Annotated in this window: 49 protein-coding genes and 1 pseudogene (2 of these 50 only partly in view); 22 read left to right on the top strand and 28 right to left on the bottom strand. The window is 54.9% G+C overall.

Going from position 1 to position 57,671, the window contains the following annotated elements; genetic code table 11:
- Positions 1-9, top strand: partial view of an SDR family oxidoreductase gene (locus AXG89_RS28900; protein WP_236873552.1) — the 3' portion only. Its footprint begins 258 nt before the window's first position; the window shows 9 of its 267 coding nt (coding positions 259-267); its start codon lies off the left edge, out of view; it ends in the stop codon at positions 7-9.
- A 568-nt stretch (positions 10-577) separates the two neighbouring features.
- On the opposite strand, the gene AXG89_RS28890 is transcribed toward AXG89_RS28900, so the two are convergent.
- From AXG89_RS28890 to AXG89_RS44970, 7 genes are all read right to left on the bottom strand, one after another.
- A complete protein-coding gene (locus tag AXG89_RS28890) occupies positions 578-1,381 on the bottom strand; it encodes an alpha/beta fold hydrolase (RefSeq protein WP_062173451.1) in 804 nt (267 codons plus the stop codon).
- A gap of 416 nt (positions 1,382-1,797) precedes the next feature.
- A complete protein-coding gene (locus AXG89_RS28885; protein ID WP_119024717.1) occupies positions 1,798-2,631 on the bottom strand; it encodes a class I SAM-dependent methyltransferase in 834 nt (277 codons plus the stop codon).
- A gap of 127 nt (positions 2,632-2,758) precedes the next feature.
- Positions 2,759-3,649: an alpha/beta hydrolase gene (locus AXG89_RS28880; protein ID WP_062173455.1), complete on the bottom strand. Its 891-nt coding sequence runs from the start codon at positions 3,647-3,649 to the stop codon at positions 2,759-2,761.
- A gap of 96 nt (positions 3,650-3,745) precedes the next feature.
- Entirely contained in the window at positions 3,746-4,660 is a 915-nt protein-coding gene (locus tag AXG89_RS28875) for a LysR family transcriptional regulator (protein ID WP_062173456.1), read from the bottom strand.
- 314 nt (positions 4,661-4,974) lie between these two features.
- The gene (locus AXG89_RS43605) at positions 4,975-5,496 is read right to left on the bottom strand and encodes an NmrA family NAD(P)-binding protein (RefSeq protein ID WP_236873553.1); all 522 of its coding nucleotides are present in this window, start codon (positions 5,494-5,496) and stop codon (positions 4,975-4,977) included.
- A 58-nt stretch (positions 5,497-5,554) separates the two neighbouring features.
- Positions 5,555-5,845, bottom strand: coding sequence for an NAD(P)H-binding protein (locus AXG89_RS43600; RefSeq protein ID WP_236873554.1), 291 nt, complete (start codon positions 5,843-5,845; stop codon positions 5,555-5,557).
- A 464-nt stretch (positions 5,846-6,309) separates the two neighbouring features.
- Positions 6,310-6,672: a hypothetical protein gene (locus AXG89_RS44970; RefSeq protein WP_442861757.1), complete on the bottom strand. Its 363-nt coding sequence runs from the start codon at positions 6,670-6,672 to the stop codon at positions 6,310-6,312.
- Between the two features lie 355 nt (positions 6,673-7,027).
- Between AXG89_RS44970 and AXG89_RS28865 the strand changes: the two genes are divergently transcribed.
- The 8 genes from AXG89_RS28865 to AXG89_RS28830 all read left to right on the top strand — a co-directional run bounded on the left by AXG89_RS28865 (position 7,028) and on the right by AXG89_RS28830 (position 17,647).
- A complete protein-coding gene (locus AXG89_RS28865; RefSeq protein WP_062173458.1) occupies positions 7,028-7,468 on the top strand; it encodes a MarR family winged helix-turn-helix transcriptional regulator in 441 nt (146 codons plus the stop codon).
- 440 nt (positions 7,469-7,908) lie between these two features.
- Positions 7,909-8,886 carry a nitrilase-related carbon-nitrogen hydrolase gene (locus AXG89_RS28860; RefSeq protein WP_062173460.1) on the top strand — a complete coding sequence of 326 codons (978 nt, stop codon included), beginning with the start codon at positions 7,909-7,911 and terminating at the stop codon, positions 8,884-8,886.
- A gap of 480 nt (positions 8,887-9,366) precedes the next feature.
- Positions 9,367-9,882 carry a carboxymuconolactone decarboxylase family protein gene (locus AXG89_RS28855; protein ID WP_062173462.1) on the top strand — a complete coding sequence of 172 codons (516 nt, stop codon included), beginning with the start codon at positions 9,367-9,369 and terminating at the stop codon, positions 9,880-9,882.
- 75 nt (positions 9,883-9,957) lie between these two features.
- Positions 9,958-10,695: a hypothetical protein gene (locus AXG89_RS28850; RefSeq protein ID WP_062173464.1), complete on the top strand. Its 738-nt coding sequence runs from the start codon at positions 9,958-9,960 to the stop codon at positions 10,693-10,695.
- Positions 10,696-10,957: 262 nt separating this feature from the next.
- On the top strand, positions 10,958-11,503 hold the full coding sequence (locus AXG89_RS28845; RefSeq protein WP_062173466.1) for a carbonic anhydrase: 546 nt from the start codon (positions 10,958-10,960) through the stop codon (positions 11,501-11,503).
- 326 nt (positions 11,504-11,829) lie between these two features.
- Positions 11,830-13,002 (top strand): efflux RND transporter periplasmic adaptor subunit, encoded by a 1,173-nt coding sequence (locus tag AXG89_RS28840; RefSeq protein ID WP_236873555.1) that lies wholly within the window; start codon positions 11,830-11,832, stop codon positions 13,000-13,002.
- Positions 12,999-16,175 carry an efflux RND transporter permease subunit gene (locus AXG89_RS28835; RefSeq protein ID WP_062173471.1) on the top strand — a complete coding sequence of 1,059 codons (3,177 nt, stop codon included), beginning with the start codon at positions 12,999-13,001 and terminating at the stop codon, positions 16,173-16,175. The genes AXG89_RS28840 and AXG89_RS28835 overlap by 4 nt, the downstream gene beginning before the upstream one ends.
- Positions 16,172-17,647, top strand: coding sequence for an efflux transporter outer membrane subunit (locus AXG89_RS28830; protein ID WP_062173472.1), 1,476 nt, complete (start codon positions 16,172-16,174; stop codon positions 17,645-17,647). Before AXG89_RS28835 ends, AXG89_RS28830 begins: the two co-directional genes overlap by 4 nt.
- Before the next feature lie 403 nt (positions 17,648-18,050).
- On the opposite strand, the gene AXG89_RS28825 is transcribed toward AXG89_RS28830, so the two are convergent.
- The 3 genes from AXG89_RS28825 to AXG89_RS28815 form a co-directional block, all read right to left on the bottom strand.
- Entirely contained in the window at positions 18,051-18,410 is a 360-nt protein-coding gene (locus AXG89_RS28825; RefSeq protein WP_236873556.1) for a hypothetical protein, read from the bottom strand.
- Positions 18,411-18,948: 538 nt separating this feature from the next.
- Positions 18,949-19,836: an NmrA family NAD(P)-binding protein gene (locus AXG89_RS28820; protein WP_062173476.1), complete on the bottom strand. Its 888-nt coding sequence runs from the start codon at positions 19,834-19,836 to the stop codon at positions 18,949-18,951.
- A gap of 298 nt (positions 19,837-20,134) precedes the next feature.
- On the bottom strand, positions 20,135-21,094 hold the full coding sequence (locus tag AXG89_RS28815; protein ID WP_062173478.1) for an IS5 family transposase: 960 nt from the start codon (positions 21,092-21,094) through the stop codon (positions 20,135-20,137).
- 603 nt (positions 21,095-21,697) lie between these two features.
- Between AXG89_RS28815 and AXG89_RS28810 the strand changes: the two genes are divergently transcribed.
- Together AXG89_RS28810 and AXG89_RS44965 are read left to right on the top strand one after the other, a co-directional pair.
- On the top strand, positions 21,698-23,464 hold the full coding sequence (locus AXG89_RS28810) for an MFS transporter (protein WP_218778175.1): 1,767 nt from the start codon (positions 21,698-21,700) through the stop codon (positions 23,462-23,464).
- 481 nt (positions 23,465-23,945) lie between these two features.
- Complete coding sequence (locus tag AXG89_RS44965; protein WP_082771657.1) at positions 23,946-24,353, top strand: DUF3331 domain-containing protein; 408 nt, start codon at positions 23,946-23,948, stop codon at positions 24,351-24,353.
- 212 nt (positions 24,354-24,565) lie between these two features.
- Here AXG89_RS44965 and AXG89_RS28800 read toward each other — a convergent pair whose 3' ends face one another.
- The 8 genes from AXG89_RS28800 to nthA all read right to left on the bottom strand — a co-directional run bounded on the left by AXG89_RS28800 (position 24,566) and on the right by nthA (position 30,322).
- Positions 24,566-24,925, bottom strand: a complete 360-nt coding sequence (locus AXG89_RS28800; RefSeq protein ID WP_306299796.1) for a MarR family winged helix-turn-helix transcriptional regulator — start codon at positions 24,923-24,925, stop codon at positions 24,566-24,568.
- 1,267 nt (positions 24,926-26,192) lie between these two features.
- Positions 26,193-26,936, bottom strand: a complete 744-nt coding sequence (locus AXG89_RS28790) for a CbtA family protein (RefSeq protein ID WP_062173480.1) — start codon at positions 26,934-26,936, stop codon at positions 26,193-26,195.
- 13 nt (positions 26,937-26,949) lie between these two features.
- Positions 26,950-27,159, bottom strand: coding sequence for a CbtB domain-containing protein (locus AXG89_RS28785; RefSeq protein WP_062173482.1), 210 nt, complete (start codon positions 27,157-27,159; stop codon positions 26,950-26,952).
- Between the two features lie 149 nt (positions 27,160-27,308).
- The gene (locus AXG89_RS28780) at positions 27,309-27,746 is read right to left on the bottom strand and encodes a nitrile hydratase accessory protein (protein ID WP_062173484.1); all 438 of its coding nucleotides are present in this window, start codon (positions 27,744-27,746) and stop codon (positions 27,309-27,311) included.
- Positions 27,743-28,108: an SH3-like domain-containing protein gene (locus AXG89_RS44085; RefSeq protein WP_218778176.1), complete on the bottom strand. Its 366-nt coding sequence runs from the start codon at positions 28,106-28,108 to the stop codon at positions 27,743-27,745. The genes AXG89_RS28780 and AXG89_RS44085 overlap by 4 nt, the downstream gene beginning before the upstream one ends.
- A 2-nt stretch (positions 28,109-28,110) precedes the next feature.
- On the bottom strand, positions 28,111-28,416 hold the full coding sequence (locus AXG89_RS44080) for an SH3-like domain-containing protein (protein ID WP_218778177.1): 306 nt from the start codon (positions 28,414-28,416) through the stop codon (positions 28,111-28,113).
- Between the two features lie 83 nt (positions 28,417-28,499).
- Positions 28,500-29,674 (bottom strand): IS3 family transposase gene (locus tag AXG89_RS28770; RefSeq protein WP_119024672.1). Its coding sequence is split into 2 segments (ribosomal slippage): positions 28,500-29,401 and positions 29,401-29,674, totalling 1,176 coding nucleotides; the frame shifts between segments, so codons are not numbered across the junction.
- Positions 29,675-29,731: 57 nt separating this feature from the next.
- Positions 29,732-30,322: a nitrile hydratase subunit alpha gene (gene nthA / locus AXG89_RS28765; protein WP_062173486.1), complete on the bottom strand. Its 591-nt coding sequence runs from the start codon at positions 30,320-30,322 to the stop codon at positions 29,732-29,734.
- An 859-nt stretch (positions 30,323-31,181) separates the two neighbouring features.
- Between nthA and AXG89_RS28760 the strand changes: the two genes are divergently transcribed.
- The gene (locus AXG89_RS28760) at positions 31,182-31,463 is read left to right on the top strand and encodes a hypothetical protein (RefSeq protein WP_062173488.1); all 282 of its coding nucleotides are present in this window, start codon (positions 31,182-31,184) and stop codon (positions 31,461-31,463) included.
- A gap of 566 nt (positions 31,464-32,029) precedes the next feature.
- Here the strand turns inward: AXG89_RS28760 and AXG89_RS42450 are convergent.
- From AXG89_RS42450 to AXG89_RS28730, 5 genes and pseudogenes are all read right to left on the bottom strand, one after another.
- A complete protein-coding gene (locus AXG89_RS42450; RefSeq protein ID WP_162916122.1) occupies positions 32,030-32,197 on the bottom strand; it encodes a hypothetical protein in 168 nt (55 codons plus the stop codon).
- 529 nt (positions 32,198-32,726) lie between these two features.
- Positions 32,727-33,350 (bottom strand): glutathione S-transferase family protein, encoded by a 624-nt coding sequence (locus tag AXG89_RS28750; protein WP_062173490.1) that lies wholly within the window; start codon positions 33,348-33,350, stop codon positions 32,727-32,729.
- Between the two features lie 55 nt (positions 33,351-33,405).
- Positions 33,406-34,239 carry an SDR family NAD(P)-dependent oxidoreductase gene (locus AXG89_RS28745; protein WP_062173491.1) on the bottom strand — a complete coding sequence of 278 codons (834 nt, stop codon included), beginning with the start codon at positions 34,237-34,239 and terminating at the stop codon, positions 33,406-33,408.
- A 2-nt stretch (positions 34,240-34,241) separates the two neighbouring features.
- Positions 34,242-35,336 carry a GlxA family transcriptional regulator gene (locus AXG89_RS28740; RefSeq protein ID WP_144029392.1) on the bottom strand — a complete coding sequence of 365 codons (1,095 nt, stop codon included), beginning with the start codon at positions 35,334-35,336 and terminating at the stop codon, positions 34,242-34,244.
- A 1,081-nt stretch (positions 35,337-36,417) separates the two neighbouring features.
- A pseudogene (locus tag AXG89_RS28730) lies at positions 36,418-37,508 on the bottom strand (IS630 family transposase).
- 736 nt (positions 37,509-38,244) lie between these two features.
- Between AXG89_RS28730 and AXG89_RS28720 the strand changes: the two are divergent.
- Both AXG89_RS28720 and AXG89_RS28715 read left to right on the top strand, forming a co-directional pair.
- Positions 38,245-39,132 carry a response regulator transcription factor gene (locus AXG89_RS28720; RefSeq protein WP_062173496.1) on the top strand — a complete coding sequence of 296 codons (888 nt, stop codon included), beginning with the start codon at positions 38,245-38,247 and terminating at the stop codon, positions 39,130-39,132.
- A 220-nt stretch (positions 39,133-39,352) separates the two neighbouring features.
- Entirely contained in the window at positions 39,353-40,111 is a 759-nt protein-coding gene (locus AXG89_RS28715; RefSeq protein ID WP_062173498.1) for a response regulator transcription factor, read from the top strand.
- 275 nt (positions 40,112-40,386) lie between these two features.
- On the opposite strand, the gene AXG89_RS28710 is transcribed toward AXG89_RS28715, so the two are convergent.
- The 3 genes from AXG89_RS28710 to AXG89_RS28695 all read right to left on the bottom strand — a co-directional run bounded on the left by AXG89_RS28710 (position 40,387) and on the right by AXG89_RS28695 (position 46,808).
- Entirely contained in the window at positions 40,387-43,275 is a 2,889-nt protein-coding gene (locus AXG89_RS28710) for an ATP-binding protein (RefSeq protein ID WP_062173499.1), read from the bottom strand.
- 1,774 nt (positions 43,276-45,049) lie between these two features.
- Positions 45,050-46,030 carry an MBL fold metallo-hydrolase gene (locus AXG89_RS28700; RefSeq protein ID WP_062173503.1) on the bottom strand — a complete coding sequence of 327 codons (981 nt, stop codon included), beginning with the start codon at positions 46,028-46,030 and terminating at the stop codon, positions 45,050-45,052.
- Between the two features lie 64 nt (positions 46,031-46,094).
- On the bottom strand, positions 46,095-46,808 hold the full coding sequence (locus AXG89_RS28695) for a hypothetical protein (protein ID WP_069638438.1): 714 nt from the start codon (positions 46,806-46,808) through the stop codon (positions 46,095-46,097).
- Positions 46,809-47,566: 758 nt separating this feature from the next.
- Between AXG89_RS28695 and AXG89_RS28690 the strand changes: the two genes are divergently transcribed.
- The 3 genes from AXG89_RS28690 (at position 47,567) to AXG89_RS28680 (ending at position 50,289) form a co-directional block, all read left to right on the top strand.
- Entirely contained in the window at positions 47,567-48,052 is a 486-nt protein-coding gene (locus AXG89_RS28690) for a MarR family winged helix-turn-helix transcriptional regulator (protein ID WP_082771606.1), read from the top strand.
- A 9-nt stretch (positions 48,053-48,061) separates the two neighbouring features.
- On the top strand, positions 48,062-49,651 hold the full coding sequence (locus AXG89_RS28685; protein ID WP_062173510.1) for an MFS transporter: 1,590 nt from the start codon (positions 48,062-48,064) through the stop codon (positions 49,649-49,651).
- Positions 49,652-49,749: 98 nt separating this feature from the next.
- Complete coding sequence (locus AXG89_RS28680) at positions 49,750-50,289, top strand: TetR/AcrR family transcriptional regulator (protein WP_062173512.1); 540 nt, start codon at positions 49,750-49,752, stop codon at positions 50,287-50,289.
- 443 nt (positions 50,290-50,732) lie between these two features.
- On the opposite strand, the gene AXG89_RS28675 is transcribed toward AXG89_RS28680, so the two are convergent.
- Together AXG89_RS28675 and AXG89_RS28670 are read right to left on the bottom strand one after the other, a co-directional pair.
- Positions 50,733-51,179 (bottom strand): MarR family winged helix-turn-helix transcriptional regulator, encoded by a 447-nt coding sequence (locus tag AXG89_RS28675; RefSeq protein WP_062173514.1) that lies wholly within the window; start codon positions 51,177-51,179, stop codon positions 50,733-50,735.
- A gap of 457 nt (positions 51,180-51,636) precedes the next feature.
- Positions 51,637-52,215, bottom strand: coding sequence for a TetR/AcrR family transcriptional regulator (locus AXG89_RS28670; protein ID WP_062173516.1), 579 nt, complete (start codon positions 52,213-52,215; stop codon positions 51,637-51,639).
- A gap of 362 nt (positions 52,216-52,577) precedes the next feature.
- Between AXG89_RS28670 and AXG89_RS28665 the strand changes: the two genes are divergently transcribed.
- From AXG89_RS28665 to AXG89_RS28645, 5 genes are all read left to right on the top strand, one after another.
- A complete protein-coding gene (locus tag AXG89_RS28665) occupies positions 52,578-53,120 on the top strand; it encodes an EF-hand domain-containing protein (RefSeq protein ID WP_062173518.1) in 543 nt (180 codons plus the stop codon).
- 289 nt (positions 53,121-53,409) lie between these two features.
- Positions 53,410-54,906, top strand: coding sequence for an efflux transporter outer membrane subunit (locus AXG89_RS28660; RefSeq protein ID WP_062173520.1), 1,497 nt, complete (start codon positions 53,410-53,412; stop codon positions 54,904-54,906).
- Between the two features lie 499 nt (positions 54,907-55,405).
- Positions 55,406-57,436, top strand: coding sequence for an FUSC family protein (locus AXG89_RS28655; RefSeq protein WP_062173522.1), 2,031 nt, complete (start codon positions 55,406-55,408; stop codon positions 57,434-57,436).
- Positions 57,433-57,651, top strand: coding sequence for a DUF1656 domain-containing protein (locus AXG89_RS28650; RefSeq protein ID WP_062173524.1), 219 nt, complete (start codon positions 57,433-57,435; stop codon positions 57,649-57,651). Before AXG89_RS28655 ends, AXG89_RS28650 begins: the two co-directional genes overlap by 4 nt.
- On the top strand, positions 57,648-57,671 hold the 5' portion of the coding sequence (locus AXG89_RS28645) for an HlyD family efflux transporter periplasmic adaptor subunit (protein ID WP_062173526.1). The gene runs 900 nt beyond the window's last position; only the first 24 of its 924 coding nucleotides appear in the window; the start codon lies at positions 57,648-57,650; its stop codon lies beyond the right edge, outside the window. The genes AXG89_RS28650 and AXG89_RS28645 overlap by 4 nt, the downstream gene beginning before the upstream one ends.

Below are 57,671 nucleotides of genomic sequence, written 5' to 3'. Positions count from 1 at the left end.
TCGAAGTAGAGATGTAAGTGCAGCCGAGGCTAGCGCCTCGGCAGTCCCTAGACTTGAAGCCCGTCGTATCGGCATTCGGGAAATGGTGCGTGCCGGAACGAGGGCCGGCGGTGTGCCCCGGAGCCGCGAGTGAATCCGACCCAGCATTGCGCTCTCAACCAGCACACGATGGGCGCTGGTCGTGCACAAGAGCGGCGAGTCGAGCTAACCAGTAGTGTTGCCATCGCTTCTATCCAATCCGGTTTGCGGCGTCCGATTCCCCGCTGGTCGTCGGAAGAACGCTGTCAAACTGAAAATATGAGGTTTGCTGCGAAGTTACCGCCTTGACGCCTTTGACAATTTCAGGCGCTGCGACGTAAAGAATGAACGCGCCAATGGCTACGATAACGATAAAAGTAAGAATAACCCTCAACCTCCTGATTTGACGACGTGGAGGCCCCGCAAAAAATTCGCGCAGGGCACGCAACCGCAGGGAAAGTGGTACTCGCCCCCGCGGGTTTGGTCGGCATACGTAGTAACTCCAACGCTGCCAATCTTGCTTTTTTCCCTTTCCCCCTAAGCGTGCTAACGCCCGAGCCTAGAGATTTCCGGTTTTCGTTGCTGCATCGAGAATGACGGCCGCAACGGCATCCGGATGCGCGATCAAGGTTACGTGACCTGCCCCTGGAATGACGGTAGTCGTAGCATTGATAGCCTTCGAAACAGCTTGCTGGAGCGCCGCAGGAATGATCTGATCCTGATCGCCGTAAATCCACCACGACGGCTTTGTCTTCCACGCTGCGGTGGCTATCTTGTCGGCAAAACATGAGCCCGCAAGAGGCGCCTGCACAACGGCCAGGAGGGCTTGCTCGCTAGATGATACATCCGGTGCAAACGCGCCGGATATCGCCGCTGGCGACAAACTGATGTAGCCGGCTGAGTCTTGAATTTCTTCAGACTGCCAGGATGGCGCAGGGAACGGCGCAGTGATGTCGTTTACGGACTGTCCGTCGTTAGGTGCAAATGCGGACACGTACACGAGTGCTGCAACCTTCGGGTCATTTCCTGCCTGAGTAATAACCACGCCACCGAACGAATGGCCGACCAATATCACTTTCCCACTTTGCGCGTCAATCGCCCTCGTGACTGTAGCGACGTCATCTGCAACGGAAGACCGGGGTTGCTGCACAGCAACGACTTTTAGCCCCTTCGCCTGCAAAAGAGGAATTACGCCGGACCAGCTTGAACCGTCGGCCCACGCCCCGTGAACAAGTACCACCGTCGCAGGTACAGGCGTGGGTGTTGACGCTACTGAACTACCGCAACCGGAGAGGATCGATATGCAACTCAGGCATAGAAACGCAGTGAGAAAGCTGATCATTGGACGCGACAGGATCTTCATATTTATCTCGCTAGATTGGAAATATAGATGTCGACGGATACCGCCGAGGTCATAAATTAATTGGGCTTTTCGCTGTCGCGTTTAGCAGGGACATCGAGCTTGCAGTCAGTCTGCATCTACAAGGTACTCATGCTGCAACAATGAATTCGAATAGAACAGTGTCCAAAGGTATCGAACCAATCTCGAGTTTGCGGACAACTATGAGATTTCGGTCGCGTAGATTTAAACTTTCGGAAATGGGTGCTCGCTGACGGAGATGGAACCATCTAACGCACTAAGAAAGATGACAGCGCTGAGGATGTGAAGTCTGAGCGCTTCAATTGGGTAGTTAAATTCGCACAGACTGGTCTTTCTGGATATCGGGAGAGCTCGGTCCGCGGGCAAGACGGCTTGCCCGGCACTGCAAGCGCAACAGTTCAGGTAGGACGTTCTACTACGACTTGAGACAGACCTGCTCTGCTCTCAACGAGGTTTTTGACGAAGTTTTGTGACATTGCCCCGAAGTCGGTACCCATTACGAGATTTAGATCAAGTGGATCCCGGCTCCGCACCGCATCGGATGCTCTCGCTCTTTCTATCGCCCAAGCGATGCCCGCCGTTGTTTGATCTACCCAAGATACAACCCTAAACCCCTGCCTTTCCAAAGCTTCAAGCAAGGCAATGTTGGTGAGCAGAAAACTCGTTTCCGAACTTCGGGACCACGGGACGGGAAAGTGCAAAGCACCCGCGCCGCCATCTACCACGTCATAAATAGCCAATCGGCCGCCCGGTCGCAAAACGCGAAAAATCTCGGCGTACAGTGAGTCACGATCTGCAATGTTCATCGCAACATGCTGCGTCCACGCAGCATCGAAGGTTTGCAACTTGAAAGGAAGAGACAAAGCGTTAGCACAGGTGTAAGCAACCTTTTCTGTAAGACCTGCCCTCTCGGAAAGAAATATCGCAGCGTCGACAAACTCCGCATTGAGGTCAATGCCCTGCACGTGGCAGTTGTAGGTAGAGGCGAGGTATCTTGACGGCCCGCCAAGGCCAGAACCGATGTCCAGCACCTTATCGCCCGACTTGATCGCGGCGGCCGCAGCGAGATCGACGGTAGCGGCTAATCCTCGCATATGAAACTGGTCGAGTGGTGCAAGGACTGTCTGAGACAAATGCCCGCTTCCGAGGCCAGCCGCTTCCAGCGCCGCTTCAACGCGGGCGCGAAGATTATCACCCTGATAGTGTTCGCGAATCTTTTCGGTATCGTTCAAGATGCCCTCGAAAGAAAGTATTGATGGAAAAGCGGGTGGATCTTGGTAATAAAATGCGTCATTCTGCACTCCGCTGAAGCGAGAGTAGATTTTGCACTTTACGTGCATATACTTGTATTAAATCGCGCTAAACACATTTGGCTCGCACATGACGCAACATACGACGGGACTCATTTGTTTTCTTTTGGGCACTAACCAGTAGCACTTTTTGGTCTGCGACCAATCGCCGTCGGAAGAAAGAGGCTATATCGTCGAAAACTTGTTCACCAGTACCGGTGGACGGATGGAACTCCTGCTCATACCGGATGACTGCCGTGGGGACGCCTGCAGCGATCAACTTAGTAGCATATCTTTCAGCCTCAATACGGAGCACATCGTTCTTCACGGTCGCGATGAAAGCCGGAGCGAGGCCGCCCAGCCTTACCGAAACGAGCGGTGCCGCATATGGGTGCATCCGGTGACGGACATCGGGCAGGTAAGCGCGGTATTGTCGCGCCCAGTTCGACGACTCAGGGTCCGCGGAAGAAGACACACGGCTTTCAGAGATCAACGTCATGCTCGGGTCGAGAAGAGGTGCAAGCAGCACCTGAGCCGACAACTTAAATTCCCCTCGATCTCGCACGAGCGCGCTCAGGCAAGTCGCTAGATTTCCTCCCGCCTCATAGCCCGCTACGCCGAGGCCTGCAGGTGTTATGCCTAAGGTCTTTGAATTCTGCACAGCCCACGCCAGCGCCAAGTACCCATCCTCTAGAGCGGCGGGAAATGGAAATTCGGGTGCCAGCGAATAACCTACAGACATCACTAGCGCCGGAATACGCTGGGCTATCGCGGTAGCTGTTAGCTCGCTGTCATCAACTGACCCGCTGATGAAGCCACCGCCATGGAAAAAGATAACAAGCGGAAGTTTTGTGCCTCCACTCTGGGGATCATAAACTCTAACCTTGATCTCCTTACTATATCCAACGATCCAGACGTCATCCGTCCGAAGTGGAATGCCGTGCTCGTTACCGATGTTCATTTTCAGCGTCTCCACGCATCCCGTAAAAATAGACCAAGCGCTCTTTTGCGAATATGCCCGTTCGGGTTATTCTTGAATTTGAAGCGTGAACTCCGCTCACTGCCGGTGTACCTGTGGTACGTTTTCGTAAAAGGCAGCTGCATGCTCGATAAACGCCGTAACCTTTGCCGGTAGTAGCACCCGGGTGGTGTACGCCAGGCGTATCTCGATAGTGCCGTCTACCAAGTCAAAATCCGAAAGCACTCTTACTAGAGTTCCCGCAGAAAGTTCAGACTGAACGACTGCTTCTGGAACGACCCCTAGCCCAAACCCGGCAATTACCATCTCGCGATTGAATATCACATTGTTAGACGAGATTTCGGACTTAAGCGGGACAGCGATTTCTTTGCCCCCCATCTTGAAGGTGACGATTGGGCGTCTGATATACGTCGACATCGTCACAAAATGATGCTGGTTGAGATCCGGCGGAGTGACGGGGTTCGAGTTCCTTCTTAGATATGCTGGCGTTCCCACAATGACCAGGGGGATACGCTCAAGCAGCCGTGTGACGGTGGTCTCACTGGTCAACATGTAGGGAAGGACTATTCCGAGGTCGTATCCTTCCGCCGCGAGATCAACGGGGCGCTCAATAAGCGTTACGTCCAGTGTAATCTTCGGGATTTTTGTCTTGAAACTCGCGATCAGCGGGACCAGCCGGTTGACAGTAGCGGTCGTATGCGCCACCAGACGAAGGACGCCAGTGACCTCCTTCGTCTCGCTCAGCGTGTCGGCTTCAAGCGAATCAAGGTCGTCCAGCAGCTTTGCGCATCTGTCGTAAAATCGTGCGCCCGCTTCCGTCATTGAGATCTGACGCGTGGTTCGATTGAAGAGACGAGTTCCAAGGCGTTGTTCAAGAGATGCAATTCCTCGTGAAACAACGGGTGTCGTAACTCCAAGCTTGTCAGCGGCTCGCGTGAAACTTGTCGACTCAAAGACTGAACGAAAGATGCGCAAACTATCAACGTAATCCATATTGGTCTCGTATGTTCGAGATTGCGGTGCGAGGGCCGGCCGTTCTCACGCAGAAAAAAATAGCGGTTAACGTGCGATGCGTTGCCATGTACGCCGTCTGAACGTAGCTTTCAAACCGAGCATCGGACGGTCCCATGGCGCGCGCATATGCTGGACACTTTGATGCCAGTCGAGACAACTTCTTGTATATGCGACCGCAGAATGTCTCGCTTGACGTAAATTGTGGCTTAGCCAAAGGTGGCCCATTTATCTATTCGGTCGCCGGTCCTACGAACTGTTCGCGCCAAACTCCACCGTGAGCTCCAAGCCGATCGTTACGCGACTTCAGACGCAAGAACAAAATTCGAGCGATGCTCGTCAATGAACTGTTCAACTGTAACCAGCGGTTGACCGATAATTGAGACGCCGGTGCTGTCCGTTCCTTCGAGAAGACGTTCCTGCTGGTCAATCGTCACAGCTTCAAATTGCCTGTGCATCACCTTGTTATCTTGAAATCCGAACAATTCAAGGGCCGTTGAGACCGTCACATGCTCGTACGTCAGGTTTTTACCCAACACCTTTCCCGTGAGCGCTGCGAGCTCCGCGTGGCTATATTTGACTGGCCCATGTAGCGCGTGAGCCTTGCCGGCATGCATATCAGGATTTGCGACAATTCCCGCAACAATCCGGCCAATATCGCTTGCTGCAATCGGTGCAAATCGACTTTCCTTATTGAAAGGCATCACGTATCGCCCATATTTAATCAACGGCGCAATATAAAGTAGCCATTCTGCGAAGAAAGTTATGCGTAGATGTGTTGAGGGTACGCCAGACCAGTTGAAGATTTGCTCGGACAACCAATGGTCCTGCGTTGTCTTGCTGCGCGCATGGGGACGGGATTGCTTGTGCAACATGTTAACAATCAGCTCGAGATCTTCCTCCTTGGCCGCCTGTGCGAAAAAAAACTATTCCGTCGGCGAGTGGATGGCAGAAATAGGCACGCTGCACACCTGACATCGCAAGGCGAACATCGCGCAGGTTTGAAATGTCTCCGATCGCCACTTCGATCCCTTGGCCTCGCGGGCTTCTTGCACGATCATCATCTTTTCGTACAAACGCGCGAACTTTGAAGCCTTTCTCAAGCAGGCATGGAAGCGTAGCTCTTCCTGTGTCGCCATTCGCTGCTGTAACCAAAACTGTATTCATTTCGGCAGCCTCTACGAATACTCTGCTGGAGTCATTGATCGTCTTGAATGATCACATTCATAGTGATTCACAATGCTTTCAGTGACCAGTGTTGCTTGACCCCGCAACACAGGCATCCGTCGTATTTACGCGATGCAGACGCCCCGAAAATCAAACACTTCTTTAGCTCAGGGAATTCTACTAGCGGCTGGCGAGCCCGCTGACATGCGTCGCATTCGTTGCAGACAAACAACTGAATTTGCGAACCTGAATCAGATCCTAGATCGAGATGCATTGTTGCATACACCATATAGGCGTCAAGCTGATTGTCTGGCGTCAACGACCAACTTCGGCGCCCATTCGTCGATAGCCCGTTTCCCCCGGCCAGAAACCAATTTCAAAGCTTGCCTCGACCACGAGCTTTCTCCACCTCCAGAAAAAATTGGCGAATCGACATTACCGCTCTCTGGGCAGCCCCCGCTCGATTACCATTGCTCTTCGTCAACGCTTCGACTAGCACTTTCGCTTCGTACGCGCCAATGACTGCATACGGACGCGCGGGCCCTGCCGCAGCAACTCTGACAGCATCGTTCCCACATCCCCGTGGCCGCCTTTCGGTGAGTTGCACGATCGCTCGTCAATGCGAAAGACGGTAAGACATTTCGGTCGGCCACGTTGGGGCAGTATGCCTCAACGTCATCAGCATCCAGCAGGGGCTTCCTTGACAGAAGAGCGATCTGCTCCATAAGGTTTTCAAGTTCGTGGATGTTGCCAGCCCACGAGTACGGCTCAAGGCGAGCAAGCGTTTCACTCGTCAGGGATACGTCATCATTGCTTGCCTGACTCACATTCCTTCACAGTCTCGCGGAAGAGCGCGGCGCTATACACAGTATCTATTGCCGCACCTGCGCAAGCTATTGTCTTTAAGTATGGCTGCCTTGCAGGCCGGGCGCGACGAAAGATGCACTCGGCGCGGGTGAAGTGCCCGTAGGACTGTGTAGTCAAACCTGAACGCACCGCCTCCCCTCGCCAAGTCCTCCCTGTTGACCAACGCATGGAACTCAACCCAAGCGCAGCCGAACGCTAGATCGCACCGCAAAAAATGGAAAATGAAGTGACACTGCAAAGGATTACCCAGCGCTTTTCCGACGTAGCTCGCAAAAGCTGTTGACATTTACTTGTTGCATATGCAACACTTAACTCATGAAACCACTGACCCCAACCCGAGAGATCATCCGCGATTGCCTTGCTGTGCGCGCACGGTTAATCGCACGTGCGGTGTCGTCACTCTACGACGAGGCCGTTGCAGTTCACAGCATCACGATTGCCCAGTTGAACCTGCTCGCTGCGCTAGGAGAGGTGGGTCCATGTTCTCCGCGTAAGCTCGGTGAAGTTTTGCTCTTGGAACGCTCAACAGTGTCCCGAAATCTTGATTTGCTCATGGCGAAAGGTCTTGTCGATGCAGTGTCGTCTGATGCAAAAGGTATTCGCGAGGTGAAGCTATCGTCGGAAGGTGAAAAGAAGATTGACGCGGTGCTGCCCGCCTGGCGCGCGGCACAGAAACAGGCCTGCGAGCTACTAGGGACGGACGCCGCCCGAGCACTGCGCGATGCGTCCGGAAACATATGGTCTGCACCTATTTAAATCAGCAGCCGACACAGTTGACGTTGCTTCAGGGCAACGTTTTTTTTACGATGTTTGTTGTATATACACCATTTAACAAAGATATTAACCTGCCAGAGAGAAGAACCGGACGATCAATAGAGGTGGTTTTTGTCGGCCATACCATTGGCCACTTACTTCGCGTCTACATAATGCCGACAATCTTTGCGTCCGTCCCTACGAGACAATGCAACGCAAAAGCACAGACCAGCCTCAGATTGCGGCGTGTGGCCGACGAACAGGCAGGTTGACTGAAGATCTGAATGCCAAGCAGACACAGAGCAAATGCGTGACTACCGGCACACAAGTGCTTCACGGTGATGGGAAATGCCGAGCGCGGCCTGCCTGTATTTTTCATCGGTATTGTTTTTTCTACATAGTTTTACTAACACTTTTTCCTATTTCTTCCGCTAAGGAATCCCATGACCATCGTCAAAGCTGCTGCTGTTCAAATCGCCCCGGTCCTGTATAGCCGTGAAGCAACGGTCGACAAGGTGGTTAAGAAAATTCTCGAACTCGGCAAAAAAGGGGTGCAGTTCGCCACCTTCCCCGAAACCGTTGTCCCTTACTACCCTTATTACTCGTTTGTCGAGGCACCATACAAGATGGGTGCCCAGCACTATAAGCTCATGGAGCAGGCTGTAACTGTTCCCTCGGCGTCGACTCAAGCAATTGGCGAGGCAGCTCGCCAAGCAAAGATGGTGGTCTCAATTGGTGTGAACGAGCGTGACGGCGGGACCATCTACAACACTCAGCTTCTCTTCGATGCAGACGGTACTCTGATTCAACGTCGTCGCAAGATTTCGCCGACTTATCATGAGCGTATGGTTTGGGGGTCAGGCGATGGCTCGGGACTACGGGCGGTCGATAGCGCCGTCGGCCGCATCGGACAACTTGCCTGTTGGGAGCATTACAATCCGCTGGCGCGATATGCGTTGATGGCCGATGGCGAGCAAATCCATTCGGCTATGTATCCCGGTTCATTTGCCGGTGATCTCTTCTCCGAGCAGATTTCAGTCAACATCCGCCAGCACGCGCTGGAAGCCGGCTGCTTCGTTGTAAATGCGACTGCATGGCTGGATGAAGAGCAGCAAGCCCAAATCATGAAGGATACTGGTTGCTCCATTGAACCGATCTCGAGCGGCTGCTTCACCGCGATTATTTCCCCAGATGGCGAATACATGGGTGAACCACTTCGCTCGGGAGAAGGCGAAGTGATTGCGGACCTCGATTTCTGGCAAATCGATAAGCGTAAGCGAATGATGGACTCTCGCGGCCACTATAGCCGTCCGGAATTGCTCAGCCTGCAAATCGACCGAACTTCGCATTCGCATATTCACGAACGTACTACCCAACCGATCAAGACAAACGTCGAAACGCTTGAAGAAGCAGGCAGCTGATCGCGGTCTCCAGTAGTTTTCCTTATCAGGCTCAGCGAGAAGATTTCATCAGTCGAACGTCCGACTTTCCGTTCACCAGAACAAGCGTCTGGTGAGACGAAGAAGTCAACCAACGGAAACCGCGAGCGGGCACCGCCTACCACCTTCAATCTGACAGTCTATCGTCCGACCAAGACCTGCCCAGACCGGTTCAAGCATACCAATGGACAAGTCGCTGAACCGGCACAAGGGTAGTAGCCTGTACTGTACTGATGCAGCAACGGCCAAAGGGCAACGCGGATACAAGGCCCGTTTCGCTCGTCCGTGTATCAGGCAGTTTGGCGTCGTATGCAGACGAAGCCGTGGTTCGATGCGCAATCTGATTCGAGCGACGACTAGTATTTGTTGCGCACACTTCGCCCCAAGGGATGCCGCCACTTTCGAAATCAGGCTGTCATCAAACAGTCGAAATTTTTTGTTCCTCAACTACGTGAGATCACCATGACGCGCATTCCTGCCCTTACGATCGAAACAGCTCCGGACGCATCCCGCCCTGTGCTGGAAGCAGTCAAAAGCAACTTCGGCGTTTTGCTTAACGTATTCAAGACGATGGCCCATTCGCCTGCGTTGCTCTCTGGATACGTCGAGTTTTATCTGGCAATGGAAAAGTCCTCCCTGAGCCCCAAAGAGCGCGAGACAGTGTCACTTGCCGTATCAGAAGTGAACGGCTGTGCCTACTGCATGAGCGTTCACAACATGATGGCCACGAAGGGCGGAATGACACCAGAAGACATCCGCGCCGCCCGCGACGGGAAGCTCGATCCAATCGCAGTGCTGGCGCGCCAGATCGCCTTGACACGCGGCCAAGTGACTGACGAGGATTTGGCGACTGCACGAGCCGCTGGCCTCACCGATGCAAAGATTGTTGAAGTGATTGGCGACGTCGCACTGATGACCGTAACGAATCTGCTGAACAACGTCGCAAAGACAACGCTTGAGCTTCCGCCGGCGTTGTAATCAGGAAACCGAACCTAGGAGGTGTTCGCGCGCGCGCATCTCCCATTGACTCGAATTTAAAAAACGGGGCGCCATGTGATCAACTTCATATATGCAGAGCTGACGCTCGTGACCGTGGTCTGTGTAGTCTGTGTGATTTTCTGGCTGAACCATGGGTTGGCACGGTCGTCTGGAGACGGCAAAAGAAAGAGCATAGTCACAGCTGTTCTGATTGCGCTGTGCGTATGGTTGATTGTCACCGGTGCTCTGGCTCACGCTGGCGTTCTAGCCGTCTGGAATGCCCGCCCGCCCCGTCTACCAGCCATCCCGCTGCTGGCGTTGATTACAATCATTCTGGTAAATCGGGTTGACGGATTTCGGAAATTGCTTGACGCAACTCCTCGTCATTGGCCTGTCGCAATGCAGACCTTTCGCGTAGGAGTGGAGTTCGCCTTCTGGGGCCTTTATGCATCTGGAGGAGCACCCGAACAGGTTACGTTCGAGGGCCGCAATTTCGACGTGATTGTTGGACTGACCGCGCCGTTCGTCGCGTTCGCCATCGCCAGGTTAAATCTGAAGCCGGGCGTCGTCATCGCTTGGAATGTGCTTGGCATCCTGATCCTATCCAACACGATAGTAACCACGTTGAGTTCGATGCCTGGTCCGCTGCATATTAATTGGCCCGGCATGCCCTTCACAGCCTTTGCCGCATGGCCGTTCGTCTGGGTTCCGGCATTCCTCGCCCCCCTTGCTATCTTTATCCACGTGTTCTCCATTCGTCAGAATGCGCTCCTGATCTGGAGCAAAAGGCCGAGTGCTACGTTCCTCAGCTAGCGGAATCCAGGATTTGCTACTAGTACCGATTTCATAACGCGGTTGATTGCGCCAACTGAGCGATCAACCAATCGACTTTGAGCCCTGCCGCATCTTCGCTTCGGGCGATTGTTTCGTCTAAAAAGTGCCGGTCTTTCCTGACGATGCACGGGACCGGTGCGGAGCAGTTTTCGAGCGTTGTCTACGTCGTCTTTCAACACCGCCAGCACCGTCAAAAGACACTGTCGGACCGTCCAATCAAAAGCCAATTTCAGAGGTCACTATGAGCTTTCTTGAAACTCTTAAAGAACGCAACGAAGCATTCGCCAAGGACCAGTTTTCGCCTGATTTGAAGATCATGCCTACGATGAAAACGGTGATCATTGGCTGCGTCGACCCACGCGTGGACCCCGTCGACATTTTTCAACTGAAGCCAGGCGAGACTGTGGTGGTTCGCAATGTAGGCGGTCGCATCGATATGGCCACGCTGCAGACCATGGCTATCGTTCGCTCGGTTGCGACGGCGAACGGCAAAGAAGTCGGCCCGGGTTGGAACTTAATCGTACTGCATCACACGGACTGCGGAATCGTCCCCTGCCATCACCACGCACCCGCCTTGCTCGAAAAGTACTTTAATGTGACGAAGGAAGGGCTTGACGCGATGGAGATCGATGACCCGTACAAGGCGGTTGCCGTTGACGTCGCCAAATTGAAGGCCAACCCCAATCTGCCTGGCGAATTCATTGTCTCGGGACTTGTCTATGACGTCGCGACTGGACGTATCGATACAGTGGTGCCCCCGAGCCTTTTGCGCGAAGCGTCCGTGTAAAGATCAGTCACGGCCTGTCGTTTTTAAATGATACGTGGCGCTAGGAAGAATCCGCTTCAGAAAAATGCCCGCTCGTCCCTAGCAGTTGTAACGCTGTTAGATATGTTTCCGGTTACCTCTTAAGATCGAATACAAGGGATGCAACCTCGACATCCGGAGATCAGCCGAAATGACTCGCGACACGATCGAGCAAGATTTCAGATGCTTCATCTACCGATGCGCTGCCTGCACATTTGATGAGGTTCACTATGAATGACCGGTCAGACTCGACTCACGCGGACGCTAGTGTTGCGGTGGGCCCAGGAAATCCTAGACGCACGCGTTGGGTGGGCAAGGCTGTTGTGCTGACCGCGGTTGTTGCAGTATCGGCAACGACGTACTACTTACAATCGTCCAATGCCGCGACAGTCGTCGCGCCCCCACCTCCGTCGGTCGCAATCAGTGCGCCGCTTCAGCGCGACATCGAGAGTCGACTAGGCTTTCTCGGTCAATTTTCGGCGGTTGATCGTGTTGAGATCCGAGCTCAGGTCGGTGGCACGTTAATGCAAATTCGTTTCAAAGACGGCGAGATCGTCCATAAAGGCGATCTGCTGTTCGAGATTGACCCCGAGCCTTATCAAATCAAGATGAGTGAAGCGGTTGCGTCGTTAGAGTCTGCTAAAGCGCGTATGACCTTGGCCACACGTCAACTAATCCGTGCTCAAGAACTTCAGCGCTCGGAGGCCGGCACGGTCGAAAATGTCGATCAAACCGCCGCGGAGCGAAGCGCCGCACAAGCATCGCTGGACGACGCGAACGCCAAGGTTCGCGACGCAAAGTTCGATTTGGATAGATGTCGCATCTACGCGCCATTCAGCGGCCGAATGGGCACGCACCTTATTTCAATCGGTAATCTCATTTCAGGCAGCCGCGCTGCCAGTAGCCCTACGACCCTGCTCGCGACGATCGTTTCGCTCGACCCGATGTACCTCGATTTCGACATGAGCGAAAACGACTTTGCTGTATTTCAGAACGTACGGGCAAAACAAAAAGGTTCACAGGCGCACATGGTGAATATCTCGCCAACAGGCGACGAAGGTTTTTCGCGAGAAGGTGTCCTCAACTTCGTCGACAATTCTCTAGACCGTTCAAGTGGAACGATACATGCGCGGGCGGTCATTCCAAACAGTGACTTTTCGCTGACCCCTGGAGGATTCGCACGCATTCGACTAGCGGTGACAACACCGCAACCGGCTTTACTCATTCCTGACATAGCGGTCCTCGCTGATCAAACGGATCGCATGGTGTACGTTGTTGGCGGAGATGATGTCGCCACCCCGAGAAAGGTAGAAGTTGGCGATCTTCGTGGCGGCCTAAGAGTCATCCGATCCGGCCTCGCGCCGACTGATAAGGTGATCATCGATGGTATTCCCACAGTCCACCCGGGCGCGAAGGTCTCGCCGCACGACGGATCGATTCAGTTTCAATCCGAAGCGGCACCCCAGGGGACGAAGTCGTGAAAATGACTCATTTCTTTATTGAGCATCCGCGCTTCGCAGCGGTGCTAAATATTTTTGCAGTTTTCATCGGCCTAGTGTCAATGGCGTCTTTGCCAGTGGCCCAGTATCCGAACATCGTCCCCACGACAATCCAAATCTCGACCTCGTATCCTGGTGCGTCAGCCGATACTATCGCGCGCACAGTCGCAACGCCTATCGAGCAGTCCGTCAACGGCGTTGAGAGCATGGACTACATCACAAGCCAGTCGACGGGCAACGGACAGCTGACCATCACAATCATTTTTAAGGTCGGAACGAACCCGGACACGGCACTCCTGCTCACTCGTAGTCGCGTGGAAGACGTGCTGTCTCGTTTGCCTCAGGACGTCCAGTTACAAGGCGTTCAGGTAAAAAAGACGATTCAGGCGCTTCTTCTCGGGGTACACGTCTATTCGCCGGACGGTTCCCGCAGCACGGAATATCTGTCTAACTACATGCTCAAGATTCGCGATCAGATCGCGCGTTTGCCCGGGGTGTCGGATTTTCAAATGTACGGCGAACGGCAGTACGCCATGCGTATTTGGATTGATCCCGACAAAGCATCGTCCTACAACATCACTGCCTCTGACATATTGAGCGCACTTCGCGCGCAAAACGCCCCGATTTCAGCGGGCGTGCTCAATCAGCCTCCAATCTCGAGCAATGGGGCGTACGAGATCAACGTTGAAGCCCTTGGTCGCCTTACTACGCCCGAGGAATTCAGCGATGTAATTATCAAATCTGATCCGCAGGGACGAGTCACACGAGTTCGAGATATCGGTCGTGTCGAACTGGGCTCCGTAGACTACGGCTCTATAGCTTACGCCGATCGGTATCCTGCCGCTCCGTGGTTCGTCATTGCTACGCCTAATGCGAATGTAGTGCAGGTGGAGAGCGCGGTCTGGGACAAGATGGCTGAATTGAAGAAGCAGTTCCCGTCGGGAGTGGACTACATCAAGATTTACGACCCGACAACCTTCGTCGGACAGTCAATTAAGGAAGTCATCAAGACTATCGTTATCGCGATTCTCCTCGTAGTGGGTGTGGTCTATCTGTTTCTTCAGAGCTGGCGCAGCACGATCATCCCGGTGGTGGCTATTCCGGTGTCTTTGATTGGGACGTTCACGATCTTGGCACTCTTTGGTGCATCAATCAACAATTTATCTTTATTTGGACTGGTTCTGGCGGTGGGCATCGTGGTTGATGATGCCATCGTGGTGGTTGAAAACGTTGAACGGAACATGGCGCTCGGGATGACTCCCCGAGAGGCCGCACATCAGACGATGAATGAGGTGTCGACTGCACTTATCGCCATCGCATTAACGCTTTGCGCTGTATTTGGCCCAGCGGCATTGATGCCCGGGATCTCCGGCCTTTTTTTCAAACAGTTCGCTATCACCATCGCGGCATCAACTGTAATTTCATGCTTTGTCTCCCTCACCTTGAGCCCTGCGCTGTGCGCGATTCTGCTGAAAGAGCATCAGAAGGAAGAGAAGCCAGCGGGGGCGACGGCAATTCGCCGCTTCCACGACGCCATCTTCGGTAGGTTCAACGTGTCGTTCGAGTGGCTTTCCCATCGGTACGGTCAGCTTACTGGCCGTTTTGTCCGAGCTACGACCGTAATGTTGATCGTCTACGCCGGGTTGATTGCCGCAACAGCCTTTCAAATGTCCCGGATGCCGACCGGGTTCATACCAGACCAGGACATCGGCTATCAAGCCATCATTACGCTGCTGCCACCAGGTTCGAGCCTGGAGCGCACGGACGCAGTCGTTCGCGCAGTGACCGATATCGCTCTGAAAACGAAAGGCCTCAAACATACGTCCCCTGTGACCGGTTTTGACGTTACGACCGGCACCGTCGCGCCCAACGTTGGCACCATTTTTACAGCCCTGCCATCGCTATATGGAGAACACGTCAAGGGAGTGAACGCCGCAACCATGTTGGTCGCACTCCGTAAGCGTCTGTCTGTTATCAAAGACGCCGTCGTCATCGTAATAAATCCCCCTCCTGTTCAGGGTCTGGGGGCTGCTGGCGGCTTCAAACTGATGCTAGAGGACCGAGCCGGTCTCGGTCCGCAAGCGCTTGCGCAGGCAGCAAATACGTTGGTTGCGGCCGCCAACAAGGACAAGGCATTTGGGGGCGTATTCACGCTCTTCAACGCAGGTGCACCGTCCGTTTATGCAGATATCGATCGTCTGAAGGCTGAGAAAGTTGGACTCACGCCGTCGGACGTTTTTGCCGCAATGGAAGTCTATTTGGGCTCGCAGTATGTGAACGACTTCAACTATCTGGGCCGCACCTACCAAGTACGAGTTCAAGGTGACCAGGCATTCCGCAGAACGCCTGAAGATCTTGGACGGCTCAAGGCGCGTAACGTGGCTGGAGTGATGGTGCCCATCAGTACAGTCACGACCTTCAAGCAAAACACCATGCCCTACCGCATACCGCGGTACAACCTTTATCCAGCGGCCGAAGTCATGGGTTCAGCCGCATTGGGTGTATCTTCGGGTGAAGCGATCAAACGCATGGGAGAACTGGCCAATCAGGTGCTTCCGAACGGTATTGCGTTCGAATGGACTGATCTTGCGCACCAGCAGGAAGAACAAGCTCTTTCTCCGCTTGTGATCTTCGCTGCCTCGGCGATTTTCGTGTTCCTTGTGCTGGCCGCGCAGTACGAAAGCTGGAAAACCCCACTCGCGATTGTCATGATCGTACCAATGTGTCTTCTTGCGGCAGCAATCGGTCTTAACATCCGAGGTATGCCGATTGATATCCTGGCACAGATTGGGTTTGTAGTGCTCGTTGGACTCGCAGCGAAGAACGCAATTCTTATTGTTGAATTTGCAAGACAGCGCCAGGAAGAAGACGGGGTGGGCGCCGAGGAAGCGGCGACGCACGCCGCTCATGTACGGCTGCGCCCGATCCTGATGACCTCGTTCGCCTTTATTTTCGGTGTCGCACCGCTTGCCATAGCCAGCGGCGCCGGCGCAGAAATGCGGCAGTCGCTTGGGACGACGGTGTTTTTCGGCATGCTCGGTGTGACAATCTTCGGCTTGGCGTTCACTCCAGCGTTCTACGCCTTCGTTCGCAAACTCGGCCTACGGACTCCAATTTCCGCGCCTCAACGGTTGGGTACCGGAGACGTCAAATGAATCGCTTTGTCTCCAGAACGCCTAAAGCGATCATCAGCGGTTGGATTGTAAGCGCGGCCCTTGCTGGCTGCGCAGTCGGTCCGGACTACGTCGCTCCCAAGACGGAAATGACCCCTTTCCACAATAACGAAGCGGTGGCAAACCGGCAGACGACATTGCCCGCACCTAAACTTGACGCCTGGTGGACAGGATTCAATGATCCGATGCTGGAAAAGATTGTGAAGCGCGCCCTGAACCAGAATCTCGATCTTCAGGCGTCTATCGCGCGCGTCGCGCAATCTCGGGCAGCCGCACAAGCTGCCGGCGCGGCCCTGCTTCCGACGATTGAAGCTAACACCTCATACACGGCTGAGCACCAAAGTACGCAGAGTCCGCTTGGCACACTGGCGAGCGCTTTCCCCAATTATAGCCGAGACCAAAAGGAGTACGTTGCTGGTGCGACCGCTAGCTGGGAGATCGATCTGGCTGGCGGCCTGAGACGCGCGCATTCAGCGGCCCGCGATGAAGAGCAGGCAGCCGAAGCAAATCAACTTGGAACGCGTATCACGGTTGCTGCTGACGCTGCCGATGCATATCTCCAGATACGGGGCTTACAGATGCGCCTAGCAGTCGCGCAGAATCAGATCGAAACTGACGGGCATCTTCTCGAGCTCGTGCAAGCGCGCGTGCGGGCGGGCGCAGCCACTCCACGCGAAGTCGCGCAAGCCGAGGCGTTGCTTCGCCAGGCACGTGCAAGTATCCCACTCTTACGCATCGATCTGGAGGCGCAATTAAACCGTCTCGACGTCTTGATGGGTGCACAATCGGGAACGTATGCCGCCGAGCTCAGCACCAATGCCGGCGCGATTCCTGACATCCCAGCCATCGGCGCAAGCGACCAACCCATCGACGTTCTGCGCCGACGTCCAGACATCATTGCGGCGGAGCGTCATCTCGCGGCTACAAGCGAAGAAATTGGCGTAGCTATATCCGATTATTATCCGAAGATTTCGCTTTCGGGCGCGCTTGGATTTGACAGTATTACGAGTAATCACTTTCTCAGTGCGAAATCTTTCCAACCGATTGGCACCGGCGCACTCCAGTGGCGTTTGTTCGATTTCGGTAAGGTCGATGCTGATGTGAAGCAAGCACGTGGAGCAAACGCCGAAGCACTAGCGCAATTTAGGCAAGCGGCACTTAAAGCTACCGAGGACGTTGAGGATGCATTCATCACGCTCTCGCAAACGGAACTACGCGTACGAGAATTGGAACAGGAGGTATCGGCTCTAACCCGGGCGCGAGACCTGTCAGAAAAAGCTTACCGCGCGGGCTCGATCACGCTGACCGATGTGCTTGATGCCGACCGACAACTTCTTGGATCGCGCGACGATCTCGATGCGACACGAGCCGATGCAGCTAGAGCAGCTGTTCGGACTTTCCGCGCGTTGGGCGGTGGATGGGATGCGCCGGAGCAACTCGCCACAACAAATTAGGCCGTCAGTACCGCAAGATGAGCGGTCGTATACCGACAATCAAGCCTCATCTTGCCGGCTGAGCGCCTTAGCCCTTTAACCAAAATGTCCAACTGATTGGCGACGCAGACTCGCTAGGACTCGGCTCGGCGTAGATCGACTTATCGCCACCGTATCGATAGAGCGAGACAACTCGATTGACTGCAAACGCTTTGGTGTTGCGCTTCAGTTTTGAGCCCGCCAGGCGTCATCGGTATCTGGCTCGTAATGTTTTTGCAATTGGCTCGACCGCAAGCGGCTGAACGACGCTTTTAACCAGTAAAAGCCGCCCGCTGGCGAAAAATTCGGCGCAACGTAACGCCCAAGTTCATGAAATCGTGTTTCCAGCGAGAAGCACCAGGTAGTGCCCAGTGATCGCGTTAAATCAACTGAAACGTTGACTGCGAACTGCAGGAGGTAGCGGATGTTTTTCCGTGGAAAAAGACGGAGTGCTGGGCGTGTTATTGCCGCTAGACATTTTAGCCCAGGTTTGAATTTGCCCAACTGGATCTGGACTTTCAATCACGTCGTATCCGGCGCTGGTCAACCGATACTCTGCTGGCGTGGTGCATTCGGTCACCATCCCCATATCCTTAAGCAATGCCAAATGGAGTCTCACCTCGGACCAATTGTGCCCCTCTTTTTCGCCCGCGCCTTTCTCGATGTCCTTACAGCATTGCGTCGGCTTGTCATCGTCTTGCATGAAGGAAAGGATACTGATGAGAAGTTCGGTGTTTCTACGCATTTTGACCTCCACGAATAGTTCAAGCTTGATACAAGATATCAGTCCTGCGACAAAACAGCATCGAAACAAAGCGATCCGAAGCGGTGTACGGAATTCGCTCGACATCTACAGGAACGTGGCGAACAAATGTCACTTGATAGGGTTACACGGCAAGGAGGTTGCCGCGGGAAAGGCGTTTTTTGCGCGCAGCTTGTCCGCCCTCAATGCAATCTTAGCTACCTTCGCCTTTGGGTCTGCAACGGGCGCCTCAAACACGACCGCGTTTGATCGGAGTTCGTCAGTTGTATGTTGATCTTTCACTCACACCGGCATTGATGCTCGTTCGGTCCTAGCCACCTGCCCTTACGTAAACGCCGCCCTAAGCAATTCCTTAGATTAGCAGACCATTGACATCCCGGGTTAAATGAGCATCCGGGACGCAGGTGCAAACGGTGATCTGATGTAAGCGGCGGAGGTAAAATGAGGTCGGCCGAACATCGCGCCGGCAGCCGACCGACTCAAACTTACACGACATTCCTGCGCGCAGTCTCATCAATACCTAGCCTGGTTGGAAGCGGCTGAGGTTCGCCTTGACATATTCTCCCACAGTCACCGGGGCGCGTCCGGTTAGCCGCTGAACAACGTCGTTTGTTCCGGCAAACACACCCGCGTTGTAGTCGCGGTACACATTTACGATATGTTGAATGAAGTACGGTGTCATTCCGACCTGCGCGAGGCGTGCTTCGAATGCGTCGAAGCTTTCGTTCTCGTAGGTCATCTTCCGCCCAAGCGCTTCGCCAACCGCCGCTGCAAGCTCTGCATGGTTCACCTCGGCGGCGCCGAACAGATTGTAGGTCTTCCCCGCATGGTCGGCCGGATTCAGCAAAGTGTTCGCGATAACCCGCCCTTGATCTTCAGCGGCAATAGGGGCGTGCCTACCTTCGCCTGCCGGCACTTTCAGCAAATCGTGGTTTGCGATAAGCGGAAGTTGGAATCCGTACATAAGCCATTCCATAAAGAATGTCGGGCGCAAATGCGTTACCGGAATTCCAGCCCAGTCAAATATGCGTTCGCCATACCAATGGGACAGTGCTGCATAGCTAACTGCGTCTGGTCGCGCTGATATTTGAGACATATTAACGATTGAGCGCAACTTGACCTGCTTCGCCGCCTCCGCGAAATAGGCCGAGGCATCGGCCAGTTTTCCATGATGAATGGGGTAGACAAAGTACGCGCCAGTTGCACCGTCAACCGCTCTACGAACTGCCTGCGGATCGAGAAGGTCACCCAGTACCACGTCCACACCCGACGCCTTAAGTTTTTCCGCCCGCTCGTCCTGACTGTGTACCATGGCCCGTACCGCGGCACCTTTTGCCAGCAACTCTGCGATTGCATGCCCGCCGGTTGCGCCGGTAGCACCGGTAATCAAAAACAGTTCGCCACTCATATTTCAGATCCTGATTTGGATTAGTCACTATTTGCGCAGACCGCCGTTAAGAGTAAGCGCGACAGTCTGGAAAATAGGGATTTGCTCGAGGTAAACGTAGCTGGCATGTATGCAGGTATGAGTCGTCCATACTCGCGATGTCTCGCGTCTTAGCTGGAGAACACGTCGCGCGACATCGTCCAAAATTCTCCTGGAAAGAGTTGGCCGCAAAACCCGAGCTGTAATAACTCCAAGGCCCCGCGAGGGCGTTGTTGCGTAAATCGAGCATGAAGACACAACGTCTCCTGTGATCTTAAATTCAAGCAATGCGAACGGACTGAGGGCGTGCAAGTACCGCCATTCGGTTCACGACGCCGACGCGGATCGCCATCTCGGTCGCTTGCGAACCGATGCGGCGCGACCACAGACGATTACCCGTAAGTATCTTAAAGCGGTACATCGTGTTCTCGACGAGCGAACGCCGGTGATAGCCGCTGCGCTTCTTCCATTCGCCTCGACCGTCTCGCACGATGTCTCCGATCGCCTCGTTGCGCCAGCTTGCGCCGGGCGTGCACTCAGGCCAGGGCTTTGCCCCTTCGCGCGGTGGAATCGAGGGCGCGGCGCCGCGCGCTGCAATCGCTGCATGGCAGCGCTTCGTATCGTACGCACCGTCACCGCCGATCGTCTCGATAGGTTCGTCTGCGGGGATCTGGTCCAGCAGCCCGGGCAATACGCTCGCGTCATCGACATCCTGATGCGTCATCAGTGCCGCGCGCACCTGACCGGTCTTCGCGTCCAGTCCCAGATGGACCTTACGCCAGGTGCGCCGCTTCGAATAGCCGTGCTTGCGAACCTTCCATTCACCTTCGCCGTAGAGCTTGACGCCCGTGCTGTCCACGACCAGATGCAGCGGTTCACCACTGGGTGTGACGGGTAGCGCCACCTTCAGATCCTGCGCGCGCCGGCTCAGTGTCGTGTAGTTCGGCACAGGGAGCTCGGCGAACGCAAGCTCCCGCAGACTTTGCGCGAAGCCCTGGGCGGCTCGCAACGTCAAGTGGTACACCTGCTTGAGCGTGAGCAGTGCCTGAATAAGTGCATCCGAGTAGACGTGCGGCCTGCCGCGCACCACGGGTTCCGCTTCGCTTACCATCGTCAATGCGCTCTCATTGATCCACATAGTCACGCTGCCTCGTGCGATCAGCCCCGCGTTGTACTCCGACCAATTCCTGACGCGATAGACCCCTTTGGGCTCGCAGCTGTTGCGTTCGTCCTTGCGCATCTTCCCGCCAAATATCGAGAATCTACGCAGTTCCACAAAGAGTTAACAGAGGTGCCGCCCCGACCGTTGCGCGTAAACGTCACGCCTCCGCGCGACAACCGGATTAATGCAACAACGCCCCCCCGCGAGTACATTGCCACGAACTGACTATGTTGTCCGTCGCACGGCTGCGCAATCGTCCTTAGGTATGGCCTATGCCCCGCCGTGAGTATTTGTCCTATCCCAGACACCCCTATCCAATATTGACCGTCTACGTTGCATATGCAAATACGCCTATCTGTCCTCGCATAGTCAGTTTGCTAATCTACTGGTTCGATCGTATTGCGTGCGCAGAGTTATGCGGCGCTGCCGAAAACCGGTCAAAGGCATATTTAGTTCGTGAAAAATCCGGTCAAATACGTGCTTATACTCTCACTTCTACTCGAAACAAGCTGGTAACACGAGCGGTGTGGCGCTGGCGGCCTGTCATAGTTTGAACGCACTGTCGACTTGGCCACGGCTACACGTCGCTTGCTTAGTTCAGTTCATTCAAAGGTTGGCCGAAATCGTGGAGCACTTTACCCCTGCTCAGCAATCGCGTGACATAAGGTTTAAGCAGGTAGCATGCGTGCGACGTCTTCAGATGCCGTTCACGCAACCGACCGGGGCGGCTTCTGCTCGGTAGATATAAAACCCATTGTTCGCCAGCAAAAACGCGGCTCCGGTGCGTTGCAAATCCTGCCATTCCGCAATTCGGATGCAGTCGGACGCGGATCGCATGCTGTACATAGGTTGATGCAGGCGGAGTCGTTTAACAAGATAGGAAATTCGATTATGGACGCAACAACCTCACCCGCCAACAAGCGAGCGATTCTCTTTGTCGTCTCAACGGTCTCATCACTTGTAATGCTTGACTCAAACATCGTCGCGGTCGCACTACCTACGATTTCACGATCGTTGAATGCGGACTTCGGTGAAGTCCAGTGGGTTATCACAGCATATGTCCTTCCATTTGCGGCTCTGTTGCTTCCGGCCGGTTCGTTTAGTGACAAAGTTGGCAGACGCCTCGCCGCTGTAGTGGGCATGGCCATTTTTGCGCTGGCATCGCTGTTCTGCGGATTGGCTAAAGTGCCGCTGGTACTAGACCTGGCAAGAGCAGTGCAAGGTGTCGGAGCCAGCCTGGTCATGACCTCTTCGTTGGCGTTGATCAACCACATTTTCCAAGGTGGCGAGCGGGCGAAGGCATTTGCGTTCTGGGGGTCCAGTCTAGGTATCGCAATCACGTGTGGCCCAATAATCGGGGGTGTGATTTCCAGTGTCTTCGGCTGGCAGTGGGCCTTCCTCATCAACATCCCAATCTGCGTCGCACTTATCGCCGGGATTCTGAAGCTTGTCCCGGAGTCTCGCGACCCTGACGCGAAGGGACTGGACTATATTGGCATCGGGACGTTTAGTAGCGGCCTCTTTCTTTTGACGTGGGCAGTGATCGACGGTAACGCGGTTGGATGGTTGACCACGACGGTGCTCCTGCGCCTGGTTTTTGGCATCGCGCTACTTATCTCGTTTATTGTTGTAGAAAAGAACGTCTCGCGACCGATGTTCGATCTGGCGCTGTTCCGGTCCAAATCATTCGTCGGCGCTGCGTTCGCAATGATGGGTTACGCGGCCGGCGCTCAGGTCTTGATCTTCTACCTCCCGCTCTATCTGCAAAACGCGTTCGGCCTGTCACCGATGAGAGCCGGCATCTCGATGCTGCCATTCGCGCTTCCGATGTTTCTCGTTCCACGCCTGCTTGCCCGATTTCACTGGTCGCAACGGTTCTCTCTGGGGCTAGGCCTCACCATTACTGCGACTGCCGACCTTGCATTGGCATTGCTTGCCCATCTAGATGTTTCTTACACGCCGTTCGCGATCGGTATGCTGGCGGCAGGTATCGGTGCTGGGATTTTGAACGGCGAGACGGCCAAGGCCATGCAGGGTGCTATTCCGGCAAGTCGGGCGGGGATGGGTTCCGGTATCGGAGGTACAACGCGATTCACCGTGTTGCTGTTTGGTGTCGCGGCCCTTGGCGCTATCCTGGTAGTAAAGGCAACTAAACGTTTTGCGCCTCTCGCACAGCAACTGGGTATTGAGCCCTTGCGCGCAGCTGAGATATCGAAGCGGTTCTCTGCCGGCGACGCCGCTGCTGCGTTACATGCTATCCCCGACGATTTGAAAGTCTCCGTCGGCAATGCATTGCGCGAAGCCTTCCAGTCAGGTTTTGCGTATGCGGCCATTGCCGCCGCCGCCGTTGCAATTACATCGCTATTGCTGACGTTAGCTTTCTATTCGCGAGATCCGGCGCAAGCCCCTGTTGGAGATGACGAGGCTATGTTTGTTGCTGGCGAATGATTCGACGCAGGCCTAGGAGCGCATGAAACCTTTTGGGGTTTGCGCCCGTGTGCCCGCGGGACAACTCCAGCGCCACACCCCAAGAGAGTAGGCCAGACCGACCACAGCAGCTAACCGCGCAGAGATTCGGCAAGGTCACTCGAACTAAAACGACTGCTCCGCGACGCCACAGTTCGTCAGTTCAAAAATTTTTATGAATTCGGCCTAATACCTACCTAAGGATATCTTGTCGAGCGATGACTACTTGCGCATAGTGAACGAACGGTAGTCCACACCTGTCAGTTCTGCGCTGGACAACCTGCATCGCACCTATAGTGCGGCGATTGAACTATCCCACGCCCGCGACAAGTCGGTAATGCCGGTGCACGCCCTCACCTTGTGACTTTTAATGACGAAGTTCACACGTCACTAAAGCGATTAGTTTAATGCTATCAAGTATCCGCCCAGCGGCCAAGGCTACGCAATCTGTGAGGACGTAAGCATGTTGAACGAGCTAGAAGAAGCAAGCCCCTGGATCCAGACGATTGAGGCGCTACGCACCGTCTCCAGCGAGAATGGAGTACGATCGAAGAAGCCGGTCGCAAATGCAAAGTCTGCCTTCGATTCTACGTGTCCCCGGTCCAAGAACTACGTAGTTCGAGTCACCGACCGTACTTCGCCCACCACGGTAACAGTCGAGTGGTGCGATCCAACTGTTGCGCACTATGGCGCGCAACTCTGGCGACTTGGGTCGGCTCGCGCGTCTGGTTCGTGTGCTGTAAGCGGGGCAACAATCGCTCGGGGGGAAGCGGTCTACCGCCCTTCTATTGGACGTTTCCCCCCGCAAAATCGCAACGCGATGATACTTGCCTCGACGATAGACAAGATGATGGGCGTCGAGTCGACGTAGCCCGCTGAGACGCCGAGCGGGAAAAATTTGAGCTGGTTGGTGGACCTCGCCATTTTCTACGCGACCGCCGGTGCTCCCACAACTTCCGCCAAGCTATGAAAGCGCCGTCCGGCATCGCATACAAATGTCGACATCAAACGGTGCCGCGATACTAAAAAATCCTGTGTCAGCGCGTCGTAACTCGTCAACGGACCCGCGTTGGCATATGCGTGTCAGGATCCGTTGAATGGACCAGCACTGCCCTCTTGCAAACTTCCCCCCGCTAACCGGAGTTCGTCGCTCATATCATCTTCACTTTGATCTGTTGCACTGAAAGCAGTTAATACGCGCAATGTCGTTTCAAATTCCGAGGCGCTTACATCGCCCAACATTCTCGAATGCAACGCGATTATCCGCTGCTCCATTTCCACGGCAGCGGTGCGGCCGCGATCCGTCAAAGAGACAATCTTGGCCCGCTTATCCTCCGGATCGGAAACGCGCCGAACAAGTCCTGCATCACAAAGTTGGTCCAGCAAACGCACGAGCGATGCGCCTTCAATCCCCACGTGCTCAGCCAGAGTTGTCTGACGCACCGCCACATCCAGTCTTTAGGCCGCTAACAATGCGGCCGCACAAGCCTCTGAAACATTGAATTCCTTAGCACAGCGGCGCAAGTTCGGCGCCAGCGGCGAGCAGCCAAAATCAATGCACTACTTACGTTGCGATGTAATGTCGTTAGCTCCCCCATACGGCCTAATAACAATGTTAGATGGGTGGGCAAGCTGCTGTGCTTCTTTTATTTGCAGCCTGTGTAAATTCATCGCTATGCTTTTTCATTTCTTACATTGTTAGCAGCATCCATCAAGGTCCTTGTGCTTTGGCGCTCAGAGCGCTAACTATGAGCAGTCCGTGCACACGTATGTCCGGGTCGGTGTGGACTACACCGAGACAACGATCAAGAATTGCCCAATCAATTGTTACATATGGCAAGAAACTGAACGAATGATGCAAAGGTATGGGACTGGTCCTGTTGACCTCAATATGCGAGCGTACGCGCTTCCAAAAACGGCGACCCGACTGCGCCTACGTCCATTGCGGACCCGGTCAATGGCTAAAGGTCGAAGAGGCGCTTCAGCAGTCGCATAGCCGTCCAATCACAGGACATCGCCGTTCCCCGGCATTTCCCCGGCCACCTGACGCCCGCAGACCCACGCGTCTTTTGCTAAACGTACCCAGGAGGTGCCGTAATCCACGTAGCACCACAACCAGACTTACTTGCAGAAGATTGAAGTCAAGCGTAACCATCAAGCCAGTCAATATCAGCAACGGCAAGACGACTTCCGGTCGGTAAAATTGCCTCTCAATCAGTGTTCTCATTTCGCGTCCAAGATAAAAGTCTCAATTGCGTTTACGATGCGCACAGATAGCCCACATCGACATTTTCAGTGATGTTAGCTAGCCAGCAACGGTTCGTGGGTCCATGAGTATTCGCGCCTCGAAACCGCATGCATCGACAGCCGGATAAACACGTTTTGAGACACACCAGACTGCCAAGGCGAAGGTGCTTTCGGTGATGTTCATCTGGGTAATCTATCAATGCATGAATTGTTGCATATACACCATAATAGATCAAGAAAATACTCTGTCCTGAAAACGATAGTGAAATTTACATGATCTAGAGTCAAGAGATGCGATCAAGCGTCGGACAGGGATCTGTATTTCCTGTTCATCGAACGCGTGCGGACCGCAATTTAATGAGCCCCGTTGTCGAACAGTTGTTCCGTGCGGAAAATGGTTTGGCAACCGCTTCTCGTTGCAGTCGAGAGCCGTCCTCGCAAAGGACGCTCTCGCGAACAAAGGCTAGGCGTGCAAGTGTCGTGGCCGCTGGCTATTGTATGCGCCAGACAACAAGCGAGCGCTCATTGCTCCGAACAGCAGCCCGGTTCCGCCCCAAAGGATCGCGTGCATCCCCCAAGCTGCCATCCGGAAACTCCAAAGGAGGACAGCAGGAAATGCTGCCGGCACCTCGTTGATGTTAGGCAGAAATGCCATCACGGCGACTATAATGGCGACGAATACGGCTCCCGCGCCAATGGATGCATTCCATCCTCCGAGCCGACGCTCAAGTCCACCGCGGAGCTTTACAGCAAAGACCATGGAGACAACAGAGACAAGCAACATCAGGAAATAGAGCTCGGTACGATAGGCTATCGTCCCAGGCTCGCCTACCGACGGCGGATTTGCTGGATATTTGATGCCAGGCACCAGCACGATTGCTACGAACGCCCCTACTGCAAGGTACCCAGACAACGCACGAGCGCTCAAATTTCCCGATCGCCCGTGCGCGTAGGCAAACACCAACGCAAACAGCCCGCCAACGGACGTTCCATACACGGCAACTGCCGTAAAGAGGCCGATTCCAGCCTGCGTCTTGCGACTAACGAGTTCCGGCTCTGGAGCATCGCCCTTTGCCGTGGCAACGCTTTCCTCGAAAGCTATCGCGCGGGCGACTGTGGGCTCGCCTGCTATGGTGGCGAATCCAAACGTGATGAGGCTTGAAATGAAACCCGCGGCCAATCCTCGAATAAGCAATTTTCCGATCATGACAGCACCTCATTTAGTGGCACGGAAAACCGAGAAGATGCCGGCCGTCATGCACAAATTCGTGGACGTACAAGCCTTGAATCATCGAGGTTGCCCCTTGCTCGGCGCCCACGAAATAGATGGCTAGTAAAAGCAGCAGGCCAACGAATATTGCCCACGGCGCGATATCGCAGAGCGGGACGGGCACCGGCTCCACTAGCGGATCAAGAGAAGCTTCATTCATTTCAGTTCTCCAAAATTGGATCTATACCGACAATGCAGGGATGACGATTCCCAGGCGCGAACGCAGTACACGCTGTGGCTGGCGTCTGACGAAACCGACTCAGCTCTCTGCACGCTAGGCAGACTTCGAAAAACCAGGAAAAGGCCGACTCAGGCGAAGCTCTTGACCGCCGAACTGACTACTAACGGCTCCCCGCGGCGCGGTGCAATGTGCTCGTGATCCGGTGGGCAAGTAGCATGCTCAAGCCTTACTGCTTCACCATGCGGGGTGTTGAGATATGCAACCTTCCACATGGCCGCGCGGGTGGGCGAATCGCCGGGTGCAAGCTGACCTGTTTCGATAAGGATTGCATCGAGCGCATCAACCCACTGCCGGAAGTAGGCATCGTTTACGGATTCCCCGGGTCGAGCCGGCGAGGCTGATATCTTTTCGCTGAACACACGGACCCAGTCTTCCCAACTGAAACAACCGTTCTCGTTCAGTCGCAGAACGAGCGCGAAGGCTTGTGCTTGCCACGGTGCGTCGAAAGCCCTCTCTTCCTGATCCCGAATAATTTCCGGCAACGTTGATCCAGAAAATTTATTCATCGGTCGTCCTCGTTACTGACAGCATCCAAATGGTCATCCCAAAGGTCGATGCGTAACGTACTGTTAGCGTTTGCGACACTTCCCCAAAGGTCCTCGGCCGCAAAGCTGATGTTGTACACGTGCTGTGGCGCGGGCCCGTTGCCGTGAGCCATCGTGTCCGGCAAAATGAATACCCCATAGTCGGCCTCGACGGTACCGACTTTGCCTTTCACGTACTGGGTAACGCGCGTATGTCCGGCTGGGTTTAGATTTCTTGCACGAACACGCTGGCCCACAGAGAACTTGGGGGCGACAGGCTGGTCTACTCGTTCCGATGCGCCGGTCGCCAAGACACCAGGTACCATTTCTTTGGTTACGGGCATGTTCAATTCCCCTTAAGTTGAGCCATCCGAGCTTCGATTTCGGCCGTCGAAACTATCCCTGCCTCGTCCAGATTCTTTTCCACTGAGGCCAGCCAGTGCTCGTAGTAGCTCGAGGAAAGGTAATGTGCTGCATTCATCCTTTCCATGCCATGACGAAATGCATGGAGATTGATCGTTCCTATTGCAAATAGAGAAAGGAACATCGCGAGGACGCGCCCTTCCCACTCGTCGGCGAACGCGAGTTCCTGCGCCCTGTAGTGGATTTCTCCGAGCCCGTGCATACCGCCAAGATCGTGAATACCGTTCATCGAACCCTCCGCAATTGTTCAGGTCATGCGATAGGGAGTTTGGGAATACCTGAGGTCGGTCGGAATCCGTGGACGCCAACGGGTTAAGCAGCGATTTTACTCAAATGGAATCGCTGCGTGAAAGCGGCCGGCGACAGATAGTCCAGACGCTCCTGCGTGCGCAGCCGGTTGTAGAAGATCTCGATGTATTCCGTGATTTCTTTGATGGCTTCGTCGCGAGTCGCGAACTTGCGATGATAGATAAGTTCGTTCTTCAGCGAGCCCCAGAACGATTCGATAGGTGCATTGTCGAAACAATTTCCGCGTCTGCTCATAGATGCCTGCATGCCGAACTGTTTGAGAAGATTCTGATAAGCGTGGGCGCAGTACTGACTACCGCGATCAGTATGTTGTATCAGGCCCGTCGGTGGCCGGTGCGACGCGACAGCCCGAAACAGCGCCTGCATGACCAGCTGTTTTGTCATGCGCTCGCTCATGGCATAGCCGACGATCTCTCCGCTAAACAGATCCTTGAGTCCGGCTAGATACAGCCATCCCTCATCGGTCGCGATGTAGGTAATGTCACCGCACCAGGCCTGATTTGGTGCGCTCACACTGAAGTCCTGGTCCAGGATGTTCGGTGCGACTGGCAGGTTGTGCGTCGAGTTGGTCGTCGCCTTGAACTTGCGCTTTTGCTTGCAGCGAAGGCCGAGCTTCGCCCGCAGACGCTTGATGCGGTGAACACCAATCTGGACACCGTGGTTCGCCAGATCCTTCTGTAGCCGTTCCGGGCCGAAGGTTTGTCGGCTACGCTCGTGAGCTGCACGCACCTGCGCTTCGAGCCGAGACTCCTGCTGCGCGTGCAACGACAGCGGCCGTTTGCGCCAGGCATAGTAGCCACTCGTGGACACGCCCAGGAACCGGCACATCGGCGGCACAGGGTACTGCTGTCGCATCTGCTCAATTGCGTCGTACTTCACCGCGACTCCTTCGCGAAGTACGTTGCAAACTTTTTTAACAGATCGCGCTCCATCTTCACTTCTGCCAACTCTCGCTTGAGCCGGCTCAGCTCCGCCTCGATCTCTGTCAGTGGTTTCTGGGTTTGCCCGACGTTCTCCAGCTTGCCGTCCTTTGCGGCGCGAACCCAGTTCGCCAACGTCTTCATCGATATTGACAATCGACGGGCAGCTTCAGACACGCCCACTCCGTCAGTCATTGCCAGTTTTACTGCTTCTTCACGAAATTCCTTCGTGTACACAGCCTTCGGGATTCGCTTCATCAGTGCCTCCATTCCTCAATTCTACGGAATGTTGGCGTCCACTTTTTTCAGCCGACCTCAACCAGTCCCAATCATCGAGTCGCGCGTGACGAGTTCGATCAACTGCTCCTCGATCCAGCCATCAGTCCCCGGTGGCCGCTCCGGTAAGACCATATAGCGAACTTCGGCGCTACTGTCCCACACGCGCACTTCTTTGCTGTCAGGTACGTCGAGACCCAATTCACTCAGCACACCCCTCGGGTCGATGACGACCCGCGAGCGATAAGGTGCGGCCTTGTACCAGACAGGCGGCAGCCCCAACGTCGGCCATGGATAGCATGAACACAATGTGCATACTAGTACGTTATGCACTGTCGGCGTGTTCTCGACCACCACCATGTCTTCGCCCTGAACTCCGGAATAGCCCAGCTCAAGAATCGCCGCGTTACTGTCGCTCAACAGTCGAGCCTTATATTCAGGATCCGCCCAAGCTCGGGCCACGACGGCGGCGCCGTTCCGAGGCCCGATTTTGTGCTGATATGCGTCCACGATTTCGTCAAGCGCAGCTGGATCAACGAGCTGCTTTTCGACCAACAACGATTCGAGAGCTCTCACCCGCAGTTCGATATCTGACGGCGCCTTGGTGTGCTCGTGCTCATGAGATGTCATCTTGCACTCCATTGTTAATCCAACGATTTAAACCATGCGATTTTGGCGCGGAACTCCGTTAGATATGTAACTGATGTCGTTCAGATCCGGCGGCCATGCAGGTCGTACCCGGAGCGAACGCGTGTCGAGCGGATGAAAAGTTCGGGAAGTCCTGACGCCGAGCTCTCGCTCACCTCATGATCTTGCTACAAACCAAATGAGTTTGAAATGGCCTCGTCTTTTCAGGTAGAAACGCCAGCGACCGACTGTGACAAGTATTCCGTGCAACAACAAGTCATCCTTAGGTGTGGCCACGCCTCAGTGCATCGCGAGCCTTTGAAACGCACCGAGAAGGCCGCGGATCAAGAAACCACGATAGAATGAATCGGGCCACACCGGGCAATTAGTTGACGTTAAGCGCGTTGGTCTCGGACTGATTGCTCGTTCGTCGCCCAATGCCAGAGGTAGCGTGTCCTCTGGCATGCTTCCCAACGCCGGCACAATCAGGCTGCCGGTTTCCATGTAAACAATTATCGAGGCCGCATTTGAAAAGGTGTTCCGTTGTCGACGGATGAGGCAACCGACCGGCCCGATACCGCGTTCGCCCACCGACATGGGCGAACAGCGCAACTGAAGATTTTAAATCGATAGACATACCAAAGGACAAGTTCGCTTCCTCAAGTTATGCGGCATTCTGGTTGCCTGGTTTTTGGACCAAATGAGTCTCATGTGGCCCGCATCCCAGCGTGAACCCGTCGCGTAGTTCGAGGAGATGGTTTTTCGGTCCGTACGACTTCCTTCTCGTTCGAGCCACGAATGCGGTGCATGCCCGACGTTCTTGCGCAACCTGTAGACTGCGCGCCCCATTCTGGAGAAAAACATGAAAGTGATGGCCGTGGGTACGCTCACTCCTCTAACGCCCGAGCAACGCCTGGAAATTCTGCCGAAGGAAGTGCCGGCGACGCTGAAAATCTATCTCGAGGACAAGATGGAACAGTTTTGGCTGCGTGAGAAAGAGGCGGGTGTCATTTTCCTGATGAACGTCGACACAGCAGAGGCGGCCGGGAAGATCCTAGGCGAACTTCCTCTGGTGAAGGCAAACCTTCTCAAGTTCGAATTGTTGCCGATTGGGCCTTTGCTTCCCCTTGGCATGCTGCTGTAGGACGACCGCACTAAATGCGAGGGAGGCCCTGCTTGATTTGCAATTGAAGTGTTATCGAAGCAAGAGACAGATACGAGCCTCCCAACCCAGGCGTCAAGGTGCACTTGACCTTTAGCGCCGGCGTTGGCAACAAAAGACGCACGATGCCGGATGCGTTGGTCGGCTCAATTCGCTGGCCGTTCGCTCGGTCATCCACAAGGGGTGCGCCAGATTTTGCTAGTTGATGGATAGCTGGGGTGAACGCCGCCCCCTACGGGGAATTCGACACATAAGCGCCAGAAAGTATCCCGAGTGATGACAGCGCAAAGCCGAACGGAGTCAATGTGGCAGAGTGTTGCTACCGCTACCACTCGAAAGGGAGTAATCGTCATGGATACCTCGACCTACGGGCTGGACATTTCGAAACGCGTCTTTCAAATGAATTGGGCTGAAAGCGACACTGGGGAAATCGTTAACCGGCAGTTTACGAGGCAGCAGCTGATCGAGTTTCTCGGTCAGCGAATAGCGGGTCGTGTAGCCTTGGAAGCGTGTGGCAGTGCGCATTAGTGCGCCCGGAAGACAGCACGTTAGCCCACGAGGTCAAGTTGCCGCACGCGAAGTTTGCTCGCCCGTTCGTTCAAACCAACGAAACTGATGCAGCCGACGCGCGAGCGATTTGTATGGCCGCGCAGCAACGCGGGAAGCGCTATGTAGCGCCAAAGACGGTCGAGCAGCAAGCGACCTTGGTTTTGCATCGATGCGCTTACTGCTGATCAAATCCCGCACCATGCAGGTCAATCAACTTCACGGCCTCTTGTACAAATCGGTGTGGTCCTCACAGCCGGTCGCGCCGCTGGCATAGCCGATGTTCGCGAGCGCCTTCACGAGGTTGAACAGGCTGTACCGGGCACGCTGTTCTTCGCTCTGATTGTATTAGTCGAGAAAAGTCCGCCCCGGATCCTTCAGATTCTTTCGGTGTGTTTGGCCCCTTTTGGTCGAACATCCGGATGCTATGCATCACCTTTTCAAGCGCTCCGCCGAATGTCCAACGATGGATGGTTGTTGCATAGTAGTAGTGCGGCGATACGGTTATTGGTAGGCCCTGCTCCTTGATTCCTTGAACAATTATTCAACGTAAGAGACCCGTCCCGTTGTCGGTATCACTCTCGCCGACCAACTCCATGTCGCTCCTGCTGGCCTGACAAATTTGTTTTGCGGATCAACGACGAGAAGGCCGACCCTAAAACGGTCGAGCCGATCCGCAAAGACAAGGAATGTGTTGCTTTAAATGCCATCGAAGGCTTTCAGACCGCGTTGGACTGACGGGCGCTCGGCTACATCATAGAACCAGCGCTGCAAGTTCGGGACGGCGCGCCAATCTAGGCCAGAACTAAGCGAGCCCGTTATCGTGAGCGCGCAAATATCCGCGATGGAGAATTGATCGCCGGCCATGTATCGGGAACGTCTAACGAAGGTATCTGCGAATTTCAATGCGGCGATTGCACGTTCGTTCAGCAGGGAGGCCGCCTGCGAACTTGAGCGGTCCCGAAGAGCGAATGACGCATGGTTAGGCGCGATGACGTCTGTCACGAAGTAAAAGAATCTTTCGTACGCGCGCCCACGATTTTGCGGATCATCGGGCAACAGGCACGAGCACGATTTCTGTGCAATATAGAGAAGAATTGCATTGGACTGTGTGAGCACGAAGCGGCTGCCGCATGCCCGACGCTCGACCAGGACCGGGACCTTCCCTGCCGGATTCAGCGAGAGGTGTTCCTCCGCACGTTGCTGTCCTCCAGCGAGGTCCATGGGTCGGATTTTGTAGGACAGCGATGCCTCTTCGAGTGCAATTGAGACCCGCAAGCAATTACCGGTCTTGGCGCCGTAAAGCTCCAAAGATGTCGACATCAGGTATTCCTTTGAGGAAGCAACTTCAAATGCGTGGCGCCGCGAAGCGCGTAGGCTACGCGTCCGTTATTGCGCGCGCAGCGCCTGTGCTTGAGCTCCGATAACGAGGCGCGGGCGTCGAATGCAGAAGCTTTTGAAAAAATATGTGACGGTCCGCATCGAACGAGCACCAGTCGGCCGGGTCTTGTAGCGATGGTAGAGTCACAATTTCCCCTCGGTCGAGCCCGTCCAGTGAGGCGTCTACTACGTCCTCCGCCGTCATCATCCAGTCGTCAGGCAAGCTCGTATGGGCCATTCCGGCTACCCGCCAGAAGTCTGTCACCGTTGGGCCGGGTAGAACGATGTGGATGCGCACGCCCCTCGCGGAAAGTTCATGATGTAGGGCCTGCGTGAAGGCAAGGACGTACGCTTTGGTCGCACCATATACGCTATTCAGGATCGCTGGCTGAATGGCCAGAATGGACGCTATATTGATTATGGTCCCCGTACCTCGAGCCACGAAGGCGGGCGCAACCGCATGCGTCAATCGCGTCAGGGCGCGGATGTTCAACAAGATCATGTCTTCCATGTGGTCAACATCCGAATCGACCAGGGATGAAACAGCTCCAAAGCCGGCACAGTTCACGAGCATCGTGATGCTCTTCTCAGTCCGGATTCGCGCTTCCAGAAGATGCAGGTCAGCTTGATTGTTAAGGTCGGCTATAACGGCTGTTACCGATCTTCCGTGTGCCATACCCACACGGTCAGCGACCTCGCCAAGACGTCGCTCGTTGCGCGCAACGAGCACAACGTCGTACCCACGGCCCGCCATACGGTCCGCGTAAATTGCGCCGATACCTGATGACGCGCCAGTTATGACAGCTGTTCCCATTCCTTGACGAAAGTTCATGATCATCTCCGTGCGTTACGGCATTGCACATTCGGTATTGTCGGCAGCGTCTCGCCGGTTGACTTGCCGTTGGCACTCCTGTTTAGGTCATGATTCGGTTTTGTTTTTTGCCGGCGTATCAAATGGTCTTCTTGGTCGACTGTCAATCGCCTTCGAAACTCACTTGGAGATATGCGCAGATTTCGTACGAATGCTCTTCGCATCATTTCCGATGACCCGAAGCCGCATGTGTAAGCAATCCATTTGATGGGGCGGTCTGAACCTTCGATGAAATCGCATGCACTCTCGATACGCATTTGTTCGATCGCTCGGGCCGGCGTAAGGCCCGTGTTCGTAACGAAAAACCGCGCGAAAGTCCGGCGACTCATGTTCATTCTCTCTGCGAGTGCGGGCACAGAGAGATCAGAATTGAGGTTTGCTAAAATGAACACACAAAGATACCTAATTCGAGGATCGCCGACCAACTGACCGCGTCGGGTTTTGCTGCCCTGAAATCGCTCGATGGCAGGTTCGCAAGGCGCAATCGCTTTATTCGCAAGATTCGTCGCAATCGCCCGGCCTAGGTCCGCCTCGACCGTGGCCACAGACTTGTCAATTCCAGCCGTTAATCCAGCCGGTATCCTATCGGCCACGTCTCTGACATGAACTACGAATGTTCCGGACCTAACCGCGGGAATGGCAATCGCGACTTTGTGGCACGTAGCCGAATTATCATTGACTCGTCTTTTGGCGAGAGCCCCCGTCTTCGCGAGAAAGAACGCACCGGCAGGAACCGAAGCCAGCCGTGCAATTTGCCGTGCATACGCCGGTAGCCAACGACTCAAATGACCAGTCCTGGAGGTATTGAAGGCGTCTGGATTGCCAGCAGGCGGATATAGCGTTTTCTGCAGAGCCTGAGCGTCTGGTTCTACACGGGCGGAATTGAAATAGGACCTAACTTCCTTTCCTAACAAGGTCGTCTGGTAATAAGGAGCCAGCCCGGCGCACATGAGCTCCTGATTAGCCATAGAGAGGTCCTGCAGCGGTCCGCACAGGTCGAGGAGCAAGGATTCGTCGAATAACAAGAACCAGACCGAATGCATTGTTGCGTTGCTCACAAATTCCTCCCCCGACCCTTAAGCCCGTGTCCCCATCCAAAGATCAATGTCAGATTGTTTATAGCGCAGAGGGCTATAGCAGACAATCAGACCTAGGTCTGGTTCCATGGAGTTTGCCTGCTGTTGGAGAGGCGCAAGATATCGAACGGGTCGATGCGTCGGTTGCCCCTATGGGTTGCGCGCGAAGACAGTAGTGAACGCGTCGGCAGTGGCATCTGCATGCTTCTGACAGATACTTGTGACTGCGCGAGATACGGACCACGAGCGGTAGCATCCGGGTTTAATCCTTCGGCGAGAGATGAGCTTTTGCCCTGTGAACGGCGGTCGAAATCCGCCATTAAACGGGGGCATGAGTTTTCCGGGAACGGTTTTTGAGCAACTCCCGAGCAAAATGTCTCGTAGCGGGGTCAAGGGCAAGCGCAGCTTGGCGAAGCGAATCCTTGACCCCGCGAAGGGACAAAAAACTGGTGCTGGGCGCGACCTCGGTCGCGCCATAAAGCGCATTCTCGCCGCCGTTTAATGGCGGTTTTGCACCGACGCTAACATGCCCGACTCGCAACGGTGCGCCGCGACAATAACAACTGCAAAAGCCAACTGTCAGATGCCTTCCCGCTTTGCAACAACGCGGTCGGGTCAAGGACAACGAACCGGCAGCGGCGCCGGATGCATCTTCGGACGCGCGGTCGCGCGCAAGACCGTGCGTCCGTCAAGCGAAGCGCTCAGAAATGGGGCAAGGGCGGCGCACCTGCGTCCGTCTCATTGGTCGGCGCGCTGACTCGGAATCAGATCGCATACAGCGACGGCAAAAACATCTCGATGATGACGGTTCCGGCCGCAGTTCCGCGAATCAGCGTGTACGCCATTGATCCCAAAAGGAGAACTGTGTGAGAGGGTGCAAATGCAAACACCACTGCGACGGCAGTGAAAACAACCGGTCGCGCCCGCTGTACGATCACCTAAACTACAGCGTGATAGACGTCGAGACTATCCCGTTGATTGGTGTGAATTTGACTGATCAAAATCAAGGTGATGCACATGAAAATCGTGCTCTGGATGTTTCAGCAGCTAAGCCAAAGACAACCTAGTGTTCCGTTCCGCTGATGCTCGTACAAAGTCTTTGTAGCTTTGCGAGGACGGAGTCAGTGGAAGCGGTCCACGTAAAAGGTTCGCAATTCTCGTTGTAGTGGGACACGACTTCGTCAATACGCTTAATGAGTTGCTTGACCGAGCCGAACGAACCGCGACGTATGGCCTTGCCGGTGATCAACGCGAAGAAGCATTCCGCCTGGTTAAGCCACGGACTATAAGTGGGGAGAAATGCATGTGCCACCGAGGCCGCGCAGCCAGCCATGCCTTGACCGTGGGATGCTTGTGGGCACCGTAGTTGTCGACGATGCAGTGCACGTCGAGACCTTCGGGCGCCGCCTTGTCAATCTCGCGCAGGAACGACAGAAACTCATGGTTCCGGTGACGCGGCTTGCAGGCGACCAGTACCGCGCCGTTGAGCACATTCAGGGCCGCAAACAGCGTGGTGGTGCCGTGACGGACATAGTCATGCGTGACGCCCTCAACGTGACCGAGGCCCATCGGCAGCATGGGCTGCGTGCGTTCAAGCGCTTGGCATTGGCTTTTCTCGTCTGCGCACAGCACCAGTGCGTTCTCTGGGGGGCTCAGGTACAGGCCGACCACGTCGCGCAGTTTCTCGATGAAGAACGGATTGATGGACAGTTTAAAGCTCTCGCTGCAGTGCGGCTGGAGGCGCAGCAATTTGAAAAATCGATGGACGCTAGTCGCAGAGATTGTCGTCTCCGCGGCAAAGGTGCGTACGCTCCAATGCATGGAGCCGTCGGCAGGCTTGGTATGCAACGTCCGGTGGATCAACTCGACCACCCGCTCGTCATCGATCGTGCGGGGCTTGCCGGGCCGCACTTCGTCGTACAGAACGTTGATGCGTTGTTCAAGGAACCGGGCGCGCCATTTATCGACCGTGGCGCGCATGAGTTGCAAGCGCCGCACAATCTCGCTATTTGGTTCGACCAGCGACCGCAGCCAGAACAATGCGTGCCCGCGTAACCAATGCAGCCGGAATCGAGCGCGAGCGCGCCATCGAAGCAAGCTGCGATTGTTCGGCTTCGTTCAACGTCACCCCACCTTCGGTCGTCCCATTGGCATGTTGGTATTTCCAGTTCCGTTGATACCAACATCCTACGCAAACATAGTTCAGTTAACGGCGGAACAGCACACTAGGCTCACGCATGTCCGTAAGAGCGTTACTGGAAGCCAGGAACGCACAGCACTATGGATGGCACACCGCCGAACGTCCTTGGGAGGGGAAACTGCGTTCCACGCGCTTTCACGCGGCGATGACGAACTCGTCTGGGATACCGTGGCCTTCTCGGACTTTGACGTGCGCGCCAGCGGAATGGATCGCCGTAGCGCGCCTTACGACCGGTCCCGAGCCCAGAAATCTCGCTCCGACGCTCAGACGAACTCTGTGGTGAAGCGCCCGCGAGGCGATGATACCGGCTCAATAACCTACCTCCACGTCGCATTCGCAATCTGCAGAGTCCTAGTCTAGCAGTCCGTGTCGCAATGTGTGGCCCCGGCAAGCGCTACCGTCAGTTACTCACTGACCTTGATAGATCCAGCACGACACACTGATTCACCGTGCATCAGAACGTTCCAGAACTTTGCAGTTTTCAACTAGGGTGCGCAAGTATCTAATCCGCTACGATGTTATGACGCCAATGCCCTCATCGAATGCAGCCGGCGATCTCGCTTCAAGCGCTAACCTCGCTTGACGCACCCAGACGTGCAATACGCGCAGTGCTCGGCACAACAAAAAACGAGCGACCAATCGCGAACATCGATTGATCGTTTTTGACTACATGGCGCCGAAGGAGTGCTCATGGACTCATTCACGAAGCGCCATTTCGTCAAACGGGACGACGGCGATCCTATGCCCGCTGACCGGCCGCCACGCCTCCTCCGGACGAAACCGCTAGCTCAATTTGATGGCGCTGCCGAACAGCTCGAGGCAGGCGGTCAGCTTGGTCAAGATAGTGGTCAGCCCTATAGCGTCAACGTGGGCGACGCTCCAGTCGTTCAAGATGGGTGCAGTGCGCAAACTTCTTCTGCTGACGAGCTAGGCACTGTGTTTCTACTTGTCGAAAAACCACTCGTTTTTGAGTTTCTGCGAGCGTCGCTCTGTTCGGCCGGTATCCGCGTCGTCAAGTTGAAGGATTACTCGGAACTGTCCAACGAGCCCCGGTCAGCTCATCGTGCGTGCCTGATTGTTGGTCGATGCGTCGCTGGAATGGACGGGACAATTGCGCAGGAGATCGTGCAGTCGTCGAGCAACAAAATGCCTGTCATCTTCATCACAGCGAATCACGACGTAGCATTCGCGGTACAGGTGATGCTCGCCGGTGCCGTAGACGTATTGCCCTTGATGCCAACCGAAGCGGAGCTGTTTGATGCCGTCAACAATGCCTTTTCTCTGGACGGGAAACAGCAGGGAAAAACAGCTGCCACCACGCAATTTGCAGAACGCTTCAACACATTGACACAAAGAGAGCGTCAAATCATGACGGCTGTCGTTAAAGGATCGTTAAACAAACAGGTCGCCTATGCGCTGGGCCTTAGCGTGATCACTATCAAGATGCACCGAGGGAGCGCTATGAGAAAGATGGGTGCAACGACATTTGCTGACCTCGTCAAGATCGCGGGTGTGCTCGGGCTTCTGGATAGCCAGGATGACGCGGTTTTTGAAGATAGCGCAGACATAGCGGCGTAACGCCTTGGGACCGCCGTTTGCCGGCTAATACCAAGTTCTTTTAATTGAAAATGTGCAGATGTAATCACGGCTCTATCTTATTCAGGCTGCACGCTCAGATAGATCCAAACAGTGCTGAAGTCGCGTGCTTTTGACAAATGTCTTGAGAATATTCGCTCCAGCATATCTGCAACTCAACCTGATGACAGGCACTAGCTTGCTTCGCACGAGGAGAAGGTAAATGGTCGCACCACATTTCAATTCCGCGCGCGCGGAGATTTCAGTAGCGACCTTTACCACTTCGTCGATTCGCGACTTGACCGCGTCCAGCCCAAACAGCCATGCTGGCGAATCTGAACCCAGTACAGTGATTGCCCTGTTGAATGAAGATAAAAAAACCAGAGAAGCAATCGAAGATGCATTACAGGCGAGCGGATACAGCATGACGGAGTTCAACTCTGTCAGCGAGTTTTTTGCAGCGGCGAAATGCGGAGCCGCGTGTTGCCTGATACTGGATTCCTCATTTCTAAGTGCATGCGCTAACGGAGAGCAGAAACGGCTCGTTTCTCTATCTGTCGATCTTCCTGTGATCCATCTCATGAGTACCGCCGACGTCCGCACCGCAGTCAAGGTGATGAAGTCGGGTGCTGCAAACCTCTTGCTAAAGCCGGTCGATTTTGACGCGCTAATCTCAGCAGTAAATCGAGCGGTCCATGTGAATCGGCCGACGAACGGGGTCGTATCCGTGCTCGGTGCTTTGCGGCGACGCCACGCTACATTGACTCCCCGCGAGCATCAGGTAATGGTGATGCTGACGAACGGCAAGAGAAACAAACAGATTGCTGATGCTCTTGGGATCAGCATCATCACGGTTAAGGTACATCGCAGCAGAATCATGCGAAAGATGTGTGTCGCCTCCTTCGCAGATCTAGTCTGCGCCAGCATCCACCTCAATGCCGGCGAACTCAAAAGCACCGGCATTGTTGATGACCGGCCGTAAGAGCCTCTTGTTAAATCCTGGATCGCAGCTGGCTACCGCCTTTCTGACGACGACCGTCCTCGCGTGTCGCAATATTGTCGAGCGCGACAGAAGCGGCATGCAATGCATTCTGGATTGCTCGGGGAACGGGTTGCATTCCCCGCTTTCCAAAGGTAACTGTCGAGAATTGACGGCGAACGCATGGCTCCGATTCCTGGACTCAACGTGCCGGTCAGTATCTCAGTCGGGCTCGCTTGCTTGGGGGCCGAAGCGAGACGCAGGCCCTGAAACGCCGGTCAAGCACCGGGCAAGAGTCTCACCGGCAAGTCTGGACTACAGCAACGCATCGCAGCTTTCCGAGTCTCAGAAAGAAACCTGTCTGCGGCGATTAAGTCGATTGTATCGGACGCCTCGGTAAAGCGGCACCGAACGTGTTCGACGACGTCGTGTGCCTCCTTGTATCGTTGCTGATTCTGCCGCAATTTCCCCAGACTAAGCGCAGCGCGAAGTCCCCACGCCAGTAGACCACCATCTTCCGCCAACTCGTACGAAAGCGAAAACGCCTCTTCGGCCACCAGCTCTGACCCACCTCGGCCAGCGTGAATTTCCAGTTCACCCCGAAGCCGATGCAATTCGGGCAAGGAGCAGCCATCTTCGACGCGCTCAGCGTGGGCGATCGCTTCTGAGACAAACTTCTCTGCCACGCTCAACCTACCGTTCAACACCAACTGCCTGCACAACTCACTGAACAGTCCAGTAAGGCTTGCATTGAATTGCCATGCCGAGAACTTCGCGAACGCTGGAGCAATTAGTCGATCAAACGCTCCTGCATCACCTTCGGCGGAGGTGACAATACCCTCCCAAACATCTACGTGCGCATCCCACGACGCCATGCCGTGTACACGCGCAATGTTCGAAAGATCGTCAACCTGCCTGCGAAGCTCAGATGGTCCACCCATCAGTAATGTGAGCGGGCAAGAGCACATCAGGCGAGCAAACCAGCAACTCAAGGCATCACCGACTCTATCCGCGCGCTCGAGTGCTCGATGCATAGCTTCACTTGCGGCGCCCGGGAAGCCTTGCATCCAAAGTGTGTGCGCCAGAACGCATTCCGCTCCGACTTGGCCGTCCAGAAGGAAACCGAGAGTCGATGCATACGAGATCGACGAAGCATTTGCAAGATAGGACTCTACATGCTCCCGAGCCCGCTTCATATCTCCAACACAGAAGTATGCTGACCCGAGCATGCGATGACTGGTAATTACATCATCCCGCACATCGCAAGTCCGGCAAGTCTCCTCGAATTGTCTTGCGTACTGTAGTGAGAGACCGAATGGTCCGCGTAGGTAGGTGCACGCCCATAATCCGGAAAGAACTTTAAGATTAAAGGCCGTATCTCCCACTTTTGTCGCCAGTTCCGAAGCAGTTTCAAAATGCGCGCGCGCGTTCTCGGCAGCACACGCGAATACAAATACCCCTCCGAGGGCGAGATGCAACTTCATTTTTCGCTGGACATCCGCGATGCGATTCGCGTTCATCTGCGCCATAGCGTTCTCAACGTTCAACTGACACTCTGCAACATGCCCAATTTTCATCCAGTACGGGACAGCAGCCGTGGCGATCGCAATTCCAAGCGCCACGTCCCCCTGGTCCGAAAAGCTCCAACGCAGTGCGAAACGTAGGTCGTCAAGGTATTCACGAAAACGTGGCAGCAGCTGACCCGAGTCAGAGCGATCCCAATTTAACTCTTCGCGTTCAAATTCGGAGAGGAAGTGTTCCGCATGTCGGCGCGCCGTCAACGAAAGCCCGCCAGCATCTACGAGCCTCTCGGCTGCGTAACTGCGAGTCGTCTCAAGCATCCGGTAACTCATGACGGCGCCCGAAGTCTGAGCTGTCAGTAGTGACTTCGACACAAGATTCACGACTCCCTCGAGGACGGTGTTCGGGGACATTTCCTCGTCGGAAGCAATGGCTTGGGCGGTTTCGATTGAGAACGCGCCGGCGAATACGCTGAGTCTCGCAAATATCTGCTGTTCGGAATCTGTGAGAAGGTCGTAGCTCCAATCCAACGCGCCGCGTAGTGTTTGATGTCGTGCAGAGACCGCTCGGCTTCCCCGGTTGAACAATTCAAACCTATCTTCCAGTCGCTCAGCGACGCACTTTATACCCAGAACCTGCGCATGCGCGGCCGCGAGTTCGATCGCTAGCGGAAGACCGTCGAGACGCCGGCAGATTCGAGCTTTGTATCTAGCCGTTTCAATATCGTCATTCCCAACGAAGCCGGCAGCGCGTAGACGCTTATCGAGAAGCTGTACCGCGCTGTGCCTTGAGACATCTTGCACGGTGTCGCTATCCAGCAGGGGAACTACAAGCGCGGGTACTTGATAAATTCTTTCACCCTCCACGCGGAGGACCTCTCGCGATGTTGCAATAATGTGAAGTAATGGCGAGGCCCTAAGTACAGTCTCCACAGTTCTAGCTACGGCTTCAATGATGTGCTCACAGTTGTCGATCACCAGCAGAATTTTCTTGTCACTCAGGACGGAAGCCACCCGGTCCTCAAGTATTTGACTGTCCGCAGGCGGAAATCCAAGGGCAGTTGCGACGCACATTGCAACATGGTCGCCCGACGAAAGGTTGGCAAGTTCCGCCAGACAAACCCGGTCGGGAAACGAGCTTGCAAGGCACCTTGCTGTTTCGATTGCAAGGCGCGTTTTCCCGATCCCACCCGTGCCGAGCAATGTGACGAGGCGGTCCGACTCCACCATTTGCGTAAGAGTCGCTATGGCCGCTTCCCTCCCAACGAGCGGGGATAGCCTGGCCGGTAGGCCGGTTTCGCGGCCTGAAGACCGATTTTCTGCTTCACCGACGATATCAGCAACGAACTGGTAACCCCTGCCTGCGATGGTACGGATCGCAACACGCTCCGTGCCAAGCACTTTGCGCAGGGACGACACATGGGATTCGAGAGTGTTTGCCTCAACAACGCGCTGTGGCCAGACAGTCGCCATCAGTTCGCCCTTGCTTACAATCGTTCCACGTGCTTTCGCAAGTGTAAGCAGAATCTCGAACGACCGGTCACCAACGGCAATAACTTCGCCGCAATACCTGATCTGGCGCTGTGCGACCGAAATTTCGCACCGCCCGAAAGAAAACCGTTCGAATATGACTGCACAACGATCCATTTTGAGATACTTTCCTGGCTTATTGAGTTAGGTCCGGAAGGGCCTATGCCCGCGACGATGCTGTAATCAGCGACAGTGACCCTGATCCACCCTACGTGGCGGCGGCCGAAGCCATTTCAGTTTTTGGCATCTGGCGACGATGCGTTCGAGCCTCGCAATGCCCCGGCGCCACCAAATAGGCAGGGGAAACCGATCCCGCGGCGCCGTTGATCTGGCGAGAACAACTGGCCGTCACCTGACATCAACCATCTTCCGCAACTCACATACGCAAGCATGCCACCTTCAGCGGCACTTCTAGCGAACCTTGCATCACCCCTTGTGCATTAAGATGCCCGATCCGTCCCTGCCAGGCGGGCGCGTCCCGCAGTACTTTCGCGTGTGAAAACGATTCGCGAATATTTTTGACGACTCGTTAGCGCACCCCTGCCCTCTAAGCTTAGTCGATAATGCGTTTATATACACCTATTAGTCAAGATGGATAAAAAAATTTTGACAAATAGGCGTATATGCGCTTATTTACAAATCAATTGCGCTGTTGAATTAGAGCCGTTATAAATCAGGCGATAAAAGAAGGCAACTGTGCGGGCCGCTCGCATCAATTGCGCAGGACACTTATTAGCTTGACGGGCCGCGCATTGCGCCGACCTCCCCTGCCACGAGTGGCTTGTGCAGAGACGGGAGCACCGCCGCGAGGCGGACTTTTCAAATATCGAGAACCTTGGCCAACCTGCCTCGGCGACCTACCGCTTCGCGACCGTGATTACTTCGCGTCGAAATCGTTGGGCACGGCATTGCGCCGTGCCCCTTCTCGCATAAAGGTTGTGTGTCACTAAACGCCATAATTTTTCGCGTCAACGAGCGCCTCGCGTGGTCGCCCGCGTCAGTCCGCATCCAACCCGAGACGTGAACGAACCACCTCAGATTTGAAGCAGGCATTTTCGCCATGATCTTAATAGCTGATCGCCATGAGGTTGCGCTTAAGCCTTGCGCATATCGTTTATGACGCCCATCAAAGACCCGTTGTCCGAGTCATATCGAAGACCGTAAATGTCGGCATGCTTTGGCGTGCCCAAGTGTTCGCGAATCAGCTTGACATCATGTGCAAGTGCGGCTTCAAGTCGGTTATGCAGACACTGTCGCTATCGTAGAGATTGCCAATGTAGACCCCATGCTTATGCTTGTGAGCACCAATAATGCCATCGGCGGTGTAGCTTGTCCCTCTGCAGTTTGTGTGATGCACGACGACGACATTCTGAATCCCGAAGAGATGCTGCGCGACGAGTTTCCCAATACTGCGGGAAAATTTATGTAAGGACTCAAATCGGATGCTGTGCCACGCTGCGATAAGTGCGTTCTGCCAAGCCGCGCACCGTTCGACGGTGGCCGGAATTTCCGTGCGCTTCCCCTCGCGTTGAGAGATCCGACCGGACGCCGGTCGTCATCTGCATAAGCGTTTGCGTACGAGTCATTAGCCATGCCTAAAACTATAGCAGACGGGTAAATTGCCTCGATTCGAAGCGGCACCCCGTCAGGCCAGGAGAAATGACGCCCGGGAGTCTTATATCGCAAGGCACGAATTTCCTGCCTAGTGCCCTTTGGTTTTCGGCATGTGCACCGCGCGCGTGCGCCCTGATCTGTCTAATTGGAAGCGCAGTTTAATCGCACATGCGTTGCGTCAGCATGGCACTCAAGACAACCAGTGAATGAGGGTAGATCTGGCAAACACTAAATACTTAGCGCTCACCTATGCGCTGCGCCAAGCCCTGGGCTCCGCTCAAAAAACATACATCTTTCCGACAGCGCAAGGCATCACAGCGCTTTCACCATACTCCCTCACCATTGCGTTGACGGCACGCCAACCGGTGCAGTGCGCGGGAACGAAGACATCAACATTAAACGCACCCATATCGCGAACAGTTTCCGAAATGATGGCTTCGTTCGGGCCTGAAAGATGTAGGCCGCCTATCACCGCGTGTATTTTGACGTTTGGGAAAACTTCAGTTGCTTGACGCAAGACGTTCACGATTCCAGCATGAGAGCAGGCGCTAAACAGTATCAAACCCTTGTCGCGAACGTGACAAGCGAGAAACCGTTCATCAACCAGAAGTGGATCTGCGTCCCAAGTTTCACTCCCGGATGGTTGTCGCACATGCCCTGGAAAGCCAACCTCGAAGGCCGTGACCCGAGGGATTTCCCCGCTGATAAAGAATGTGTTATCGAGGCATAATTGTTCGACCGTAGTCACAATCGGGACAGCACCCAGCCTTGCCCATTCCTGCGGCAGCGGGACAGGAGCCATCGGCATCACACTGCCGTCGGGGCGACGTACCCCTCTCAGCTCGAACATTCCCGGATGCAGGTAGAGCGGAACTGGAGTACCGTCGTTTCCCTGCGATATGAGCTCCAGAGCACGTGGCAGCCCCCCCGCATGGTCCCAATGCCCATGCGACAAAACTATCGCTTCGACTGCACCGAAATCCACCCCCATCCGGATGCCATTGCGCTCAACGGCGTAATCCACCGGGCCGCCGTCAAACAATAGGGTCCTTTCTTTTTCACCGCTGTAGGCGGTTACAAGGAGAGACAGCCCATGATTTGCGCAGCAGAGTGCACCCCCACCAATCAGTCGCATTCCCCTGCTTTCCAGTAACGACCACTCCCGTGTCACGGAGTGTGGTGTTGACGAAAGACTGTCGGTGACATTGTCAACAAGGACTCTAATCTCGATGCGATCAACCATTTGAAGCTGGGACATGAAGATTTCTCCCAAAGCAAAGTTTGCCGCTACAGCGTTTTGCGAAAGCCGGCGCAGATGATGCCTAGAAGTACGAGACAGTGGCGATCTGCACCGAAAGCAGGACTTCGCCGTCTTTGTCATTTGGTAGATGGCTATGAACTTCGTGCACTGTGGGTAGCATGATGCCGTTGAACTCCCGATAGTCTGACGCATAGTCAACGCACGGTATCGCACCAAGCACGTCAATCGAATAGTCAAGGCGGCGAATCAAGCCGTCGTTACCAAAGTAAGCAATCTGGCTACGTGAATGCGCTGCGAAATCGGAAGGAAACTTGATCTTCAATCGGCGCCATGTCTCCCCCTTCTCTTTCCACTGCGATAATTCCTCGGAAACGAATCCTGGAGACGCATAATGGAATGGCAATGTCAGATATGTCCAAAGCAAGTATCCAAGAAAATACGCGACGTCGAGATCGTCCCATTTTTCGTCATCACCGCGCTTTGCGATCCCAGCGCGCGGGCTCTCGCGGTGATCAAGAAGGATATCTCCGATTGTTTCGATACTCACGTATTCCGGCTCGAATAAAGCGTGACAATCAGTTGCGGGAAACGGCTTGATAATCACGTGCTGGTCACGCGTCGCTGCAGCGATGGCCAAGTGGATCAAGTCGTCGGATCGCCGCTTCTTCGCCCACAGCGATCCGGTCGTCGACATGACAGCGTTTGTGTCAGTTAAATGCTGCCAGCGCGAAAGGCCTCCATGCGCGCTTAGCGCCAACTCTAGCAAGTCAATCATTATGATCTCTTATTCTACGGCGCTTTTGAACGCGACCGGACATGCAAAAGCCTTGCAGGATGACGTCCAATCAACGGAATCGAAGGCTGCAATAAATGCTGATGTTTCGTTAGCAAGCGTACGTGGTTGCCGCCAGAAGAAAGAGCTTGCTGGCGCTGAAGACTGCCGCCCGAACGCGCCAAGCTGCCGCAGCTCCTGTATGCATCACGATGCCCGCGCCATCCGGCTTTAAATCCCAAGGCATCATCGTGCGGGATCTTGGCAGGTGGTCCCTCAACTATATTCTTTGTAATCAACTTGACTTTACAAGGGTTGGATTCCAACTCAAGTTGTCTATAGGTATGGTCGCCTGTCGGTACACGCACGATGTGCGTGCAATTTTCCTACGAAAACCGCTATCTCGGCCTAGCAGCCGACAGAACTTGACCGCTGTTGGGTCGGGCTGCATGCTGCCCCGCTTGATTTGGCTATCACTTGTCCGCTTACCTTAGTAGTTGGTCAAGCGGAACCGGTCGATGTCGCAGAAAACCCTGCGAAAAGTCGATTCCAATGTCACGAAGCAACCGCTCGACCAGTCGCGAGTTGTGGTTCGCTCGATGCTGCCCCTTCAATATGCCGCGCAACCGAGCCCCAGTACCTTTGAGCTTGGAAGCTCCGATGGCGAGTACTTCGGAAACGGCAGCAGCGTTGACACGGTCGTGATACGTGTATATCCTCTCTTCGTAAATACGGGTATATCCCCTTAATTAGGTGCATTCATGTCAGCGGCTGTTGTTTTGATCGAACTCCACCGGTGCAACAACACCGCGCTCCGAAAGGCTTCTCGACGTCTGTCGCAGGCGTATGACGAATTTCTCGGACCGTCCGGGCTGCGCTCAACGCAGCTATCAGTTCTTGCAGAGATCGACCGAGGTGCCGGCACTGCGCCAACAATGGGAGAACTGGCGGACGCCCTTGCAATGGATCGATCAACCTTGGGAAAGAATCTTCGTCCGCTTGAGCGGGATGGGTTTATCACGTCGGCGGCGGATCGAGCGGATCGTCGAATCAAACGGATCGTACTGACTCCAGACGGACGCAGGAAGATCTCAGAAGCTCAGGTGATGTGGCAAGCAGCACAAGAACAATTTGAGAACAGATTTGGTGTCGAGGAAGCTGGAGCTCTTCGCATGGCGCTCCTTCGGGTCACGGCCGACAGCTCAACCGCGCACGGCACCCAACGCCGTAGGGCAACAGGAAAATAGGAGTTTGCTATGCCCCAAGGAAGCCAGGGAGACGCTAAGCGCGGGTACGAACCAGGAAAATTCCTGATTCTGCTGGTCGCGTCTGCTGTTTCGTCTCTCATCATGCTGGACTCAAATATTGTTGCCGTATCGCTGCCCGCCATCGCGCGGTCGCTCGGCGCAACGTTCACTGATATTGAATGGGTCGTCAGCGCGTATGTACTGACCTTCTCGGCGCTTCTGCTAGCGGCCGGCTCGTTCGCCGACCGGCATGGCCGGAAGCGGGCCACCTTGATTGGTCTGGCGATTTTCACCGTCGCGTCAGCCCTCTGCGGATTTGCAACCTCTTCGCTCATGTTGAACTTGGCGCGTGCGTTGCAGGGAGTGGGTGCCAGCCTACTGCTAACGGCTTCGATGGCCGTTATAAACAAGACATTTTCAGGCGCGGACAGAGCCCGAGCCTATGGCTTCTGGGGAGCATGCCTCGGTATCGCGATTACGAGCGGCCCGATTGCTGGAGGCGTCATCACCGACTTCTTCGGATGGCGATGGGCATTCTTGCTCAACCTGCCAGTCGGAATAGTCTTCCTCGTTGCAACCGCGAAGGTTTTCAAAGAGTCTCGCGATCACGAAGCGAAACGTCTTGATCTGGGCGGAATAGCTACGTTCAGCACCAGTTTGTTTCTATTAATTTGGGGGCTAATTGATGGTAACAGCCTTGGTTGGACTTCCTTCGCAATTGCTTGGCGACTCCTCGCGTCGGTTGTTCTATTTGTCGCGTTTGTTGCCATTGAAGTGCGGCAGGAACGGCCGATGATCGATTTCACGCTGTTCAAACAACCGACGTTCCTCGGAACGGCCTTCGCAATGCTGGGATATGCGGGCGCAGCGCAGGTAATGATCTTTTATCTGCCTTTAGCTCTGCAGAATTCGTATGGCTTTACGCCAGCGAAAGCAGGCTTGGCAATGCTTCCGTTTGCGCTGCCGATGTTCTTTACACCCCGGCTAGGCGCAAGTCTGTCAGCACGTTACTCAAGCCGGGCACTCCTGACTCTGGGTTTGGCCACAACCTTCGTTGGTGACCTGTCCCTCTTCCTGTTCAGCCGAATCGACGCGAGCTACGGTGTCTTTGCGTTGGGCATGGTCGCGCTCGGAGCTGGCGCAGGCCTGCTGAACAGCGAGACTTCGAAGGCAATGCAGGGCGCCGTGCCTCCGCAGCGCTCGGGGATGGCGTCTGGCTTGACATCGACAACGCGCTTCACCGGGCTTCTGCTTGCCGTTGCCGGCCTCGGAGCGGCACTCTCGTCGTCGGCTACCAGGCACTTTCTTACAGCGGCTTCGGCACTTGGCCTCGATCCGAAAAGTGCCGCCGAGGCCGCGCCTCGCATCGCGTCGGGTGACCTGGTGGGGGCATTCACCAACCTGCCTGATTCAATCCGTGTTCATCTCCTCTCAGCTGCGTCAACATCCTTCGCCGCAGGATTTGGTCTCGCATGCCTGGTAGCGGCTATCGTCGCTGCTGTTACCGGCATGCTGACATTTGTTCTGTTTCAAAGGCCTGCGAGGGCTAGTGCGCCGGATGCCCCAACAGCCGGTCATCTGGTTCAACCTATGGAGTGATGCGAATGGGTTCCGAAGACAGTGGAATAAGTTGAGGTTTTGACTTTCATCCGACTGCACGGGCTGAGCCTCAAAACGGCTGAAAGCGGAGCGAAGACATGCAGGGCGTGTTTTTGAATTTGGTAAAAGAGAAGAAGGAGCGACGTGCCAGGGTCCCGCCGCACTTTGCGCGTGGCGCGCTTCTGGAGGTTGCTGCAGAGCTTTTTTGTCGTTACGGCTTAAACGTTGTCACTATTGAACATCTGGCGCAAGCTTCGCGACTGAACAAGATGAGCGTGTACCGTCTGTTCGGTTCACGTGAAGCCTTTGTGCTCGATTGTGCGAGGTGGCTGCGAGCAAGGGAGGAGCAGCAATGGGTTGATGCACTCGAGCCGATGGATGACGACCCCGCTAAGAACATTCGCGAACTGTTCCGCGATCTCTCGCGCCGCATGCTTCGCGCCGGTTACGCGGGACGCGCATTAAGCATTATTTCCCGCTACTACGGGGACGCTGGCCATCCGGTGAGACAAAAATATGCTACTCACAGGGCGGTGTTTCGCTCATTGCTTTTGAAATTGTCAAACGACCTGCGATCTACCGAGCCAGGAACTCGCCGACACGCTGCTGCTCGTTTGGGAGGGAACAGCGCTCTATGATGGCGAGGGCGTTGAATCACAGTGCATCGCGGCGCGCTTACCCGAGATCGCCGCATGGATAATGCTATGGCACGCGAAAGAACTACGCCCGCAGATCTAATACAGGGGCGGCGCGCAGCAAACTGTCCCGCCATTCGGTCAAGGGATTGCAGTGGGCCCGACCGTAGCGCGTCGTACAGATAACGGAAATATCCGTCGTGAGCCCGCCCGGCAGGGCTGCCGCTTGCAAATTAATAGGAGCGCATCCAGTATCTCCAAGGACATACCTGCGTGAAGTCCATCTTCAAACCCGTCTGTGCGGAAAAGTAATCTTCAAAAGTATGTCCTGTGGCTACGTAGCAGCCGCCTTCGACCAGAACATCGGGATCGCCAGGGCCAATACGGGCTATGGAAAAGGTCGAAGAGCAAATAATTCGCGCCGACGGCCGAACGCACGGGAATACTTAGCCCGCTTTCTGGTTTTCTTCCGCAAGCTGGCGACCAACATTCACAAGCGTGACCATTTTGTCACGAAGCTCTTTTGCTTCACGCTTGCCAACCTTTTTTTCAAAGCGCCGCTGCACGTCCTCCCAGAGAGGCATGGCGCGCATGAACGTCTTGCGTCCACCCGGGGTGATACTTACGAGTCGCTCACGACGATCGGTGCCGATGTTTATGTCTACCAACTCATCGCGTTGTAGCGGTTTGAGATTCCTTCCAAGCGTCGTTCTGTCCATCACCATCAAATCAGCAAGTGTGCTTAATGGAAGCTCCCCGATCACAGCTAAACCTGACAAGATCGCAAATTGCGTCACACGTAGCCCGCTCGGCCGCAATGCATCGTCAAACGCAAGTGAAAGCGCCCGTGTCGCGCTACGTAGCGACGAACAGCTGCATTGCGGCAATTCCATCTGCACCTCTCAAGTAAAATCGTTTTCAAGGTGGAGTATACGCACATATTCATCTCAGATTCCAGATTGGGGCTATCGTGTTATTTTTGTGCAGACGCCACAATTTGGTGGCAATTCGCTGTCGGCGGCGCTGGCCAATCGCTTCGTTTGTCTCGCCGCCATCGTGCGCGGTGACGCCGACGCACCGTCGGGCAGCGAGCAGTTAGCGATCACTCCCCGCCAGACGGCGAACTTAGCATCTCGCTTCTAGAACATTGCATTTGTTTTGTCGGACGATTCAGGAACCGGCTTCAGCGTGTCCCAATGCTCGACGATTTTGCCAGCGAGTTAAATCGGAAAATGTCGACGCCAGCGGTCTCCTTACCCGCCCAAGCGAGGTAACGGTGGTGCACGTTCAAATACCTGCATATACGCGTTTACGCGAAATCCTTAACGGGTCGAACGGCAGAAACAAGCACTATTTTATCTTCGGCCGAGGTTCGAACAGTTCAACCAACTGGCGCGCGACCCCGTCGAGGATCTGCTTCGAAAGCTCTGGGTCTGACACCGCCCGGGAGAGGGCGATTGCACCGACGCACGCGCTAAAGGCGAGCATAGCCTGAGGACGTCTGTCGGAATGGTGTTCCTTGGCGATCGACTTTTCCAGGAGATCAAAGACGCGACGTACCTGGCCTGTATAGATTTCGCGAGTCTGCACCGTACCGCGGCTTACATCGTTGACCAGCGCCGCGATCGGACAGCATGCCGAGATATTGTCCCTGTGCCGTTCGGACACATAGCCGAGCATCGCCTGCTGCGGGTCGGTTGCAATAGCTGCCTTCCAAGGCCCAATATCTCTGAGCGCCTCAGACAATGCTTCGCAAATCATATCGTCTCGCGACCGGAAGTGTTTGTAGAAGCCGCCCACCGTAAGGCCCACATCGCTCATCACGTCGGCGACACTGACACCCTCCAACCCAAATTCGCGAAATCGCTTCGCCGCCGTTTCGACAATACGTTTGTGAGTAGCAATTTTGTCAGCCTGCGAGTGTCCCATTTTGCTCCATAAATTGATTGCTTCTATTCGGGATAGTGAGGCCGTATTGTAGTGGAATCGAGGACCTGCAAAAACTATCCTAGCGCGACGGGTTTGGCAGCGTCGTTCTCGCAGCTAGGGGCTGGCAAGCGCGCCCAAGCGCCTCTTGACGAGGTCAACGCCGTGCGTGGCTTGCTACGCGTCGGCACCGTTCCTGCACTGTGGCTTTCCGAGAGCCACTTTCGCGCAGACTGCGAAACTCGATAATCCGCAACGCAAACCCTAAAGTTATATGGAAACGATCCGTAATCCAGATTGGGTGCCTGCACGGCGTGCAGCAACCTCCTGCACTCCAAAGATCACTCATATTAAAAGGATCCGCCATGTCTATCTCCTCCTTGAACAGTCTGACGTCGGCTTATCAGGGGTACGCCAATTCTGCGCAAAATAAAACTTCCACTTCATCGGATTCTCCGGATACATCCACCCTTCAAGGGTTCATTTCCCAGCAGACGATAACGGCCACCAACACTACCACCGGAGCAGCCGAGAGTCAGACAATGCAATCGATGCCTTTGGCCGTGGCATGGGCTCCCCAGATGTTCTCGCAAGGAGACAAGAACAACGACGGTTCGCTGTCACCTGATCAGTTCCAGTCTCAGCTTGCACGAGTCGGCGTATCGGCTGACGCTGCGAAGCAACTCTTCCAAACCTTCGACACGTCTAAAGATGGGCAGGTATCGCTTAGCGAATTTGTTACGGGGGTTAGCAACAGCATTGCGAGTGGAAGCCACGTGTTCAACGACCTTATGGACTCGTACACTAGAGACTCGAACGGAAATCTGAACAAGGCCGCCATGGACAATTTCCTGAGTATAGGCCTGGACGCGGCTAATACTTTTTGGAAGAACTTGCCGCCCCGGTGAAGCGAATTTTGAGCCGGCAGACACGGCTGTAGTGCGCGGGGGTCTTAAGGTCGGTCTACCGAGCATCTTCCTTGGATATTCGCCGGTGGGACCGCCATCATGTGCGATCTTCACCGTTGTTGATTTCTTAATCGGCACGCTACGCCGGAGGTGGGAGATGTGGGAAGATGTGCCCCGCGCCGAACCGGCTCCTTCAGCAGTGTATGTGATTTAGCTACCGTGGTCATGCGCGAAGGCGCCCTTGGAAACGCATTTCGCGTTCGAGAAAGACTTCTTACGAGCACCATATATGAAGCGCTTGAGCATACTCCCTGATCTGTCATTGGTAGCACTGTTGCTGGTCGCATGCGGCTGCACCGTTGGACCGAACTATTCGCTACCAAAATCCGCCGTCCTCAACGCCCCTTTCGCCCACGCGTCGCTTCCAGATGTCGACGGACAGCATATCGCGCAAGAGCAGGTCCCCTCCGACTGGTGGCATCTATACGACGATCCGCTTCTTGAACAACTCGTCAGTGATGCACTGAATTCGAACACCGACTTGCGTGTCGCCGCCGCTAATCTTGCAAGATATCAAGAAGCACTTCGCGTCGCGGAGGCCCAAGGGGGATTTTCTGGTAGCGCGTCCGCAGCATTCGAGCGAGCGCAAGAGTCTGGCGAGCAGTACCTGATCTTCAGCAAGGTGCCGGTGGCAAACGAAGGAGATGTCGGCATCAAGATTTCCTATGAGTTCGATCTATTTGGCAAGCTGCGCCGTGGCGTAGAGGCCGCGAATGCCGACGGCGAAGCAACTCAGGCGGCTGAGGACCTCACGCGTATTACCGTCGTGGCCGACGTCGTACGCGCTTACATCGAAAATTGCTTGGCGGCGGAACAACTGGCCATCGCGGAGCAATCGCTTGCACTGCAGAGGCAGCGCGTCGACGTCTCGCGCCGACTGCGCAATGCCGGACGCGGCAATCGACCGGATGTGACGAACGGACAGACCCAGCTCCAGTCCCTGGCGGCGGAAATCCCCAGCTATACAGGTCGCCGCAAAATGGCGCAGTACCAACTCGCGATGTTGCTTGCGCGTGCTCCGTCGGATCTGCCGCCTGCTGTGCTCACGTGCAACGCGGTCCCCCAGATAAAGCAAGCACTGCCAGTAGGCGACGGAGCCACATTGCTTATGCGTCGCCCGGATGTACGTGAGGCAGAGCGGCAACTTGCGGCTTCGACGGCGCGGGTCGGCGTAGCCACCGGTGCGCTTTATCCGACCGTAATTTTCGGAGCGTCGGCTGGGACAACCGGTGTACTCGAAGACTTAGGGATGTTATCGACCAATCATTGGAGCTTCGGCCCTCTCATCAGTTGGACCTTCCCTACCAACGGTGCCCGCGGTCGCGTGCATGAGGCGGAAGATACGAGCACAGCGGCGCTCGCGCATTTTGACGGCGTCGTCTTAAATGCTTTACGCGAAACGGAGACGACTCTAGCCACCTACGTTGCCGACTATACCCGAGCCGAAGCTTTACGTGCCGCGCTTAAGTCAGCTACAGAGTCGGCCGACGAAACGCACCGGTCGTATGTCGGCGGCCGGCAGTCATTCATTTCCGACCTAGATGCGACTCGCACGCTAACCGGGACTCGCGCGCAGGTCGCAGCCTCCGAAGGACAGGTGGCGATCGATCAAGCGAACCTGTTCCTCGCGCTAGGCGGTGGGTGGGAGCGGGAGCGCGAGCGGGAATACAGCGTCGACTCAAGCGGGCCCGCGATCGTTCACCCCGAACAACGTGGACCTAATTGACGATTGCGTCTGACAGTCCCTGATACCGGCATCGAACCAATATCTAGTTATACGGACCACTGCCGGCCCGCATCGTGTTCAATACGGCTGGAGCGTAACTATATTGGTCGACGATGCGAGACTCAGTCGTGTTGCGCATCTGAGAAGGGCAACGCCCAGACGACTCAGCTAGCTGCAGGCTCGCTGGGTTTGCTTTCGTTGTAAGTGGGCTTTTCTAAAAAAGCTCGGTATTCAGCCTCACTCACTCATAACGCCATGATGATTGTATGAATGCCAAAAAATTATTGAAAGAGTTGCTCTAAAAAGACAACTTTTGATGTACCGGCACATCCATTTCCCGAGGATACTGGACTAGACCTAGTCGAATAATGGATTCTCGTCGCCGTCCAATAACGCCCCAACGCGGGAGCTGTACGAACGAACTACGCATCCTGTTGACAACACGACGAGTGCACATCGCTAAGGTTTTCAAAATTAGATGCATGTACACTGATAAACCATGAAAAATGCAGATCTCGGACCCACGCTATTCTCGCTGCGTAGTTTTGTAGCAGCAATTCTCGCGTATTGGATCGCGCTCGAGATCGGACTAGCGCGTCCTTTCTGGGCTATAACGACGGTATATCTTGTCTCTCAGCCATTCGCAGGCGCCGTCCTTTCTAAATCAGCGTACCGTCTTGCCGGAACGATCTTGGGAGGGGCCGCAGCGGTTGTGCTTGTTCCCAATTTCGTCAACCAACCGGTGGTATTAAGTCTAGCAATGGCAACTTGGCTAGGCGTGTGCATGTTTGCCTCCGCTCTGGACCGCACACCACGGGCTTACACTTTCCTTTTGGCTGGCTATACCACTAGTATCATCGGCTTCCCGAGTGTCAATGCCCCAGGGGTAATTTTCAACACCGCTATTTTGCGAGTGCAAGAGATCGTGATTGGCATCGTCGTGGCGGGGTTCGTCCACGCTTTCATTTTTCCCTCGACGGTAACGAGGCAGCTGAAGGTTCGCGTCCGCGAAATTAGAAACAACACGAAAGCGTGGACTATTAGGGCGCTATCCGGTGAACGGAGTCAAACCTTTCGGCGCGAGCGCCAACGTGTAGTACTTGACATCAACGAGCTTCAGCAGCTGTCGTACCATCTGCCATACGACATGGGTAGGTCTGTGCCTCGCGTCGACGTGATTCGCGCGCTGCAGCAACAGTTGTCTCTTATGGTTGGGGTAGTCCGTGCCGTCGAAGACAGAATCGACGTTCTGTTAAGAGATCAAAGTGGTCTTCCCGCCGGATTTGCGGGTCTACTTGAACGCGTGATCGAATGGCTATCCGATCGCGAAAACGCCTCGTTCGGCGCACAGGCAGGCGCGTTAATCGAACAAGCACGACGCCTGGAACCCAGCGTCGAGAACTCTTGGCAGTGGAGAGACATGGTCACTGTCAATCTGACTGTCAGATTGATTGAGCTAATAGAGGCACATCGCAACGCTTTCCTTTTGTCGAATTCGATTTATAACGTCAAATCTGACGATCAGGGAATAACCGCCGGGTTGATCGAAACCGCAGGTAGCCGGTCGTTCCACACTGACGTAGGAGCCGCGACAAGGTCGGCGGTAGGTGCCGCTATAACGGTTCTACTTGCATGCACTTTTTGGATCGCGACTGAATGGGTCGACGGCGCAGTGGCCGCACTCATCGCCGGCGTGACCTGTGCCCTCTTCGGACCCACGGATAACCCGACCGCGGCAGCGAAGAAATTTCTCATAGGATCAATAGCCGGGAGCTGCCTCGCGACAGCCTATGGGTATGTGGTGTTCCCACGTGTGACCGATTTTGTCATGCTCGCAGCCGTACTCGCACCGTCGCTTTTGTTTCTAGGAAGCGCGCTAGCACGCCCACCGATCTCATTGCTCGCTCTCGGCGCCTTGATCGGCCTAATCAATACGGTCGGATTGAATGCCACATACAGCCGCGACTTCCCCGGTTTCATCAATGGTGCAATTGCTCAAAATGTCGGCACTGCATTCGCAATTGTGACGCTTTCTATCTTTAGAACGTTTGGCGACCAAGAGGCTGTTCGGCGCCTACGCCAAGCTGGATTTCGTGACGTGATTGGGCGCACTGAAGGACGATTTAATGAACTTGCTCCATGGGTGAGCCGTATGCTTGATCGCATTAGCATGGTCGCCACGCGGTCTACTGCGCAGCCGGGAGAGCCAGATAGTTCAGTGGTCGACGCATTACAGGACTTGCGCATTGGTTTAGTCGCGGGCGAGCTGCGGATTTTGATGGATCAGTCCCCACTCAGTCGGCGGGCGACTATGGGAGAAGTATTAAAGGCAATAGCTGACTTCTATTCCGAGCGCGCTCGAGATATGGGCGCCCAGCCGAAACCCGAGCTGCTGGCAATGCTGGACAGCTTGGTTCACGACGTTGGTGGCGATCCGGACTTGGCGCGCCGGCGGGCCGCCGCCACGCTGATCACTAGCTTACGTTGTAATCTCTTCCCAAGCGCGACGATAGGCGAGGCGCAATTATGATCGGGGAGGTGTCTCTTGGCGGGGTGTACCTGCCCGTGCTTGTATTTCTAGGCATCATATCGCTTGTTGTTTTTGCGTTCTTGTCAGCGTTAATTTCAATTTTGAAGCTATACCGTTTTTTCGCCTATCGGCCCTTGGTGGATCTTGCTCTTCTTATAATCGTCATGGGCCTCGTCGTTGCATGCAGCTCAGGTTTGCAGGAGTTAAGTATATGAAGCGAATGCTTGCCGCCTTG

The sequence above is a fragment of the Burkholderia sp. PAMC 26561 genome (genome assembly GCF_001557535.2).
Lineage (GTDB): Bacteria > Pseudomonadota > Gammaproteobacteria > Burkholderiales > Burkholderiaceae > Caballeronia.
This window is presented reverse-complemented; position numbering and strand designations above follow the sequence as displayed.

What these genes read in the sequence shown, in the direction of transcription:
- AXG89_RS28890 (WP_062173451.1), bottom strand. Translation starts at nt 1,381, where the DNA reads ATGAAGATCCTGTCGCGTCCAATGATCAGCTTTCTCACTGCGTTTCTA.
- AXG89_RS28880 (WP_062173455.1), bottom strand. Translation starts at nt 3,649, where the DNA reads ATGAACATCGGTAACGAGCACGGCATTCCACTTCGGACGGATGACGTC.
- AXG89_RS28875 (WP_062173456.1), bottom strand. Translation starts at nt 4,660, where the DNA reads ATGGATTACGTTGATAGTTTGCGCATCTTTCGTTCAGTCTTTGAGTCG.
- AXG89_RS43600 (WP_236873554.1), bottom strand. Translation starts at nt 5,845, where the DNA reads ATGAATACAGTTTTGGTTACAGCAGCGAATGGCGACACAGGAAGAGCT.
- AXG89_RS28865 (WP_062173458.1), top strand. Translation starts at nt 7,028, where the DNA reads ATGAAACCACTGACCCCAACCCGAGAGATCATCCGCGATTGCCTTGCT.
- AXG89_RS28860 (WP_062173460.1), top strand. Translation starts at nt 7,909, where the DNA reads ATGACCATCGTCAAAGCTGCTGCTGTTCAAATCGCCCCGGTCCTGTAT.
- AXG89_RS28855 (WP_062173462.1), top strand. Translation starts at nt 9,367, where the DNA reads ATGACGCGCATTCCTGCCCTTACGATCGAAACAGCTCCGGACGCATCC.
- AXG89_RS28845 (WP_062173466.1), top strand. Translation starts at nt 10,958, where the DNA reads ATGAGCTTTCTTGAAACTCTTAAAGAACGCAACGAAGCATTCGCCAAG.
- AXG89_RS28830 (WP_062173472.1), top strand. Translation starts at nt 16,172, where the DNA reads ATGAATCGCTTTGTCTCCAGAACGCCTAAAGCGATCATCAGCGGTTGG.
- AXG89_RS28825 (WP_236873556.1), bottom strand. Translation starts at nt 18,410, where the DNA reads ATGCGTAGAAACACCGAACTTCTCATCAGTATCCTTTCCTTCATGCAA.
- AXG89_RS28820 (WP_062173476.1), bottom strand. Translation starts at nt 19,836, where the DNA reads ATGAGTGGCGAACTGTTTTTGATTACCGGTGCTACCGGCGCAACCGGC.
- AXG89_RS28815 (WP_062173478.1), bottom strand. Translation starts at nt 21,094, where the DNA reads ATGCGCAAGGACGAACGCAACAGCTGCGAGCCCAAAGGGGTCTATCGC.
- AXG89_RS28810 (WP_218778175.1), top strand. Translation starts at nt 21,698, where the DNA reads ATGCGTGCGACGTCTTCAGATGCCGTTCACGCAACCGACCGGGGCGGC.
- AXG89_RS44965 (WP_082771657.1), top strand. Translation starts at nt 23,946, where the DNA reads ATGTTGAACGAGCTAGAAGAAGCAAGCCCCTGGATCCAGACGATTGAG.
- AXG89_RS28790 (WP_062173480.1), bottom strand. Translation starts at nt 26,936, where the DNA reads ATGATCGGAAAATTGCTTATTCGAGGATTGGCCGCGGGTTTCATTTCA.
- AXG89_RS28785 (WP_062173482.1), bottom strand. Translation starts at nt 27,159, where the DNA reads ATGAATGAAGCTTCTCTTGATCCGCTAGTGGAGCCGGTGCCCGTCCCG.
- AXG89_RS28780 (WP_062173484.1), bottom strand. Translation starts at nt 27,746, where the DNA reads ATGAATAAATTTTCTGGATCAACGTTGCCGGAAATTATTCGGGATCAG.
- AXG89_RS44085 (WP_218778176.1), bottom strand. Translation starts at nt 28,108, where the DNA reads ATGCCCGTAACCAAAGAAATGGTACCTGGTGTCTTGGCGACCGGCGCA.
- AXG89_RS44080 (WP_218778177.1), bottom strand. Translation starts at nt 28,416, where the DNA reads ATGAACGGTATTCACGATCTTGGCGGTATGCACGGGCTCGGAGAAATC.
- nthA (WP_062173486.1), bottom strand. Translation starts at nt 30,322, where the DNA reads ATGACATCTCATGAGCACGAGCACACCAAGGCGCCGTCAGATATCGAA.
- AXG89_RS28760 (WP_062173488.1), top strand. Translation starts at nt 31,182, where the DNA reads ATGAAAGTGATGGCCGTGGGTACGCTCACTCCTCTAACGCCCGAGCAA.
- AXG89_RS42450 (WP_162916122.1), bottom strand. Translation starts at nt 32,197, where the DNA reads ATGCAAAACCAAGGTCGCTTGCTGCTCGACCGTCTTTGGCGCTACATA.
- AXG89_RS28750 (WP_062173490.1), bottom strand. Translation starts at nt 33,350, where the DNA reads ATGTCGACATCTTTGGAGCTTTACGGCGCCAAGACCGGTAATTGCTTG.
- AXG89_RS28745 (WP_062173491.1), bottom strand. Translation starts at nt 34,239, where the DNA reads ATGAACTTTCGTCAAGGAATGGGAACAGCTGTCATAACTGGCGCGTCA.
- AXG89_RS28720 (WP_062173496.1), top strand. Translation starts at nt 38,245, where the DNA reads ATGGACTCATTCACGAAGCGCCATTTCGTCAAACGGGACGACGGCGAT.
- AXG89_RS28715 (WP_062173498.1), top strand. Translation starts at nt 39,353, where the DNA reads ATGGTCGCACCACATTTCAATTCCGCGCGCGCGGAGATTTCAGTAGCG.
- AXG89_RS28710 (WP_062173499.1), bottom strand. Translation starts at nt 43,275, where the DNA reads ATGGATCGTTGTGCAGTCATATTCGAACGGTTTTCTTTCGGGCGGTGC.
- AXG89_RS28700 (WP_062173503.1), bottom strand. Translation starts at nt 46,030, where the DNA reads ATGTCCCAGCTTCAAATGGTTGATCGCATCGAGATTAGAGTCCTTGTT.
- AXG89_RS28695 (WP_069638438.1), bottom strand. Translation starts at nt 46,808, where the DNA reads ATGATTGACTTGCTAGAGTTGGCGCTAAGCGCGCATGGAGGCCTTTCG.
- AXG89_RS28690 (WP_082771606.1), top strand. Translation starts at nt 47,567, where the DNA reads ATGTCAGCGGCTGTTGTTTTGATCGAACTCCACCGGTGCAACAACACC.
- AXG89_RS28685 (WP_062173510.1), top strand. Translation starts at nt 48,062, where the DNA reads ATGCCCCAAGGAAGCCAGGGAGACGCTAAGCGCGGGTACGAACCAGGA.
- AXG89_RS28680 (WP_062173512.1), top strand. Translation starts at nt 49,750, where the DNA reads ATGCAGGGCGTGTTTTTGAATTTGGTAAAAGAGAAGAAGGAGCGACGT.
- AXG89_RS28675 (WP_062173514.1), bottom strand. Translation starts at nt 51,179, where the DNA reads ATGGAATTGCCGCAATGCAGCTGTTCGTCGCTACGTAGCGCGACACGG.
- AXG89_RS28670 (WP_062173516.1), bottom strand. Translation starts at nt 52,215, where the DNA reads ATGGGACACTCGCAGGCTGACAAAATTGCTACTCACAAACGTATTGTC.
- AXG89_RS28665 (WP_062173518.1), top strand. Translation starts at nt 52,578, where the DNA reads ATGTCTATCTCCTCCTTGAACAGTCTGACGTCGGCTTATCAGGGGTAC.
- AXG89_RS28660 (WP_062173520.1), top strand. Translation starts at nt 53,410, where the DNA reads ATGAAGCGCTTGAGCATACTCCCTGATCTGTCATTGGTAGCACTGTTG.
- AXG89_RS28655 (WP_062173522.1), top strand. Translation starts at nt 55,406, where the DNA reads ATGAAAAATGCAGATCTCGGACCCACGCTATTCTCGCTGCGTAGTTTT.
- AXG89_RS28650 (WP_062173524.1), top strand. Translation starts at nt 57,433, where the DNA reads ATGATCGGGGAGGTGTCTCTTGGCGGGGTGTACCTGCCCGTGCTTGTA.